Source organism: Variovorax sp. GW460-12-1-14-LB1, from assembly GCF_059423605.1.
This window is the reverse complement of record NZ_JBWKYF010000018.1, coordinates 54835-98351: the sequence shown is the minus strand read 5'-3', so window position 1 is coordinate 98351 and position 43517 is coordinate 54835. Positions and strand designations below refer to the sequence as shown.

Genomic DNA, 43517 nt, shown 5'->3' with positions numbered 1-43517 from the left:
GATCTCGGTGGTCGCCGGCCTGCTGTACCTGCTGGTCGAGCTGGCCGCCAAGCGCATCTGGTGGCGCGGGCTCTGAGCCCCTTCCTTTTCTCTTTCGCCTTTTCCAAAGATTTCAACTCAGGAGACATCCCCATGGCCAAACTGCGTCACATCGCCCTTGCCGTTCCCGATCCCCAGAAGGCGGCCAAGTTCTACAGCGAGGTCTTCGACCTCACCATCGTCGAGCCCACGCACTCGCCCATCGCCGACGGCGTGTACCTCACGGACGGCACCATCTGCCTGGCGCTGCTGAACTACAAGACCGACGAGGCGGCAGGCCTTGAAAAGGGCAAGGACTGGATCGGCACGCACCACTTCGGTTTCTGGGTCGACGACCTGGACGCGCAGCGCAAGGCCATCGAGGACCACGGCGGCACCTTCTTCATGGACCTGCCGCACGACAAGAAGAGCCTGTACTACGAGATGAAATTCCGCGACCTCGACGGCGTGGTCTTCGACATCTCCGAAGGCGGCTGGGTGGGGGCCCGCAAGTGAAGCCTGGGACCGTGGTCACCGGCGAGGCGACGGTGCGCGCCCCCGGAGCCATCGACACAGCGATCGGCGTCAGCCGCGTCGCCAAGACCTTCGACGCGCGCCACAGCGTGCGCGCGCTGGAGCGGGTCGACTTCACGGTGCAGCGCGGCGAGTTCGTCTCGATCCTGGGGCCGAGCGGCTGCGGCAAGAGCACCCTGCTGCGCATCGTGGCCGGGCTGATCCAGCCCGACGCGGGCGGCGAGGTGCGCGTGCTGGGCCACTTGCAGACGCGGATGTCCGACGACGTGGGCGTGGTGTTCCAGACCCACAACATGCTGCCGTGGGAAACCGTGGAAGCCAACATCCGCCTCGCGGCCGAGGTGCGCAAGCTGCCTAAGAAGGACATCGACGAACGCGTGGAAGCGCTGCTGCCGATACTCAAGCTGGAGAAGTTCCGCCGCAACTACCCGCACGAACTCTCGGGCGGCATGCGCCAGCGCGCGGCGCTGGGGCAGATCCTCGTGATGCGGCCCCAGGTGCTGCTGCTGGACGAGCCCTTCGGTGCGCTCGACGCGCTCACGCGCGACCAGCTCAACGTCGAGCTGCTGCGCCTGTGGCAGGAGATGCGCCAGACGGTGATCCTCATCACCCACAGCATCTCGGAGGCCGTCTTTCTCTCGGACCGCGTGCTCGTGATGTCCGAGCGGCCGGGGCGCATCGTCGAGGACATCCGCATCGACCTGCCGCGCCCGCGCGACCCGCGCACCACCAAGGAAGCGGCCGCCTTCGGCCACTACGTGGTGCAGCTGGGCCACCTGATGGGCGTCGACTGACGCCGCCCCTCGACCCCCTCGTTCTTCTTCCGGAGCTCCCTGCCTTGAACCTCTCGAAATTCCACGGCGTCGTGCCCGCCATGGCCACGCCTTTCACCGCCGACCACCGGCTCGACGAAGCCCGCGTCGGCGAGCTGATCGACAGCTACATCCGCGCCGGCGTGCACGGCATTTCCGTCGCCGGCAGCCAGGGCGAGTTCTTCGCCCTGGAGCGCGACGAGCACATCCGCCTGCTGGAGCTGTCGATGCGCGCCATCGACGGCCGCGTGCCGTTGTATGCCGGCACCGGCGGCGCCACCACGCGCGACGCCATCGCGCTCACGCAGGCCGCCGAAGCCCTGGGCGCCGACCTCGCGCTGGTGATCACGCCGTACTTCGTGCAGCCCACGCAGGACGAGCTGGTGGCCCACTACACCGCCGTGGCGCGCGCGACGAAGCTGCCGGTGATGCTCTACAACAACCCGCCGCGCACCGCCGTCAACGTGCTGCCCGCCACGCTCGCGCGCTGCATGCAGGCGGCCGACAACATCGTGGGCATGAAGGACTCGGGCGGCGACCTCACGCAGTCCATCGAGTACCTGCTGACCGCACCGCGCCCCGCGCTGCTGTTCTCGGGCCGCGACACCATCGCGCTGTCGATGATGTTCCACGGCGCGCAGGGCACCATCTCGCCCGCCGCCAACGTGTTCCCCGAGCTCATGGTGCGCATGTACGACGCGCTGCGCGCCGGCCGCCACGACGAGGCGCTGCGTGTGTCGAACATCTTCGCGCCGCTGCGCGCGGCCTGGGCCTGGGGCTCGTTCCCGGTCGTCATCAAGGAAGCGATGACGCTCGCGGGCCGCAGCGCCGGGCCGACACGCCCGCCCGTGGCCGGGCTGTCCGAGAAGGTGCGCACCGACCTGCAGGCCGTGGTCGAGCGCATCGGCGCCAGCGCGTAACCCGCCATGCCGCCGAACCCCGCAGCCGGCGACGGCGAGCGCCGCTACAACGCGCGCCTGGCCGTCCCGCACTACCAGGACATCTTCGACGGCTGGGCACGCGCGTCCGCCGCGGTGCGCGAGCGCGCCCGCGCGCGGCTCGACATCGCCTACGGGCCGCTTGCGGCTGAGCGCCTGGACCTGTTCCTGCCCGAGGGCCGCCCGCGCGGCACGCTGATGTACATCCACGGCGGCTACTGGCGCTCGCTCGACAAGAGCGACGCCTCGCTGGTTGCACCGCCCTTCACCGCCGCGGGCTACGCGGTGGCGGTGGTCAACTACGCGCTGTGCCCCGCAGTGAGCGTGGAGACCATCGTCGCGCAGATGCGCAGCGCGGCAACCTGGCTCGCCGCGCACCACGCGCAGTGGGACGCACCGCCCGAACGCCTGTTCGCCTGCGGCCATTCGGCCGGCGGGCACCTGGCAGCGATGCTGCTGGCCACCGAACCCGAGGTGAAAGCCGCCGTCTGCATCAGCGCGCTGTACGACCTGCGCCCACTGCTCGACGTGCCGTCGGTGATGGAGGCCACGCGCTTCACGCCGCACAGCGCGGCGGCGCTGAGCCCAGCCCTGTTGCGACCGGTCTCTGCCGCGCCCCTGCTCACCGCGCTGGGCAGCGAGGAGAACGCCGGCTTTCACGAACAATGCGGGATCATCCAGCGCCAGTGGCACGACGTGCACGCCGGCCACATCGACTGCCCCGGCCACGATCACTTTTCGATCCTCGACGCATTGACGCAGGCCGACGGCGCCATCGCGACCGCGGCACTCCGCCTGATGCGGTCTTTCGACGACACACCTTCCCCATGATTCCAGACAGCGCCCTCGACACCCTCTTTCGCCAGGCCCGCTCCCACAACGGCTGGCTGCCCCGACCGGTCAGCGAAGCGCAACTGCGCCAGATCCACGAGCTCGTGAAGTGGGGTCCGACCTCGGCCAACTGCTCGCCGATGCGCGTGGTCTTCGTGCGCACCGGCGAAGGCCGCGAACGCCTGCGGCCGCTGCTCTCGCCCGGCAACGTCGACAAGACGATGACGGCGCCCGTCACAGCGATCCTCGGTTTCGACACGGCCTTCTACCGCGAGCTGCCACGGCTCTTTCCGCACCGGCCGTCGATGCAGGACGACTTCACGGGGCCCGACAAGGAGGCGCACGCGCTGCGCACGGCCTTTCGCAACGCGAGCCTGCAGGCGGGCTACTTCATGCTCGCGGCACGCGCCATCGGTCTGGACTGCGGACCGATGTCGGGCTTCGACGCAGACGGCATGGACGAGGTCTTCTGGCACGGCACCTCGGTGCGCACCAACTTCCTGTGCAACCTCGGCCACGGCGACCCCGCCAAGCTGTTCGAGCGCCATCCGAGGCTCGCGTTCGAAGAAGCCTGCCGCTTCACCTGAGGGTCGCACGATGCTTGTCGATGCGACGTTGATCGCCGCAGCCTTCGTGGCGGGCGCCCTGAACGCAGTGGCCGGGGGCGGCAGCTTCCTGACGCTGCCGGCACTGGTGTTCGCCGGCGTGCCAGCCGTCAGCGCCAACGCCACGGGCACGCTCGCGCTTCTGCCCGGCTACCTGTCGGCGGCCTGGGGCTTGCGCGGCGACACCCAACCGCCGCCCGGGCTGTCCATGCGGACGCTCGTGGTGCTTTCGCTGATCGGCGGCAGTACCGGCGCGCTGCTGCTCCTGCTGACGCCCGATGCCACCTTCCGCCGCGTCGTGCCCTGGCTGCTGCTGCTCGCCACCTTGCTGTTCGTGCTGGCACCGCGCCTCACGGCGTCTCGACAGTCGGGCGCGCACCGGCCGACGGTCGCGATGGTCTCGGTGCTCGCCGTCACGGTCTACGGCGGCTACTTCAACGGCGGGCTGGGCATCCTGCTGCTGGCACTGTTCGGCTTGCTCGGCCAGACCCGCCTGCTGGCGGCCAACGGGCTCAAGAACCAGGTGTCGGCGCTGCTCACGCTGATCGCGGTCGCCCTCTATGCCTGGGGCGGCCTGATCGCCTGGCGCGAGGCCGCGATCATGGCGGGCGCCGCGCTGCTCGGCGGCTACCTCGGCGCCCGGGGCGCGCGGCGCCTGCCGCCGGCCTGGCTGCGCGCGGGCATCGTTGCCACGGGACTGACGATGAGCTTGCTGTTCTTCCTGCGCTAGGGGCCTATGACTTCAGGCGGGCTTGCGCGCCCGCCCGCCGAAGATCGCCGTACCGACCCGCACCATCGTGCTGCCGGCACTGACCGCCGCCTCGAGGTCCCCGCTCATGCCCAGCGACAGCGTGTCCAGCGCGATGCCCGCCGCCCGGATCGATTCGAACACCGCGTGCGCGCGCAGGCACAGTTCGCGCTGCGCCGCGAAATCCGCCGCCGGTTCGGGGATCGCCATGAGCCCGCGCAGCGTCAGCTGTGGCAAGACCGCCACAGCGCGCGCGAGCGCCAAGGCCTCTTCCGGCGGCACGCCAGACTTGTTTGCACCGCCGTCCACGTTGACCTGCAGGCACACCTGCAGCGGCGGCAGATGGGCCGGGCGCTGGGCCGACAGGCGCTCGGCGATCTTCAGGCGGTCGATGCTGTGGACCCAGTCGAACTGCTCGGCCACGGGCCGTGTCTTGTTGCTCTGCAGAGGGCCGATGCAGTGCCATTCGAGTCCCGCGCGCAGGTCGGCCAGCGCGGCAATCTTGTCCAGCCCCTCCTGCACGTAGTTCTCGCCGAAGGCCGCCTGGCCGGCCGCGTGCGCCTCGCGCACCGCCTCCGGCCCGAAGGTCTTGGACACCGCCAGCAGGCGCACCGCCGACGGGTCGCGCCCGGCCTGCGCACAGGCCCGGTCGATCCGGGCCCTTACTTGCTGGAGATCGTCGCCAATCATCGTCATAATCTTCCGAATTCGTATCAAAACGTCACTAAAGCCTGCCTGAGGAGCCCCGTGGACATCACCCAACTGCTGGCGTTCAGCGTCAAGAACAAAGCCTCCGACCTGCATCTGTCGGCCGGCCTGCCGCCGATGATCCGCGTGAACGGCGACGTGCGCCGCATCAACGTCGATGCACTGGACCACAAGGCGGTGCATGCCATGGTGTACGACATCATGAGCGACACGCACCGCAAGCACTACGAAGAGTTCCTGGAGGTCGACTTCTCGTTCGAGATCGACGGCCTCGCGCGCTTCCGTGTGAACGCCTTCAACCAGGCGCGCGGTGCGGCCGCGGTGTTCCGGACCATTCCCTCGAAGATCCTCACGCTCGAGCAGCTCAACGCGCCGAAGATTTTCGGCGAACTCGCGCTCAAGCCGCGCGGCCTCGTGCTGGTGACGGGCCCCACGGGCTCGGGCAAGTCGACCACGCTGGCGGCGATGGTGAACTACCTCAACGAGAACGAGTACGGCCACATCCTCACGGTGGAAGACCCGATCGAGTTCGTGCACGAATCCAAGAAGTGCCTGATCAACCAGCGCGAAGTGGGGCCGATGACGCTGTCGTTCGCGAACGCGCTGCGCTCCGCCCTGCGCGAAGACCCGGACGCGATCCTGGTGGGCGAGTTGCGCGACCTCGAAACCATTCGCCTCGCAATGACCGCGGCCGAAACGGGCCACCTGGTGTTCGGCACGCTGCACACCTCGTCGGCCGCCAAGACCATCGACCGGATCATCGACGTGTTCCCGGGCGAAGAGAAAGAAATGATCCGCGCGATGCTGTCGGAGTCTTTGCAGGCCGTGATCTCGCAGACGCTGTGCAAGACCAAGGACGGCCAGGGCCGTGTGGCGGCGCACGAGATCATGCTGGGCACGCCGGCCATCCGCAACCTGATCCGCGAGGCCAAGGTCGCGCAGATGTACTCCACCATCCAGACCGGCCAGGGCTCGGGCATGCAGACGCTCGACCAGAACCTGACCGAGCTGGTGCGCCGCAATACGATCTCTGCCGCCGAAGCGCGCGGCAAGGCCAAGATCCCAGAAAACTTCCCCGGCTAGTCATGAGGCCCCCCGGCTTTTCACTTCGCTGCGCTTCGTGTAACTCCACCCCCCAAGGGGGAGGCGCGGCCGCCTTGGGGCGGCCCGGCGGTCGGCCGCCTGCAGATTCAATCTAGACATCAAGGAGCGCTCTCATGGAACGCGATCAAGCCAGCCAGTTCATCAACGACCTGCTCAAGCTCATGGTGAGCCGCAACGGCAGCGACCTGTTCATCACCGCCGATTTCCCGCCGGCCATCAAGGTCGACGGCAAGGTCACCAAGGTGTCGCAGCAGGCGCTGGGCGCGCAGCACACGCTGGCGCTCACGCGCTCGATCATGAACGACCGCCAGACGGCCGAGTTCGAGCGCACCAAGGAGTGCAACTTCGCGATTTCGCCGACGGGCATCGGGCGCTTTCGCGTCAACGCGTTCGTGCAGCAGGGCAAGGTCGGCATGGTGCTGCGGACCATTCCCGCCAAGCTGCCGACCATCGATGGCCTGGGCATGCCGCAGGTGCTCAAGGACGTGGCGATGACCAAGCGCGGCCTCACCATCCTCGTGGGCGCCACGGGCTCGGGCAAGTCGACCACGCTGGCCGCGATGATCGACTGGCGCAACGAGAACTCCTACGGCCACATCGTCACGGTGGAAGACCCGGTCGAGTTCGTGCACCCGCACAAGAACTGCGTGGTGACGCAGCGCGAAGTGGGCATCGACACCGACAGCTGGGAAGCGGCACTGAAGAACACGCTGCGCCAGGCGCCCGACGTGATCCTGATGGGCGAAATCCGCGACCGCGAGACCATGGAACATGCCGTGGCCTTCGCCGAAACCGGCCACCTGTGCATGGCCACGCTGCACGCCAACAGCGCCAACCAGGCCCTGGACCGCATCATCAACTTCTTCCCCGAAGAGCGCCGTGCGCAGCTGCTGATGGACCTGTCGCTGAACCTGCGCTCGCTGGTCTCGCAGCGGCTGGTGCCCACCGAAGACGGCCAGGGCCGCGTGGCCGCCGTCGAGATCCTGCTGAACACGCCGCTGATCTCCGACCTGATCTTCAAGGGCGAGGTGGGCGAGATCAAGGAGATCATGAAGAAGAGCCGCAACCTGGGCATGCAGACCTTCGACCAGGCGCTGTTCGACCTGTTCGAGGGCAACGCGATCAACTTCGAAGAAGCGATCCGCAACGCCGACTCAGCCAACGACCTGCGCCTGCAGATCAAGCTCAACAGCCAGCGCGCGCGCAGCACCGACTTGGCGGCCGGCACCGAGCACTTCGCGATCGTCTGAGGCCGCGCCGGCCGGCGCACCGCGGGGCGCGCCGGCCTTGTTTCTTTCTTTGGCTTTAAGCTGTCGGTCATGAGCAGCATCAACCCCCGCACCTACGAATCCGTTCCCGCCCAGACGGTGGCCTTTCTCGGCCTCGGCGTCATGGGCGGGCCCATGGCCGGGCACCTGGCCAAGGCTGGCCACACGGTCACGGTCTACAACCGCACGCCCGCCAAGTCGCAGGCCTGGGTCGCCGAGTTCGGCGCGCCCGGCCGCCACGCCCCCACCCCGCGCGAAGCGGCGGCCGGCGCCGACATCGTGTTCTGCTGCGTCGGCAACGACGACGACCTGCGCTCAGTGGTGCTGGGCGACGACGGCGCCCTGGCCGGCATGAAGCCCGGCGCCGTGCTCGTGGACCACACCACGGCCTCGGCCGACGTGGCGCGCGAGCTGTCGACGGCAGCGCTCGCGCGCGGCCTGCACTTCATCGACGCGCCCGTGTCGGGCGGCCAGGCGGGTGCGCAGAACGGCGCACTCACCGTGATGTGCGGCGGCGACGCGGCGGTGTTCGAGCGCATCCGTCCGGTGGCCATGGCCTTCGCGCGCGCCGTCACGCTGCTGGGCGACAGCGGCGCGGGCCAGCTCGCGAAGATGGTGAACCAGATCGCCATTGCAGGGCTGGTGCAGGGCCTGTCGGAAGCCATTGCCTTCGGCCAGCGCGCCGGCCTGGACATGGAAGCCGTGCTGGGCGTCATCGGCAAGGGCGCGGCCCAGAGCTGGCAGATGGACAACCGCGGCAAGACCATGATCGAGGGCAAGTTCGACTTCGGCTTTGCCGTCGACTGGATGCGCAAGGACCTGGGCCTGGTGCTCGACGAAGCCAAGCGCAACGGCGCGCGCGTGCCGGTGACGGCGCTGGTCGACCAGTTCTATGCCGACGTGCAGCAGACCGGCGGCAGACGCTGGGACACCTCCAGCCTCATCACCAGGCTCAAATGAAAAAAGCCCGCGGAAGCGGGCTTTTTGGTTTCAGCGGACCGGCGAGGTCGTCGCCCCACCGGCCGGCGCGGGCAGCGGCTCCATCGGCGGCAGCGGCACGCGCGAACCCGAGGAGGCACCCGGCGTCGACGGCGTCGCGTTGCTCACCGGTGCCGGGCCCGTGCCGCCACGCTGCGCGGCGGACTGGTTGGCTGCCTGGCTCGCGGCGAGGTCGGCCTCGCTCACCACCTCGACCACGCGCACGACCTTCGCCACGCCCGTCACGCCGCGCGTGATCTCGGTGGCGCGATCGGTCTCGCGGCGCGTGGCGATGCCCATCAGGTAGACCGTGCTGCGCTCGGTCACGACCTTGAAGGAGTTGGCAAAGATGTCCTTGGCGTCGAGCAGCGAGGCCTTCACCTTGCCGGTGATGTACAGGTCGTTCGAGCGGTCCTGGAAGGTGCTCGGGGCGCCGATGGTGAGTTCGTTGACCACCGAGCGCACGTTGACCACGCGGCTCACCTCGTCCTCGACGCGGCGGCGGTCGGCGTCGTTGCCGACGGCGCCGGTCAGCAGCACCTGGCGGTTGAAGCTGGTGACGCTCACGTACATGTTGTCGTTGGCGATGTCGCGCACGCGGGCCGCGGCGCGCAGCTCGATGCCCTGGTCGTCGAGCTGCGCGCCCGAGCTGCGGCGGTCGGTCGCCACCATGCCCACGCCCACCACCGCGGCGCCGCCCACGACGAGCGGCACGCAGGCGGACAGTCCGGCCACCAGGGCGGCGCCCAGGGTGAGCGCCAGAGCGAAACGTTGGGTCGAGGCCTTGGTCAGGGTCGTCATGGTCATGAGGAAACTTCCTGTTCTCCGAGTAACTGGGCATCCACGCCGTCGCACAGGCAATGCAGCGCGAGCAGGTGGATTTCGTGAATGCGCGCCGCACGCTCGTGCGGCACGCTGATCTGTACATCGGTTTCGCGCAGCGCGCGGCCGATGGCGCCGCCGGTGCCGCCGACGCCGGGCGCCGCGGTGGCCAGCCCCGTGGCGGCGTTGCCGAGCAGCGCCACCACCGTCATGTCGCGCTCATGCGCGGAAAGCACGGCGGCCAGCACCGCGGACGACTGCCCGCTGGCGCTGAGCACCAGCAGCACGTCGCCGGCCTGGCCGAGCGCGCGCACCTGGCGCGCGAAGCGGTCGGCATCGGCGGCCTGCGGGCTGTCGGCCGCCGGGTCGGTGGTGTCGCCGGGCAGCGCGATGGCGCCCAGCTCGGGCCGCTCGCGTTCGAAGCGGCCCACGAAGTTCGACGCGAACTGCGCGGCCAGCAGGCCCGACACGCCGGCCCCGCAGGCCAGCACCTTGCCGCCGCTGGTCACGCAGGCCAGCAGGGCCTGCATCGCTTGAGAGATGGGTTTGCTGAGGACCGGGCCGGTCTGGTATTTGAGGTCGGCACTGTCGATGAAGTGCTGCTGAATCCGTTGCTCGAGCATGGGGCGCGATGATAACTGGGGGTCGTGAAACAAGAAGTTTGAGTGGTGGAGCCTTCAGCAAGGCTTCAGTTCCCTGGCGGGTGCGTCAGCCGGCGTCGAAGGCGGCTTTCAGCCAGGTGATTTTCTCCTCGATCAGCACCACATCGAAACGGCACGGCGGCAGCGACCGCAACCGGCCCAGGTAATGCCGCGCCGCCAGCACGATGCGCCGCTGCTTGCCCGCCGTGATGCTGCCGCCCGCGCCGCCGTGCGAGGCCGCGCTGCGCTGTCGCACCTCGACGAACACCAGGGTGCCGTCGCGCGGATCGCGCACGATCAGGTCGACCTCGCCGCCGCCGCGCCCCGGCGTCCGATAATTGCGCGCGACCGGCACGAGGCCGGCCCGGCGCAGGTGGTCGAGCGCGGCGTCTTCCGCCGCATCGCCGCGATGCTTCGTCGTCGTGGTGCTTGCCGTCATGGCTCCCTGCCCTGTTTTTTTGTTTTCGCTGCCCTACGGAGAAACCCTCTTGGCTTCACTCGCCCCTGCTTCCTTCGGCGCGGCCCTGCCGGCCGCGCTCGACGCCGCGGGCGCGCAGCATTATCCGCAGGGCACGCTGTACGTCGTCGCCACGCCGATCGGCAACCTGGCCGACATCACGCTGCGCGCGCTGCATGTGCTGCAGCTGGTGGACGCCGTCGCCTGCGAGGACACGCGCCACACGCAGAGCCTGCTGCGCGCCTACGGCATCGACCGCCCCGGCGCCCAACTGCTCGCGGTGCACCAGCACAACGAAGCCGAGGCCGCACAGGCCGTGGTCGCGCGGCTCGCGCAGGGCGAGCGCATCGCCTACGTGAGCGACGCCGGCACGCCCGGCGTGAGCGACCCCGGCGCGCGCCTGGCCGCCGCCGTGCGCGCGGCCGGCCAGCGCGTGCTGCCGCTGCCGGGCGCCAGCAGCGTCGTCACGCTCGTGAGCGCGGCCGGGCTCGTGGCCGACGGCGGCGAGAGCAGCCACGCCCACAACAGCAGCGCCTTCGTGTTCGCGGGCTTCCTGCCGAGCAAGGCCGGCGAGCGCGACACCGCCGTGCAGGCCCTCGCGCAGGAGCCGCGCGCCGTGGTGCTGCTGGAAGCGCCGCACCGCATCGACAGCCTGGCCCGCGCGCTCGCCGTGCTGGGCGAGCGCCGCATCACCGTGGGCCGCGAGCTCACCAAGCAGTTCGAAGAGATCGCCACCGTGGCCGCCAGCGCGTTGCCCGACTGGTTCGGCGCCGACCGCGACCGCACGCGCGGCGAGTTCGCGCTGGTGCTGCATCCCGTGGCGGTGAGCGGCGACGGCGGTGCGGAAGGCGAGCGCGTGCTGCGCCTGTTGCTGGCGGAACTGCCGGTGAAGACCGCCGTGAAGCTGGCCGCCGAGATCAGCGGCGCGCCGCGCAACACGCTGTACGAGCTGGCGCTGCGCATCCGCAACGAAGCCGGCGACGACGAATAGCCCTCAGCCATCCAGCTCGGCATAGCGCCGAAAGATCCCGTCCTCGTTGAACGCGATGCGGCGCGGGCTCTGCAGATAGTCGTGCACGCGCTGGCGTCGCCGGATGTTGGCGTGCAGCTTCACGACTGCGGGCGTATTGGCCAGTGCCCGCGCAGCGGCTTTCGGAAAGGCGTACTGCAACCCATCCACCAGCTGGAACAGCGACAGGTCGGCATAGGTCAGCACGTCGCCGACCAGGTGCAGGTCGCCCGAAGGGTTGCGCTGCAGCACCTGCTCGAACCAGTTCAGGAACTTCGGAATGCGCGCCTCGCGGAAGGCCCGCGCACGCTGCAGGGCCGCGTCGCGCTGGTCTTCGTAGTAGTCGCCGGTCGAGATCGGGTGGTGGGTGTCGTGCGCCTCGGCCACCGCGTCGGCGATGGTGAGCTGCAGCTGATGCGTCCACAGCCCGTCGGATTCGCCGATGCCGGCCAGCCCGAGCTTGGGGCCGAGGTACAGCAGGATCGCGGCGGTCTGGCCGACCACGATGTCGCCGTCGACGAGGAACGGCGGTGCGAACGCGGGGCGCGGGTTGCCGGGGTCGCCGAGTCGTCGGCCCAGCGCGGACTCGCCGCCGCCTTGCGAGGCGGGCAGCCGCGCGACATCGACGTAGTCGGCGCCCGCTGCTTCGAGTGCGAGCCGCACGAATTCGCCGCGGCCCTGGATCGTGGGCCAGTAATGCAGTTGGTATGCCATGCGGCCATGGTGGCAGGGCCAGCGGGGCGCTGCAACCGGCGGCCGGCGGCGAGGGAGCTCAGATCAGGCGGCGAAGGCGCGCGGCCGATTCACCAGAACTTCCACCACGGACGCGGTGGCTGGCGCAGGGCGAGGGGGCGGGTGTCCAGGTCGGCGCTCTGGCTCGGCGGAATCGAATCGCCGAAGCGGCGGCGCATCTCGGCCTCCAGGGCATGTGCGATGCCGCGGGCCTGTTTCTCGCCGCGCAGCGCGCGCCGACGCCATTCGGCGGCGTGTGCTGCGAGGCTGGTTTCGTCCAGTTCGGAGAGCTCCATCATGCGGGGAATTTTTACATGCGTGCGTCCGGGTGACAGGGTGCAACGGCGTGTCACGGCCCGGTCGCGCGGATCTCCGGATCGGCCTTGTCGCGCAAGGCCGGGCCGGGTCGGGGAAGAAGTGAAAAAACCGGAAGCCCTTGCGGAATTTCCGGTCTTGAAGGTGGTCCCGCCGCCAGGAATCGAACCTGGATCTCAGCCTTCGGAGGGCCGAATTCTATCCGTTGAAATACAGCGAGAGGGGTGCTCCGGAATGCACCGGAGCCACACATTATGGCCTATCAGGCCGCGGTGGTTTCCGCGTCGTGCGCCGTCGGGACGCCACCGGCCGGCGTGCGCGGGAAACCGAGCCCGGCCAGGTAGACGCGGAAGGTGCGCCGGCCGGTCGACACGAGGTCGAAGGCCGTGGGGTCGAGCAGCCAGTTCTGGATCAGCCCGCCCATCAGGGCGTGCATGCCCTGCGCCGCGACCGCGCCCGGCAACGGCAGCCGGATGCGGGCGCGCCGCGCGGCCAGCCGCAGGGCCTTCTCGAAATCGACCACGCAGGCGTTGCGCGCGTCCAGGTGGCGCTGCTGCACCGAGGCCATGTCATGCGTGTACTCGACCTTGTGGGTCGCGATGTCGAACACGCGCCGCACCTGCGGGTCGGCGACCATGAGCGTCAGCGCATGGATCAGGCCTTCCTCGATCTCGACCAGCGGGTCATCGCCGGGGATGTCGCTCTTGGGCGGCGTCTCCAGCGGCAGGATCACGCGCTCCATCATGGCGTTGAACAGATCGGCCTTGTCCTTGAAGTGCCAGTAGATGGCGCCCCGGGTCGCGCCGGCCTGCTGCGCGATCTGCTGCAGCGTGGTCTGCGAAACACCTTGCGCCTGAAACAGCAGTTCCGCGGCATCGAGCAATCGATTCCGCGTCGCCAGTGCTTCTTCCTTCGTACGACGTGCCACCAAGTCTCCTGATTTGTAAAGCGAACGCCCTTTGCGTATCGTGGGGCCATTGCATGGCTGTCACTATACATCCATGAATGTATGTAAACTAGCGCGCTTCTCGGATGGCCCACCTGCCCGTGCTGGTTTACGGATCTCTCCCGCAAACGCGCCATCTCCCGTCTTCGCATCAAAGGAATCACATGCCTCTTCTGCATGTCTCGCGTCAACCGTCCTTGTCGTTTTCGCCGCGTCTCGCGACCGTGGCCCTCGTCTCCCTCCTGTTCCTGGCCGCCTGCGGCAAGGGCGAGGCCCCGGCCGGACCGGGCGGCGGTGGCGGTGGCGCCCGTCCGGCGCCTGAAGTCGGCGTGGTGACGGTCAAGCCCACCGACGTGGGCCTCGTGACCGAGCTGCCCGGCCGCCTCGAAGCCTCGCGCATCGCCCAGGTGCGCGCCCGCACCCCGGGCATCCTGCTCAAGCGCGAGTTCCGCGAAGGCAGCGACGTGAAGGCCGGCCAGCTGCTGTTCCGCATCGACCCCGCACCGCTGGTGGCCGCCACGCAGAACGCCCAGGCCGCCCTGGCCCGCGCCGAAGCCAACGCCGTGCAGGCCAAGGCACTGGCCGACCGCTACAAGCCGCTGGTCGAGGCCAACGCCGTGAGCAAGCAGGAATACGCGACCGCCGTGGCCTCCGCCAAGACGGCCGACGCCGACGTGGCCGCCAACCGCGCGCTGCTGCAGACCGCCAAGATCAACCAGGGCTACGCCGATGTCACCTCGCCCATCGCGGGCCGCATCGGCCGCGCGCTGGTCACCGAAGGCGCACTGGTCGGCCAGGGCGACGCCACCGAGCTGGCCGTGGTGCAGCAGATCAACCCGCTGTACGTGAACTTCACGCAGTCGGCCTCCGACGTGCTCAAGCTGCGCCGCGCCGTGGCCGCCGGCCAGTACAAGCGTGCGAGCGGCGAAGAAGCCGCGAGCATCCGCGTGGTGCTCGAAGACGGCACCGACTACGGGCAGGACGGCAAGCTGCTGTTCTCCGACCTCACGGTCGACCCGACCACCGGCCAGGTCACGCTGCGCGCCGAGATCCCGAACCCCAAGGGCGAGCTGCTGCCCGGCCTGTACGTGCGCGTGAAGCTCGAGCAGGCCCAGGTGACGAACGCCATCACGGTGCCGCAACAGGCCGTCACGCGCACCCAGCAGGGCGACCACGTGACGGTGGTCAGCGCCGACGGCAAGCTGAGCCAGCGCACCGTGAAGATCAGCGCCGCCAAGGACAACCAGTGGGTGGTGCTCGACGGCCTGAAGGCCGGCGAACAGGTGATGGTCGACGGCTTCCAACGCCTGCAGATGATGCCGCCCGGCACGCCCGTGAAGGCGGTGCCGTGGCAGAAGCCGACGCCGAACGGCGCGGCTGCACCCGCGGCACCGGCAGCGTCTGCTGCCGCAGCGGCACCCGCCGCCAGCCCGGCTTCGGCCCCGGCTGACAAGAAGTAATCAGGAGCGCCTCGCATGGCCAAATTCTTTATCGACCGACCTATCTTCGCGTGGGTGATCGCACTGTTCATCATCGTGGTGGGCGGCGTCGCCATCACGCAGTTGCCGATCTCGCAGTACCCGCCGGTGGCCCCACCGGCCATCGTGATCAACGTCGCCTACCCCGGTGCCTCCGCGCAAACGCTCGAGGACAGCGTGCTGTCCGTGATCGAGCGCGAGATGAACGGCTCGCCCGGCCTGATCTACATGGAATCGGTGGCCCAGGCCGACGGCACCGGCGCCATCACCATCAGCTTCGAGGCCGGCACCAACGAAGACCTCGCGCAGGTGGACGTGCAGAACCGGCTCTCGCGCGCCACGCCGCGGCTGCCTTCGGCCGTGACGCAGCAGGGCGTGCGCGTGGACAAGTCGCGCAACAACTTCCTGCTGTTCGCGATGCTGTCCTCGGACAACCCCGACTTCGACCCGGTGGCGCTCGGTGACTACGCCGCGCGCAACATCGTGCCGGAACTGCAGCGGATCGACGGCGTGGGCCAGGCCCAGCTGTTCGGCTCCGAGAACGCGATGCGCATCTGGATCGACCCGGCGAAGCTGCAAGGCTTCAACCTGTCGGCCAACGACGTCAATGCCGCAATCCGCGCGCAGAACGCCCAGGTGGCCTCGGGCACGCTCGGCGACCTGCCGAACATCCCCGGCCAGGCGATCTCCGCCACCGTGACGGTGAACGGCCAGCTCAACAGCGTCGAGCAGTTCCAGAACATCGTGCTGCGCGCCAACACCGACGGCTCGACCGTGCGCCTGAAAGACGTGGCGCGCGTCGAACTCGGCGGCCAGAACTACGCCACCTCCGCGCGCCTGAACGGCGTGCCCGCGGTCGGTATCGGCGTGCAGCCCACGCCCACCGGCAACGCGCTGAAGTCGGCCAAGGCCGTGCGCGCCAAGATGGCCGAGCTGGAACGCTACTTCCCCAAGGGCGTGAAGTGGGACATTCCTTATGACAGCTCGCGCTTCGTGCAGATCTCGATCTCCGAAGTGGTGAAGACGCTGTTCGAAGCCATCGCGCTGGTGTTCCTGGTGATGTTCCTGTTCCTGCAGAACTGGCGCTACACGATCATCCCGACGATCGTGGTGCCGATCGCGCTGCTGGGCACCTTCGCCACGCTGCTTGCACTCGGCTTCTCGATCAACGTGCTCACCATGTTCGGCATGGTGCTGGTGATCGGTATCGTGGTGGACGACGCCATCGTGGTGGTGGAGAACGTCGAGCGCATCATGAGCGAAGAGGGGCTGTCGCCGCTCGACGCCACGCGCAAGGCGATGCAGCAGATCTCGGGCGCCATCATCGGCGTGACCGTGGTGCTGATCTCGGTGTTCGTGCCGCTGGCCTTCTTCGCGGGCTCGACCGGCAACATCTACCGCCAGTTCTCGGCGGTGATGGTGGCCTCGATCGGCTTCTCGGCCTTCATGGCGCTGTCGCTCACGCCGGCGCTGTGCGCCACGCTGCTCAAGCCGGTGGAAGCCGGCCACCACCATGAGAAGCGCGGCTTCTTCGGCTGGTTCAACCGCGGCTTCTCGCGCACGGCCAAGGGCTACGAAGGCGTGGTCGCACGCATCCTGCGCCGCGCCGCACGCTACCTCGTGATCTACGCCGCGATCATCGGCGCCGTCGCGTACTTCTACACGCACCTGCCGAGCTCGTTCCTGCCCGAGGAAGACCAGGGCAACATCATCGTGAACGTGCAGCTGCCCCCGGGCGCGACGCAAGAGCGTTCGCTGTCGGTGATGCAACAGGTCGAAGGCTTCATCCTGAAGCAGCCTGAAGTGCAGAGCATCGTGAGCGTGATGGGCTTCAGCTTCTCCGGCCAGGGCCAGAACGCGGGCCTTGCCTTCGTGACGCTGAAGGACTGGGAAGAACGCAAGGACCCGGCCAACTCGGCCAGCGCGCTGGCCGGCCGTGCCTTCGGTGCGCTGTCGGGCATCCGCGACGCCTTCATCTACCCGCTGAGCCCGCCGCCGATTCCCGAGCTGGGCAACGCCAGCGGCTTCAGCTTCCGCTTGCAAGACCGCGCGGGCGCAGGCCACGAGGCGCTGATCAACGCGCGCAACCAACTGCTGGGCATGGCCTCGCAGAGCAAGATCCTCGCGCAGGTGCGCCCTGACGGCCTGGAAGACGCGCCGCAGCTGGAGATCGACATCGACCGCGACAAGGCCAACGCCCTGGGCGTGAGCTTCGACGCGATCAACAGCGCGCTGTCGACCTCGCTGGGTTCGAGCTACATCAACGACTTCCCGAACCGCGGCCGCCTGCAGCGCGTGGTGGTGCAGGCCGATGCGCCGGCACGGATGCAGCCGGACGACCTGCTGCGCCTGAACGCCGTCAACACCAAGGGCCAACCGGTGCCGCTGTCGGCTTTCGCGACCACCAAGTGGGTCTCGGGCGCCACGCAGACCGTGCGCTACAACGGCTACCCCGCCATCCGCATCAGCGGTGACGCGGCGCCGGGCCAGAGCACGGGCGCGGCCATGGCCGAGATGGAAAAGCTCGCCGGCCAGCTGCCGCAAGGCTTCGGCTTCGAGTGGACCGGCCAGTCGCGTGAAGAAAAGCTCGCCGGCTCGCAGGCCATGATCCTGTACGGCTTCGCGATCCTGGCGGTGTTCCTCTGCCTGGCCGCGCTGTACGAGAGCTGGTCGATCCCGCTGTCGGTGATCCTGGTGGTGCCGCTGGGCGTGCTGGGTGTGCTGGTGGCGACGATGCTGCGCGCCTATTCCAACGACGTGTACTTCCAGGTGGGCCTGATCACGATCATCGGCTTGTCCGCGAAGAACGCGATCCTGATCATCGAGTTCGCGAAAGACCTGCAGGCGCAGGGCCGCGGCGTGGTCGAGGCCGCGCTCGAGGCCGCGCACCTGCGGTTCCGTCCCATCATCATGACCTCGCTGGCCTTCGGCCTGGGCGTGCTGCCGCTGGTCCTGGCCTCGGGCGCAGGCTCGGCGAGCCAGCGTGCCATCGGCACCGGCGTGCTCGGCGGCATGGTGACCGGCACGGTCCTGGCCGTGATCTTCGTGCCGGTGTTCTTCGTGGTGGTGCGCACGCTGTTCAAGGGCAGCGCGCGCCAGCACGAGGCCGACAAGCGGCATGCGGCAGCGGCCGGCATCACGGGAGATACCACACACCATGACTAAGAAACCTCTGATCCCCACCGTGCTGGCAGCAGCGATGCTGCTGGCGGGCTGCTCGCTGATCCCGACCTACGAGCGCCCCGCGGCGCCGGTGCCGACGACCTACCCGGGTGACCCGGCACAGCCGTCGGGCCCCGCCGCGGCCGCCCTGCCCTGGCAGGACTTCTTCACCGACCCGCGCCTGGCGGGCCTGATCCAGACGGCGCTGGCGAACAACCGCGACCTGCGCGTGTCGGTGCTCAACATCGAGCAGGCGCGTGCGCAGTTCCAGATCGAGCGCTCGGCGCTGTTCCCGGCGCTCGGCCTCACGGGCACGGGCTCGCGCTCGAGCCCCAACGCCTACCAGGCGATCGATCCGACGCAGGGCAGCGTGGCCTCGCAGTACGCCGTCAACTTCGGCTTCACCGCGTGGGAGCTCGACTTCTTCGGCCGCATCCGCGCGCTGAAGGACCAGGCGCTGTCGCAGTACCTGGCCACCGAAGAGTCGCGCAAGGCCGCGCAGATCAGCCTGATCGCGGCCGTGGCCAGCGGCTGGCTCACGCTGCTGGCCGACGACGAGTTGCTCGAGATCACGCGCCAGACCATGGTCACGCGCGACGAATCGGTGCGCCTGACCAAGCTGCGCTTCGACAACGGCGTGTCGTCCGAGATCGACTTCCAGGCTGCGAACTCGCAGGCCGAGACCGCGCGCGCCGCCTATGCGCAGCAGCAGCGTGCCCGCCTGCAGGACGAGAACGCGCTCGCCCTGCTGCTGGGCGCGCCGGTGCCGGCCGAGGCCACCGCCGGCGGCACCAAGGGTCTCGCGGGCATCCGCCCGATGCCCGACGTGCCGGCCGGCCTGCCCTCCGACCTGTTGACCGAGCGGCCTGACATCCGCGCGGCCGAGCAGCAGCTGATCGCGGCCAACGCCAACATCGGTGCGGCGCGTGCGAACTTCTTCCCGCGCGTGTCCCTCACCAGCTCGATCGGCACCGCGAGCAGCGAGTTCTCGAACCTGTTCGACCGCGGCACCAAGGCCTGGAGCTTCGCGCCCACGGTCACGCTGCCGATCTTCGATGCAGGCCGCAACATCGCGGGGCTCAACTCGGCCAAGGCCGGGCGCGAGATCGCGGTGGCGCAGTACGAGAAGTCGGTGCAGACCGCGTTCCGCGAAGTGGCCGACGCCCTCGCGGGCCGCGCCACGCTGGGCGAGCAGGCGCGCGCGCAGACCGCGCAAGCCGACGCCGAGGCGGTGCGCTACAAGCTGTCCGACCTGCGCTATCGCAACGGCATCGCCAGCGCGCTCGACCTGCTCGACGCACAGCGTTCGCTGTTCACGGCGCAGCAATCGGCGGTGGCCACGCGCCTGCTGCAGCTGCAGAACCAGGTCACGCTGTACAAGACGCTGGGTGGCGGCTGGGCCACACGCAACAACGGTTGAGACACCTGCGCGTCCGATATGGAGAGGTCAATTGCCCGCGCGGGCAAAGGGCCTCTCTATAATCGCCGGTTGGTTAGAAAAAGCCCCCGACGAGCCCCCCGTTATTGAGGACGCCATGAGCGCAGACCCGCACAACCAGGCCACAGAAGAAGCCCATACCGGCCCGATCAAGAACCCGAAGCAACTGCTGCTCGCGGTATTTTTCTCTTTCATCATTCCGATCCTGATCATCGTGGGCCTCGTGTCCTATGTGGTCTCGGGCACCAAGCCCGCCGGTACCGCGGAGGGCGACAACATGGCGCTCTACGGCGTGACCAAGGAATCGCGCGACCGTGAAGTGGCCGAGCGCCTCAAGAAGGTCGGCTCCATCGAGATCCGTGACGCCAACCGGCCGCTGGCCGCTGGCGATGCCGTGTTCAAGGCACAGTGCGTGGCCTGCCACGGCGCGCCCGGCATCCCCGGCGCCCCGCACCTGAACGACGCCGCAGCCTGGGGCCCGCGCATCGGCCAGGGCTACGCGACGCTGCTCGAGCACGCGCTCAAGGGCAAGGGCGCCATGCCCGCCCAGGGCGGTGGCGACTTCGAAGACATCGAAATCGGCCGTGCCGTGGTGTACCTGGCCAACGCCGGTGGCGCCAAGTTCCCGGTGCCGGACCGTCCGGCAGCGGCTGCCGCGCCGGCCGACGGTGCATCGGCTGCGGCCAGCGCGCCTGCCAAGTAAGCAATCGACGGCGCCTCGCGCCCATGAAAAAACCGGCTCTCAGGCCGGTTTTTTTACGTCCGGACGATCCGGATTGCTATCTTTTCAATAGCTATACAGCCACGCCTGCATGGCGCTCTGCCGGGCTCAGCACATGGCCGAAGCGCCCCGGCAGGTCGGCCGCGCGCACCGGCTCCGGCGTCCAGACGCCCTGCTCCACGGCCTCGGCGGCGATGCCCACGTCCTGCGTGTGCACCAGCCCGAGCCCCGCCGGCGCGACCAGATAGAGCCGGCCCTCTTCGTCAAGCAGGCAGCCCGACACCTCGGCCGGCACGCCCGTGTGGGCCGTGACCGTGAAGGCGCCCTCGCCCTGCTGCGCCACGCGCCACACCAGCGGCGCCGCCTCCAGCTCGACATACACGCGCTGCGGCCCGTTCTGGAAGAACCACTGGCCGTCGGCGTCGTGCTCGTAGTTGCGGTGGATGAAGTCGATCAGCTTGTCGTGCCGCAGCATCGAGCCCTTGGCGCTGCGAAACGGGCCCTGGGCCTGCGTGCGGTCGTCGCGCATGTACCAGTTGCCGCGCGCGTCCAGGCCGAGCCAGCCGTAGCAGTGCGGCACGTTCGGCCACTTGGCCAATGCCTGTTTGACGATGTCATCCATGGGCCGTATTTTGCGCCCGCGTCGACGAGAGGTGGTGGGCCAGCCACCCTCCTACGCGCTCGGGCATTCCGCCCACGTGCCCCGGCGGCAGGCCAAGCGGAAAGCCCACGTGGCCGCCACCCGCGGGCTGCCACAGCGTGACGTGCGACCCGACCTCCTTCGGCCCCGGCAGGCTGCGGGCCGGAATGAAGGGGTCGTTGCGTGCGTTCACCACCAGCGCGGGCACGCGGATCGCGCCCAGCAGCGGCTTGGACGAGCCGCGCGCCCAGTAGTCGTCGGTGTTGCGAAAGCCGTGCAGCGGCGCGGTGAACACGTCGTCGAAGTCATACAGGTCGCGCGCGGCCATCAGCCGGTCGCGGTCGAACAGGCCCGGGAACTGCGCCAGCTTGGCCAGCGCCTTGGGCTTCATGGTGGCGAGGAACATGCGCGTGTAGACCAGCCGGTTGAAGCCGCGCCCGATCGCCTCGCCGCCCGCCGCGAGGTCGAGCGGCGCGCACACCGACGCCACCGCGTCGACCGAGGCCCGCGCGCTCTCGCCGGCCTCGCAGGCCCAGCGCAGCAGCGCATTGCCGCCCAGCGAGACGCCGGCCGCCAGCACCGGCCCGCCGCCGCCCTGCACCACGTGCTGCGCGTGCATGCGCCGCAGGATCCAGTCGATCTCCTCGTGGTCGCCCGAGTGGTAGGCGCGCGGCGCGAGGTTCAGCTCGCCGCTGCAACCGCGAAAGTGCGGCACCGCGAAGGCCATGCCACGCGACGCAGCGAAAGCCGCGAAGGCCTCGGCGTAGTGACTGCGCGACGAGCCCTCGAGCCCGTGGAACAGCACCAGCAGCGGCCGGGGGCCGGGCTGCGGCGCATCGACGAAGTCGACGTCGATGAAGTCGCCGTCCGGCGCGGTCCAGCGCTCGCGGCGGTACACCGGCGCCGGCCCGTCGAAACGGCGCGCGCACAGCGCGGCCCAGATGGTCTGCAGGTTGCCGCCGGGCAGCCAGCGCGGGGCGTCGTAGCCCATGGCGTCGTAGGCAACGGGCGACGCGGAATCCGGTGAGAAAGAGGAAGAAGGAAAGGGAGAGGCCATCGCTCGGGGCAGGACTCAGTGCAGGACCTGCGGTGGATCGTTCGCGTCGTCCGGCTCGCGCGCGCTGCCCGGGCTCGCGTGGTGCGCCACCATGCGCCAGCCCTGCGCGGTCTTGTGATACACGTTGGTGGCCAGCACGAAGGCATGGCGCGGCCCCTCGGCCGTGAGCACCTCGATGCGCTCCAGCACGTTGTGCACGGCGCTCGCCAGCGACTCGATCTTGCGCACGCGCGCCGGCGTCGCATGGATGGCACCGTTGGCGAACATCTGCTCGAAGGCCGCGCGGATCGCCACCGCGCCCACCAGCCGCGGGCCGCCCGGGTGGACGCAGAACACCTCGTCCTCGTCGGCCCAGCAGGCCATCAGCGCATCGACATCGCCGCGTTGCAGCGCTTCGTAGAAGGCGGCCTCGACATCGTCGGCAGTGCCGCCGATGGCCGCGGCGGCGCGGAAAGGGGTCTTGGGCATGGCGGTGAAGGGCGAGAGCGAAGGGGGTAGGCCGGATTTTGCCCTGCCCATGTCACGGCCATGTGGCAGCGGGTGACTGGGCAGTGGCTGCCTCGGGGGCGGACGCGGGAATCAGCCACGCACGTGCCGCCGCCTCGGTGGCGCCCTGCGCGGCCTGCCACACCATCTCGGGCGCGGCCACGTGGACGCCGGGCGGCGCCACGCACAGCGCGAGGTCGACCAGCTCGGCCATCTTGGGCGCGCGCACAGGTTGCTCGTTGGCCGGCACCATGAATCGCATGATCGACAGCATCCAGGCCGCGAGCCGCTCGCCCAGGTTGGCCAGGCGCACGTCGGCCGGCTTGCGCGCCGAGCGCAGCAGGATCAGGCGCTCGAAGTCGCAGGCGACCACGGCCTGCTCGTCGAGGCTGGCCAGCCCGCGCTTGAGCGCCTCGGGCAGCCGGCCGCGGTCGTGCGGCTGCACGATGGCCAGCGTGCGCACGCCGCTGGCACGCAGCCAGCGCGCCAGCTCGGGCAGGTCGGCAGGTTCGGGGTGCCACAGCGCGCGCTCGCGGCCGTGGTACAGGCGCGGCGGATCGAAGGCGACCACCGCCACGTCGGCCGCCACCAGCGGCCACTCCGCGATCGGCAGCGCCGGGCACTGAACCGTCTCGACGCCGGGCAGCCCGTCGTGCATGGGCTCGCGCGCCAGCACGCGCGTGCGCTGGAAGCGGTGGCGGCCCGCGAGCCGGTGCAGCAGTTCCTGGCCGAGCGCGCCGGTCGCACCCGCGATCAGCAGCGTGCCGGTGGGCGGCGCGGCAGCGGGCGGGACCGCGCGGTTCGCAGCCTGCAGGGCGTGGAGGGGATCGAGGGCCATGACCCCATCTATGCTAACTTCGGCCTCCTTCTGCGGAGGTAATGCAAATGATGATGAAGCGCTGGTTCCTGATTCTCGCGGCCGTCCTGTCCCTCAGCGGATGCGGCTACAACCAGTTCCAGTCCCTCGACGAGGCCAGCAAGTCGGCCTGGAGCGAGGTCCTCAACCAGTACCAGCGGCGTGCCGACCTCGTGCCGAACATCGTCGCCACCGTGAAGGGCGAGGCCAGCTTCGAGCAGGACACGCTCACCAAGGTGATCGAGGCGCGCGCCAAGGCCACCTCGATCCAGGTGACGCCCGAGACGCTCAACAACCCCGAGGCCTTCAACAAGTTCCAGCAGGCGCAGGGCGAGCTGTCGTCGGCGCTGTCGCGCCTGATGGTGGTGGCCGAGCGCTACCCCGACCTCAAGGCCAACCAGGCCTTCCGCGACCTGCGCGTGACGCTCGAGGGCACCGAGAACCGCATCACCGTGGCGCGCAACCGCTACATCGAGAGCGTGCAGGAGTACAACGTGCTCGCGCGCAGCTTCCCGACCAACCTCACGGCCATGGTCTTCAGCTACAAGCCGAAGGCGAATTTCTCGGTGCAGAACGAAGCCCAGATCTCGACGCCGCCCACGGTCGATTTCAGCACCCCCAAGAAGTAAGAAGCGGCGCCGATGGCCGCAGCCCTGATCCGCCGCGCACTGGCAGCGATCTTCATCGCGGCCCTCGCATGGGCCGGCCTGCCCGCGCTCGCGCAGGGCCTGCTGCCGATCCCCACGCTCACGGCGCGCGTGATCGACCAGACCGGCACGCTCGACGCCGCGCAGCGCTCGGGCCTGGAAACCAAGCTCGCGGCCTTCGAGCAGCGCAAGGGCTCGCAGATCGTGGTGCTGATGGTGCCGACCACGGCGCCCGAAGACATCGCGAGCTACACGCAGCGCGTGGGCGACGCCTGGAAGATCGGCCGCAAGGGCGTGGGCGACGGCCTCCTGGTCATCGTCGCCAAGGACGATCGCAAGATGCGCATCGCCACGGCCAAGACGCTCGAAGGCGCGGTGCCCGACCTCGCGGCGGTGCGCATCATCGACGAGGAGATGAAGCCGCGCTTTCGCAACAACGACTTCGCGGGCGGCCTGAACGCGGCGGTGGACCGACTCATCGGTCTGGTCGACGGCGAACCGCTGCCAGAGCCTTCGCGCAACAGCCAGAGCGGCAGCAGCAATGACGGCTTCGACTGGGAGAACCTCGCGATCTTCCTGTTCGTGGGTGTCTTCGTCGGCGCCCCGATCGCGCGCGCCATCCTGGGCAAGACGATGGGCTCGGTCGCCATGGGCGGCGGCATCGGCGTGGTCGCGTTCTTCCTCACGACCAGCACCGTGATCGCGGTGATCGCCGGGCTGATCGCGCTCATGGTCTCGCTGTTCTCGGGCCTTGCCGGCTTCGGCCCCGGTCGCGGCGGCCGAGGCGGCGGCGGTGGAGGTGGCTGGAGCAGCGGCGGAGGTGGCGGCGGCTGGAGCAGTGGCGGCGGAGGTGGTGGCGGCGGATTCAGCTCCGGCGGCGGTGGCAATTTCGGCGGCGGCGGCGCGTCGGGAGACTGGTGAACCCCATGGCAACTGCAGACCCCACGCTCTTCTCGAAGCTGGGCCGCATCTGGCGGCATCGCTGGACCGACGAAGCCGCCGTGCGCCGCGTGCTGCCGGCCGACGCGATGCAGCGCCTGGCCGGCCGCGTGGCCGCGAGCGAGCGCCGCCACAGCGGCGAGATCCGCATCTGCGTCGAGGCCGGCCTGCCGATGTCCTACCTGTGGCGCCACGCACCGCCCCGGGAGCGCGCCGTGACGCTGTTCGGCAAGCTGCGCGTGTGGGACACCGCACACAACAACGGCGTGCTGATCTACCTGCTGCTGGCCGAGCACGCGATCGAGATCGTGGCCGACCGCGGCATCGACGCCCACGTGGGCTCCGCCGAATGGGCCGCCATGACGCAGCGCATGGCCGTGGCCTTCCGCGAAGGCCGCTTCGAGGACGGCATCACGCTGGCGCTGGAAGAGGTGTCGGCGCTGCTGATGGCCCACTTCCCGCTGGCCGACGACCAGCCCGACACCAACGAGCTGCCCGACGCGCCCGTGGTGCTCTGAGGCCCGGCGCCCTGCGCGCCTTGCAATCCAGACACACGGCCCCTATTTTTCGGGCATGACCGAATCCGAATCGCTGCACATCGTCTGCCCGCACTGCCACACGACCAACCGCGTGCGCACGGCGCAACTGGGCAGCGCGCCCGACTGCGGCAGCTGCCACCGCCCGCTGTTCACCGGCCACTCCACCGCACTGCCCGACGTGGCCACCTTCGATCGCCACATCGCGCGCAACGAGATCCCGGTGCTGGTCGATTTCTGGGCGCCCTGGTGCGGCCCCTGCCGCCAGATGGCGCCGGCCTACGAACAGGCGGCGGCCCAGCTCGAACCGCAGGTGCGGCTGGCCAAGGTCGACACCGAGGCGGTGCAGGCGCTGGGCGCGCGCTTCAACATCCGCAGCATCCCGACGCTGGCCCTGTTCAAGGGCGGCCGCGAGGTCGCACGGCAGGCCGGCGCGATGGGCGCGGCCGACATCGTGCGCTGGGTCAAGGCCAACGGCGCGGGCTGATCCGACCACTGGCCGCGTTCACTTGCGCGGCGGCATCTTCGCCATCGCGTCGAGCATGTTCATCTTCATGCCGTTGCCCATGACCATGTCGCCCGGCTTCTGGCCCGGCTTGCAGGGGCCGACCCACTTGGCGTCGACGACGCTCGTGCCTTCGGTGCGGCCCATCAGCGGCGGGCTGTAGGTCGACTTGCTTTCCACGCGGTAGGCGCTGCTGAAGTCGCCACTCATCACGGCCCGTGAGGTCGCGGTGGTGGGGCCGATCTTGCAGACCGAGTCGATGACCAGCTTCACGCCTTCGAGGCGCAGGTCCTGCTTCGAGCACATGTCCTTGCCCATGCCCTGGCCCATCTCGCGCATCGCCTTGTCGGTGGCCGCGTCGATGCACTGCTGGATCGTCTGGCCCGGCGCCTTGGCCGTGGCCGCGCCGCCCTCTCCGGTCTGGATTTCCCACAGGCCCGGCTTGCGCGCCGGGTAGTCGATGGCCAGCGCGGGGCTGGCGAGAAGACAGGCGACGGCAGCGAGGGAGAACAGGCGAAAGGTCATGGCGGGCTCGGTGGACGGCGATGCCGCTTTGTACCGTCGGCGCCCGCGCGGCGGAATACCGCGATCGGTCTAAGCCGCGACTGGCGCCAGGGCCGCTGATGGGCGCTCGCGCAACGCGAAGCCCAGCGCCAGGCCCAGCCCGAGGCCGCCCAGCACGTCGATCAGCACATGCTGACGCACCGCCATCGTCGAGTACACGATGGCCACCGCCCACGCGAGGTTGAGCAGCCGCAGCCAGCCCGGCGCGTCGGCTTCGCGCAGCTGCCGCGCCAGCACCATGCAGGCGAACACCGAGAACGACACGTGCAGCGACGGAAAAGCGTTGCCCGCCGCGTCGAAGGTCTTGAGGAAGTGCAGCGACGAACCCGGCGCGGCATCGATCGCGAAGTTCGGGATCGCCGTCGGCATCCACCAGAACACGGCCAGCGCGATCGCCGTCATCACCGCGCAGCCGATGGCGACGGTGTTCAGCTCGCGCCGGTCCTTGGCCAGCAGCACTGGCAGCGCGATGTAGGCCCACAGCGTGAGGTACACCGGCAGCATCGCCGGCCAGAACGCGATCAGCCGGTCGACGGCCGTGAGCGGCAGCACCCACGCCGGCCCGGCGTGGTGCATGACCCAGAAGTACAGCGGGAAGAAGCCCAGCGTGGCGACGGTGTTGCCGGCCAGCTTGAGCAGCCACAGCGTCCGGCAGCGCTGCCAGAGGGCGCGCGGCCATGAAGGCTGAGGCGAAGGGGCGTCGAAAGAAGATGAGGAGTGCGTCATGGCGGCCACTGGTGCCGCGGCCTCGCCTCGTTTCAACGAGGCCCGTGCGCGGCTACCAGGGCGTCCACTTTAATTCGCTTCCAGCCGACGCCACCGTGCGCTCGATGAAGCGCACGCCGCGCGCCCCGTCTTCCACGCGCGGATAGTCGGCCGCGAGCGGATCGGCCACCTGCCCCGCGAGCCGCGCGCGGATGTCCGCCGCCACGCCCGCATAGACATTCGCGAATGCCTCGATGAAGCCTTCGGGATGGCCGGCCGGCAGGCGGCTCGCGCGCCGCGCCGACTCGCACAGCCAGGGCGCGCCGCGCGTGAGCACGCGCCGGGGCCCGTCGTGCGGCAGGTGCACGAGCTGGCTCGGCTGTTCCTGGCGCCATTCGAGCGTGCCCAGCGTGCCGGAGACGCGCAGGCGCAGGTCGTTCTCCAGCCCGGTGTTGATCTGCGAGGCCACCAGCACGCCGCGCGCACCGCCTTTGAAGCGCAGCAGCAGGCTCCCGTCGTCGTCGAGCAGGCGCCCCGGCACCAGCGCGCCGAGGTCGGCGCACAGGCTCTCGATCTCCAGGCCGGTGACGGTGGCCACGAGGTTCTCGGCATGCGAGCCGATGTCGCCGATGGCGCCGGCCGCGCCGCTGCGCGCGGGGTCGGTGCGCCAGTCGGCCTGCTTGTTGCCGCCCGCGGCTTCCACGTGGCTGGCGAGCCAGCCCTGGTTGTATTCGACGACGACCTTGCGGACCTCGCCGATCTGGCCCGTGCGCACCATCTCGCGCGCTTGCCGCACCATCGGGTAGCCGGTGTAGTTGTAGGTCACGCCGAACACCGTGCCCTGCTTCGCCACGGTGGCGACCAGCGCATCGGCCTGCGCGCGCGTGTGCACCAGCGGCTTGTCGCACACCACATGGAAGCCCGCCTCCGCGAAGGCCTGCGCCACCGGGTAGTGCACATGGTTGGGCGTGACGATCGAGACGAAGTCGATGCGCTCATCGGCCGGGCGCTTCAGCTCGTCGGCCAGCAGCGCCTGCCAGTCGCCGTGGTTGCGGTCGTCGGCCAGGCCGAGGTCGCAGCCCGAGGCGCGCGCCTTGTCCGGACTCGACGACAGCGCGCCGGCGACCAGCGCGATCTGGCCGTCGAGCGCCATGGCCTTGCGGTGCACGGCGCCGATGAAGGCGTCGCGACCGCCGCCGACCATGGCGCAGCGCAGGGGACGTGCAGCGATCTCGGTCACCTTAGAACGGCGAATTGGGATGGTAGAAATCTTTCGCGTTTTCCTTGGTGATCAGCACCGACGGAATGATCGTGGTCGCCGGCAGCTTCTCGCCCTTCAGGCGTGCCTCGGCCGTGAGCTTGATCGCGTCGTAGATGAACTTGGGCGAGTAGCTCACGTCGGCCGTGATGCGCTTGTCCTTGCCGTCCATGATGGTCTTGACCATGTCCTTGGCGCCGGCGCCGCCGAACACGATCTTGATGTCGTCGCGCTTGGCCTGCGAGATGGCCTTGAGCACGCCCACGGCCATGTCGTCGTCGGCGGCCCAGATGGCGTCGATCTGCTTGAAGCGCGTCAGGTAGTCCTGCGTGACCTTGAAGGCGTCGTCGCGGTTCCAGTTGGCGTACTTGGCGTCGAGCAGCTTGATGTCGGGGCTGCCCTTGAGCACCGCGTTGAAGGCGTCCATGCGCTCGTTGTCGAGCGTGGTCGCGATGCCGCGCAGCGCCACCACATTACCCTTGCCGCCGAGCTGCTTGACGATGTACTCGGCCGGGATCTTGCCGAAGGCCGTGTTGTCGCCGGCCACGTACGCGTCCTGCGCGCTGGTGTCGGTCAGGCCGCGGTCGACCACGGTGACGTACGCGCCCTTGGCCTTGACCTGCGCGACCGGCTTGGTGAGCGCGGCCGATTCGAACGGGAACACGACGAGTGCGTTGATCTTGGTGACCGTCGACAGGTCCTGCAGCTGGTTGGCCTGCTCGGGCGCATTGGCGGCGGTCTTGATCGTGATCTTCAGGTCCTTGTGCTGCTTCTCGAGGTCCTTCTTCGCCTGGTTGGCCCAGTAGTTGATGCCGCCCATGAAGCTGTGCGTGGCCGCGGGAATCGACACGCCGAGGTTGACCTTGTCCGCGGCAAGCGCGGGCAGGCTGGCGGCGAACGCTGCGGTGGCAACCGCCGTGAGCGCGAGGCGTCGGGTGAAAGTCGTCATGCTGGATGTCTCCTCTTTGGTGGTGGAACGGAACGAACGGAAAACTAGCGCCGGCCTCTTTGGAGGAACGCGACGACGATGATCACGAAGCCCTGCACCGCCGCGTTCAGGTACACGCTGATGATGCTGGTGAGGTTCAGGATGTTGCTGATGACCGAGAGCAGGATCGCGCCCACCACCGTGCCGGTGATGCTGCCCGCGCCGCCCTTCAATGCGGTGCCGCCGACGATCACCGCGGCAATGGCTTCGAGTTCCCACAGCAGGCCGGTGGTCGGCGAGGCCGAGCCCAGGCGCGGCACGTACAGCAGCGTGGCAATGCCCACGCACACGCCGAGCAGCACGTAGGTGAGGATCTTCACGCGGTCGACGTCGACGGCCGCGTAGCGCGCCACCTGCTCGTTGGAACCGATGGCCTGCACGTAGCGTCCGTAGGCCGTGCGATTCAGGATGACGCCGCCGATGACCGCGACGATCACGAACACCCACACCGGCACCGGGATGCCCGCGAGGCTCGCGTAGTACACCGGCGCGTAGAGATCGGACAGCTCGTTGTCGAGCGTGAGCGCGCCGCCGTCGGCAAAGTACGTGAGGTACGCGCGGAAGATGCCCAGCGTGCCCAGCGTCACGATGAAGGGCTCGATGCGGCCCTTGGTGATGAGCAGGCCGTGCGCCAGGCCGAACAGCGCGCCGAGCACCACGGCGAGCACCGCGCCCATCATCACCGCCATCAGCGGCGAGCCCGAGGCCGGGCCGGCCCAGTTGATGAACATGATCACGCTGCCCGCGATGAGCGCGGCCATCGAGCCCACCGACAGGTCGATGCCGCCCGAGATGATCACGAAGCACATGCCCACCGCGATGATGCCGATGAAGGCGGTGCGCGTGAGCACGTTCATCGCGTTGTCGACGGTGGCGAAGTCGCCGTTGAGCAGCGTGCCCGCGATGCACAGCAGCACGAGGCCGATGACCGGGCCGAGGCCGTGCAGGCGCTCGGTCCAGCGCGGCTTGGCCTCGCTGCGATGCGCTGCTGCCGCGGTGACGGCCGCTTCAGGCTGCGGTGGAGGTGTCTGCAGTTCCGGTGGCATGAGCGATGAGCTCCTCTTCAGTCAGGTGGGTCGCGTCGAGCGTGGCAACGAGCCGGCCCGCACGCATCACCGCGACGCGGTGGCACAGGCCGATCAGCTCCATCAGCTCGGACGAGACGACGATCACCGCGAGGCCTTCGCGGGCGAGTCGCTGGATCAGGAAATAGATGTCGCGCTTGGCGCCGATGTCCACGCCGCGTGTGGGCTCGTCCAGCACCACCACCTTGGGCTGCGGCTGCAGCACCTTGGCGAGCGCGAGCTTCTGCTGGTTGCCGCCCGACAGCGACGAGGCCCGCACGTCGAGCGAGCCGGTGCGGATGCCGTAGTCCTTCACCGCCTCGCCGAGCGCCGCGCGTTCCGCGTCGGGCTTCAGCCAGGGCTGTGCATAGCGCTCGAGCGCCATCAGCGTGAGGTTCTGGCGCAGGCCGAAGTGCACGTGCAGGCCCTTGCCCTTGCGGTCTTCGCTGAGGTAGGTGAGGCCGTGTTTCGCGGCATCGCGCGGGTTGCGCCAGCCCTTGCCGTGCGGCACGGGCTCGCCGCGCATCTCGACCGTGCCGCTGGCGGGGCGCAGCCCGAGCAGGCCTTCGAAGAGTTCAGTGCGGCCCGCGCCGACGAGGCCCGCGAAGCCGAGGATCTCGCCGGGGCGCACCTCGAAGCTCGCGTCCTGCGCCCAGCCGGGGACGCTGAAATTGCGCACGCGCAGGGCGGGCGCGTCAGCGGCCACGACGAGGTCGCGCGGCGGGTACAGGTCGGCGAGTTCGCGGCCCACCATGAGGTTGGCCATCTGCTGGCGCGAGACCTCGGGCGTCGGTGCGCGCGCCACGAAGCGGCCGTCGCGCATCACGATCACCTCGTCGGTGACCTGCTCCACTTCGTCGAGCTTGTGCGAGATGTAGACGATGGTCACGCCGTCGGCGCGCAACTGTGCGATGAGCTTGAACAGGCGCTCGGTCTCGCCGGGCGTGAGCGTGGCGGTGGGCTCGTCCATGACGAGCAGGCGCGCCCGGCGGGCGATGGCCTTCGCGATCTCGACGAGCTGCTTCTCGGCGACGATGAGGCGACGCACCTTGGTGCGCGGGTCGATGGCCAGGCCGACGGCGGCGAGCGCGGCGGCGGCATCGCGTTCCATCGCGGCGTCGTCGAGCAGGAACCCCTTCTTTTTCTCGTGGCCCAGGAAGATGTTCTGCGCCACGCTGAGGTCTTCGGCGAGGTTGAACTCCTGGTGGATCAGCACGATGCCCAGCGCCTCGGCATCGCGCGAGCTCGTGAACTGCTGCGGCTGGCCGTTGACGCGCAAGGTGCCGCCGCTGAGGCTTTCGTAGCCCGACAGGATCTTCATCAGCGTGGACTTGCCCGCGCCGTTCTCGCCCAGCAGGCCATACACGCGCCCCGGCGCGAGCGCAAAGCTCACGCCGTGCAGCACCTGCACGGGGCCGAAAGCCTTCACCACGCCGTCGAACTCGACGGCCACGCTGCCCTTGGTTGCCACGGCGTTCGTCATGGCGCCACCCCGCGGGCCTTGAGCGTTTCCTGCATCGCCAACACGCCCGCGCCGACGAGGCCGCCCTGCGTGCCCAGCGGCGTGTACTGGATCTCCAGGTGCCGCGTCGACAGCGCGAGCGAGCGCTGGTAGACGCTCTGGCGCACGGCCGCGAGAAACAGCGGTCCGATGCGCGTGATGCCGCCGCCGATGAACACGTGCGAGGGATTGAAGAAGTTGACGACCGACGCGAGCATCTGGCCGATGAGGCTGCCGGCGCGCTGGATGATGGCGTTGGCTGCCGGATCGCCGCCGCGGCTGGCCTGCCCCACGTCGAAGGCATCGATGCGCCCGCGCGTGCGCAGGCATTCGGCGAGCGTCGCGCTTTCGCCGGCTTCGGCCGCCTGCATCGCCATGCGCGTGATCGCAGGGCCGGCCGCCATCGCCTCGACGCAGCCCAGGTTGCCGCAATGGCAGCGCGGGCCTTCCTGGTCGACGCAGATGTGGCCCACGTCGCCGGCCGAGCCGGCCGCGCCGCGGTACACCTCGCCGTGGCAGACGATGCCGCAGCCGATGCCCGTGCCGATCTTGATCACAAGGAAGTTCGAGAGCGAGCGCCGCAGCCGCCACAGCTCGCCGAGCGCCATCAGGTTGACGTCGTTGTCGACGAACACGGGCGCCGCGTAGTCTTCGCGCAGGTAGTCGCGGATCGAGAAGCTGTCCCAGGCCGGCATGAGCGGCGGGTTCACGAGCTGGCCGATCTCGAAGTTGACGGGGCCGGGCACGCCGATGCCGATGCCCAGCACGTTCCGTGGGCCCTGTCCGCAGCGGGCCAGCAGTTCGCGCATGAGCACGCGCACACGGGCCAGCACCACGGCCGGGCCTTCGCGCACGTCGGCGGCTTCTTCGTGCTGGGCGAGCACCGTGAGGTCGGGGCGCAGCACCGCGACGTCCAGGCTGGTGGCACCGATGTCGATGCCGACGAGCACGCCGAGTTCGGCATTGAGCTGGAGGTTTTCGGCGCGGCGACCGCCCGAGGAGCGCTGCAGGCCGGCCTCGGCCAGCAGGCCCTGGTCGACCAGGCCGGCGATGAGCGCGTTGGCCTTGCTCTTGGAGAAGCCCAGCTGCTCGGCCATGGCATGGCGAGAGCCGCCGGCCGACCAGAAGGTCGATTCCAGCAACCGCATTTCGTCGGTCGTGATGCCGCTCCAGGGTGCCACGCGTTTGTCTCCGCTCTTTTTGGAAAGGCGCCGGTTGAACGATCAGGTGATCGGCCGCCGGGCGAAGGCGAATACTAGGAGGGCATCTTCAGCCGGGCAAGGCTTAACTTAGACCTAATTCAAATCAAACTTGCCCGCAACCTGGAAAAGGTGGACGAAAAAAAGCCGCCCGGAGGCGGCTTTCTCGTTGCATCTGCCCGAAGGCAGCGGCGTTAATTTACTTCTTCTGGCGGTACTTGCGCAGCGCAGCGATCTGCGCAGCCATCACGGCCAGTTCCGACTGCGCCATCGCGATGTCGATGTCGCTCTTCGCGTTCTTCAGCGCTTCCTCGGCGGCCGCCTTGGCCTTGTTGGCCTTCTCGTCGTCGAGGTCCTTGCCGCGGATCGCGGTGTCGGACAGCACGGTGACGGCGTCGGGCTGCACTTCGAGGATGCCACCGGCCACGAAGACGAACTCTTCGCCGCCGTCGGCCGTCTCGATGCGCACGGCGCCGGGACGGATGCGCGTGATCAGCGGCGTGTGACGCGGATAGATGCCGAGCTCACCGGCTTCACCGGGCAGCGCGACGAACTTGGCTTCGCCCGAGAAGATCGACTCTTCCGCGCTGACCACGTCGACGTGAATGGTGTTTGCCATCTGAGTTCCCATGCCGCCTTAGGCGACCTTCTTGGCTTTTTCGAACGCTTCGTCGATGGTGCCGACCATGTAGAACGCTTGTTCCGGCAGGTGGTCGGCTTCGCCGTTCACGATCATCTTGAAGCCGCGGATGGTTTCCGACAGCGGCACGTACTTGCCCGGCGAACCCGTGAACACTTCGGCCACGTGGAACGGCTGCGACAGGAAACGCTGGATCTTGCGGGCGCGGGCCACGGCGAGCTTGTCGTCGGGCGCCAGTTCGTCCATGCCCAGAATCGCGATGATGTCGCGCAGTTCCTTGTAGCGCTGCAGCGTGCCTTGCACGGCGCGGGCCACGTTGTAGTGCTCTTCGCCGACCACGTTCGGGTCGAGCTGGCGCGAGGTCGAGTCCAGCGGGTCCACGGCGGGGTAGATACCCAACGAAGCGATGTCACGCGACAGCACCACGGTCGAGTCCAGGTGGGCGAAGGTGGTGGCGGGCGACGGGTCGGTCAAGTCGTCGGCAGGGACGTACACGGCCTGGATCGAGGTGATCGAGCCGACCTTGGTCGACGTGATGCGCTCTTGCAGGCGGCCCATTTCCTCGGCCAGCGTCGGCTGGTAGCCCACGGCGGAAGGCATGCGGCCCAGCAGTGCCGACACTTCGGTACCGGCCAGCGTGTAGCGGTAGATGTTGTCCACGAAGAACAGCACGTCACGGCCTTCGTCGCGGAACGACTCGGCGATGGTCAGGCCGGTCAGGGCCACGCGCAGACGGTTGCCCGGGGGCTCGTTCATCTGACCGTAGACCATGGCGACCTTGGAGTCTTCGAGCTTCTCGAGGTTCACGACGCCGGAGTCGGCCATCTCGTGATAGAAGTCGTTGCCTTCACGGGTACGTTCGCCCACACCGGCGAACACCGACAGACCCGAGTGAGCCTTGGCGATGTTGTTGATGAGTTCCATCATGTTCACGGTCTTGCCCACGCCGGCACCACCGAACAGGCCCACCTTGCCGCCCTTGGCGAACGGGCACACCAGGTCGATCACCTTGATGCCGGTTTCCAGCAGGTCTTGCGACGGCGACAGTTCGTCGTACGCGGGAGCCTTGCGGTGGATGGAGGCGGTCAGCGTCTGGTCGACCGGACCACGCTCGTCGATGGGCGCGCCCAGCACGTCCATGATGCGGCCCAGCGTCGCCTTGCCCACGGGCACGGTGATGGGGGCTTGCGTGTTGGTCACGATCAGGCCGCGGCGCAGGCCGTCGGAAGAACCCAGCGCAATCGTGCGGACCACGCCGTCGCCGAGCTGCTGCTGGACTTCGAGCGTCAGTGCGCTGCCTTCGAACTTGAGGGCGTCGTAGATCTTGGGCATCTTGTCGCGCGGGAATTCCACGTCGACCACAGCGCCAATACACTGAACGATCTTGCCTTGAACTGCTTCTGCTTGAGCCATGTCTGCTCCGATAAAAATTTAAATCTGTTGAGGTCCGAAGGGCTCAGACACCGGCGGCCGCCGCAGCGCCCGAAACGATTTCCGAGAGCTCCTTGGTGATGCCAGCCTGGCGGGTCTTGTTGTAGACCAGCTTCAGCTCGCTGATCACATTGCCTGCGTTGTCGGTGGCAGCCTTCATGGCCACCATCCGCGCCGAATGCTCGGACGCCATGTTTTCTGCCACGCCCTGGTAGACCAGCGACTCGACATAGCGGACCAGCAGCTCGTCGATCACGCTTTGCGCATCGGGCTCGTAGATGTAGTCCCACGAGTGCTGGCCTTCCTCGACTTGCAGCGAGTCTGCGGCCAGCGGCAGCAGCTGCTCGACGAGCGGCTCCTGCTTGATCGTGTTGATGAACTTCGTGTAGCACAGGTACACGGCCGAGAGCTTGCCTTCCGCGTAAGCGTCCAGCAGCGTCTTGACCGGGCCGATGAGCTTGTCCAGATGCGGCGTGTCACCCAGGTGGGTGACGTGCGCCACCACGCGGGCACCGATGCGGTTCAGGAAGCCCAGGCCCTTGCTGCCGATGGCGACCGACTCGATGGCCACGCCGGCCGACTGCGCTTCGCGCAGCTTGGCCGTCACGGCGCGCAGCAGGTTGGTGTTCAAGCCACCGCACAGGCCCTTGTCGCTCGTCACGATGATGAAGCCGATCGCCTTGGCGTCGTTCTTCTTCATGAAGGCGTGCGTGTACTCGGGATTCGCCTTGCCAAGGTTCGCCGCGATGTTGCGGATCTTCTCGCTGTAGGGGCGTGCGGCACGCATGCGCTCTTGCGCCTTGCGCATCTTGGAAACCGAGACCATTTCCATGGCCTTGGTGATCTTCTTGGTGTTCTCCACCGATTTGATCTTGCCGCGGATTTCCTTACCAGCTGCCATATGAGCTCCTTCTTGCGTCGGTCAAAAGGTCGCTCAGGCGAACGACTTCTTGAACGAGGTGGCTGCTGCCAGCAGTTCGGCTTCGGCGTCCTGGCACACCTTCTTGAAGGCCTGCTTTTCCGCGCTGTCATCCGGCTTGGCCGGCTTGACGTCCCACTTGGCACCATGCTTTTCCATGGTTTCGAGCAGGGCGGCGTGGCTCGTCTTCAGCAGCTGGTGGAAGCCGTGTTCGAACGGGAGCACCTTCTTGACGTCGATGTCGTCCATGAAGCCCTTGTTCACTGCGAACAGCGTGGCATTCATCAGCGAGATCGGCAGCGGGCTGTACTGGGTCTGCTTGAGCAGTTCCGTCACGCGCGCACCGCGGTCGAGTTGCTTGCGGGTCGCTTCGTCCAGGTCGGAAGCGAACTGCGCGAACGCGGCCAGTTCACGGTACTGGGCCAGGTCGGTACGGATACCGCCCGACTGGTTCTTGATCAGGTTGGTCTGCGCCGACGAACCTACGCGCGACACCGAGATACCGGCGTTGATGGCGGGACGGATGCCGGCGTTGAACAGGCTGGTTTCCAGGAAGATCTGGCCGTCGGTGATCGAGATCACGTTGGTCGGAACGAAGGCGGACACGTCGCCGGCTTGCGTTTCGATGATCGGCAGGGCCGTCAGCGAACCGGTCTTGCCCTTGACTTCACCCTTGGTGAAGGCTTCGACGTAGTCGGCGTTCACGCGGGCTGCGCGCTCGAGCAGACGGCTGTGGAGATAGAACACGTCGCCGGGGTAGGCTTCGCGGCCTGGCGGGCGGCGCAGCAGCAGCGACACCTGACGGTAGGCCACGGCTTGCTTGGACAGGTCGTCATAGACGATCAGGGCGTCCTGGCCGCGGTCGCGGAAGTACTCGCCCATCGTGCAGCCCGAGTAGGCCGACACGTACTGCATGGCAGCCGATTCGGAGGCCGAAGCAGCCACCACGATGGTGTAGTCCATCGCGCCGGCTTGTTCCAGCGAGCGCACCACGTTCTTGATCGACGAAGCCTTCTGGCCGATCGCAACGTAGACGCAGGTCATGTTCTGACCCTTCTGGTTGATGATCGCGTCGATCGCCACTGCCGTCTTGCCGGTCTGGCGGTCACCGATGATCAGCTCGCGCTGGCCACGGCCGACGGGCACCATCGAGTCGATGGACTTCAGGCCGGTCTGCATCGGCTGGTCCACGGACTTCCGTGCGATCACGCCCGGAGCGACCTTTTCGATCACGTCGGTCATCTTGGCGTTGATCGGACCCTTGCCGTCGATCGGCTGGCCCAGTGCGTTCACCACGCGGCCGATGAGCTCGGGGCCCACGGGCACTTCCAGGATGCGGCCCGTGCACTTGACGGTGTCGCCTTCGGAGATGTGCTCGTACTCGCCCAGAATCACGGCGCCGACCGAGTCGCGCTCGAGGTTCAGCGCCAGGCCGAACGACGGCGTGCCGTCAGCCGTGGGCGGGAATTCCAGCATTTCGCCTTGCATCGCGTCCGACAGGCCGTGCACGCGCACGATGCCGTCGGTCACCGAGACCACGGTGCCCTGGTTGCGGATGTCGGCGCTGACGCCAAGGCCTTCGATACGGCTCTTGATCAGTTCGGAAATTTCTGCGGGATTGAGTTGCATGACTCTTTCCTTCTTTCAATAAATAGGGCCAACCGCGGCTCGCCGCCTCAGGCGGTGAGCGCTGCTTTCATTTGTTCGAGACGCGCCTTGACGGAGGTGTCGAGGACTTCGTCCCCCACCACCACACGGATGCCGCCGATCAGCGAAGGATCGGATTCCACACGCGTGTTCAGCGGGCGACCGAAACGGCGCTGCAGTGCCACGGCGACCTCGGCGAGACTCGCCGCGTCGATCGGGAAGGCGCTGTAGATCACCGCGTCGGCCGTGCCGCCCTTGGCGTTCTTGAGCTCGCGGTACTGGGCCGCGACTTCAGGCAATGCAGCAAGCCGGCCGTTGTCGATCACCGTGCGCAGGAAGTTCTTGCCGGTGTCCGGCAAGGCTTGCGGCAGCAGACCGGAGATCAGATCGAAGATCTGTTCCGGCGACACCTTCGGGTCGGCAGCGAACTGCAGGAGCTGCGGATCGGCAGTGATGGCGGCCAGCTGGCCGATCCATCCGGCCGTGCCTTCGAGGTCGCTCGAAGTAGCCCCGAAGAGCGCGTCCGCGTAGGGGCGGGCAATGGTCGCAAGTTCGGCCATATCGTCCTCAGAGCTCGGTCTTCAGGCGCTGGAGCAGGTCGGCGTGGACACCGGCATTGACTTCCTTGCGGAGAATCTGCTCGGCCCCCTTGACGGCCAGCGCAGCAACCTGCTCACGCAGGGCTTCACGGGCACGCACGGACTGCTGTTCGGCTTCGGCGTGCGCGTCGGCCACGATCTTGTTGGCCTCCACCGTTGCACGGCCCTTGGCCTCTTCGATGATCTGCTGGGCGCGGCGCTCGGCATCGGCCAGGCGGCTGGTGGTCTCGTTGCGAGACTGAACCAGTTCCTGCTCGACGCGCTGGTTGGCGGAAGCGAGTTCAGCCTTGGCCTTCTCGGCGGCCGCCAGGCCCGCAGCGATCTTTTGTGCGCGTTCATCCAAAGCCTTCGCGATGGGCGGCCACACGAATTTCATCGTGAACAGCACCAGCAGCAGGAAGACGATGGCCTGAACGAACAGGGTCGCGTTGATACTCACGGCAACACCTTTCTGGAGTGGCGTTGAACCGGCTTACTTGGGCAGGTTGGCCAGCAGGGTCGCGGCGAACGGGTTGGCGAAGGCGAACAGCAGGGCGATGGCCACGCCGATCAGGAAAGCCGCGTCGATCAGACCAGCCAAGATGAACATCTTGGTCTGCAGGTCGTTCATGAGCTCAGGTTGACGGGCCGACGATTCCAGGAACTTGCCACCCATCAGCGCGATGCCGATGGAAGCACCGATGGCGCCGAGACCGACGATCAGACCACAAGCGAGAGCGACGAGACCGAGAATGTTTTCCATGATGACTCCTTAGAACAGATTTAAAGCAAACGAAAAGAAAAAGGGAAACTCAATGCGCCTCATGCGCCTGGCCCAGATAGATCAGGGTCAGCATCATGAAGATGAAAGCCTGCAGCGTGATCACCAGGATGTGGAAGATCGCCCAGACAGTGCCGGCAATGATGTGCCCGATGGGCAGCAACACACCGGAGAACGAGGCCGCCATGGCACCGCCCATGAGGGCGATGAGCATGAAGACGAGCTCGCCCGCATACATGTTGCCGAACAACCGCATGCCGTGCGAGACCGTCTTGGCCAGGTACTCGATGACCTGCATCAGCAGGTTGACGGGCCACAGCAGAGGGTGGGCACCGAAGGGCGCGGTGATCAGCTCGTGGCCCCAGCCGCCCAGGCCCTTGACCTTGACGCTGTAGAAGAGGCACAGGAGCAGCACGGAAGTCGAAAGACCGAGCGTGGTCGAGAGGTCGGCGGTCGGCACGGCACGCATGTAGGCGTGGTGCGGATCGTGGCCCAGCGCCGAGTAGACCTGGGTCCAGATGGCCGGCAGGAGGTCGACCGGCAGCATGTCCATCGCGTTCAGCAGGAAGATCCAGACGAACACGGTGAGCGCCAGCGGGGCGATGAACTTGCGGCTGGCGGCGTTGTGCACGTTGGCCTTGGCCTGGTTGTCGACCATCTCGACCAGGATCTCGACCGCCGCCTGGAAACGGCCGGGCACGCCGGGCGTTGCCTTGCGGGCAGCCAGCCACAGCACGAAGCAGCCCAATGCGCCGATGATCAGCGCGTAGAGCACCGAGTCGAGGTTGATGACGTTGAAGTCAACAATGGCGGATTGAACGACGGGCTTGAGGCTCCAGTCGACTTGCCAGTGCTGGAGGTGGTGAACGATGTATTCACTCGCGGTCGGGGCGTGTCCTTCGGCGGCCATCTTTCAGCGTCTCTCTTCCAAAACAGTCAAATCCGGTTCAAAAATTTGGGCCGCACCAGCAGTGCCACCCAGTACATCTTCATGGCGACCACCACGCCAGCCACCATGGCCAGCCAGACGAGCCCCCCGATCAGCCACGGCGCCGCGGCCAGCAAGGCAACGGTCAGCGCGATCTTGATCATCTCCCACACAAAAAACCTCAACATGACAGCCTGCGACGGCATGCCCGGTTTGCGCCGGACACCGCGGACAAACAAGGCCGCGGGGATCGCTACTGTCATGGCTCCGTAAAACGCCGAGATTGCAGCCTCGGATCGCGCCGTCCAGATCCACGCCAGGCAAGCTACCACCACGCCTGCAGCCACTTGGGCTGCGATCACCCACCAGGGTGACAGCTCGGGGTTTTGCTCGCGCAACTTCTGGGCCTCTTCGGCCGTCAGTGGCTTGAAATCGGATTCTTCGGCGTCAACCTCAGGGACAGGGGCGTTGGTTGTCATTCGAATGCACCCCGTGTTTGTCCCCGGAGAATTTTACAAAGCCATTGATTATAAGTAAAACCTAGCGGGGTCCCGCCATAACGTGACACTTCGTCGACAGTTCTGCACCGAGTGTGGCGTCCGCCCATAATTTGCGGATGCAAGACATCACCTCGGCACTGCCCGACACGCCGTGCTTTCTCAACGGCGAATTCACCCCTCTGCGCGACGCGAAGATCAGCGTCCTCGACCGCGGCTTCATCTTCGGCGACGGCATCTACGAAGTGATCCCCGTCTACTTCGGCGCGCCCTTCTGCTTCGATGAACACATCGCGCGCCTCGAGCGCTCGCTGGCCGAGCTGCAGATCGACAACCCCTACTCGCGCGACGAATGGCGCGCCATCGCAATGCAGCTTGCCGCGCCGCAGGGCAAGGCACCGCAGGCGATCTACTTCCAGGTCTCGCGCGGCGTGGCGCCGCGCGACCACGTGATGGTGCGCGGCCTGCGCCCCACCGTGTTCGCGATGGTGAACCCCCTGCCGCCGGTGGCCGATGCGGTGCGCGCCAAGGGCGTGGCCTGCGTCACCGCCGACGACTTCCGCTGGCAGAAGGCCCACATCAAGAGCACCAGCCTGCTGGGCGCGGTGCTCGCGCGGCAGATCAGCGTCGAGGCCGGCGCGACCGAGACCGTGATGTTCCGCGGCGACTCGCTCAGCGAAGCCTCGTCGAGCAACGTGTGGATCGTGAAGGACGGCACGCTCATCGGCCCACCGAAAGACAACCTCGTGCTGACCGGCATCCGCTACGGCCTCCTCGAGCGCCTGTGCCAGGACAGCGGCATTCCCTTCGCGCTGCGGCGCGTGTCGCGCGACGAGGTGTTCGGCGCCGACGAACTGCTGCTGTCCTCGGCCACCAAGGAAGTGTTGCCCGTTGTCACACTCGATGGCCGGGCCATTGGCAATGGCCATCCCGGCCCCATCTACCAGAGCTTGTATGCCGCCTACCAACAGGCCAAGCAACGCAACGCCGACGCGCCAGGAGCCACCGCATGACCGACACAACGCCCCCTACCGACACCGCATCGATCCCCGATCCGCGCAAGGAATCGCTGATCGAGTACCCCTCGCAGTTCCCCATCAAGGTGATGGGCGCGAAGGTCGACGGCTTCGTGCATGCCATCACGCAGATCGCCGAGCGCTTCGACCCGGCCTTCGACGCGACCACGGTCGAGCTGCGCGACAGCAAGGCCGGCAACTACCTGGGCGTGACCATCACCGTCACCGCCACCAGCCGCGAGCAGCTCGACGACCTCTACCGCGCCCTGTCCGCGCACCCGATGGTGAAAGTCGTTCTTTGACGCCCCTCGAAGCGCAGTGGCTCGGCCGGGCCGACTACCTCGCCACCTACGCGGCGATGCAGCGCTTCACGCAGGAGCGCACGCCCGAGACGCCCGACGCGCTATGGATCTGCGAGCACGACCCCGTGTTCACGCAGGGGCTGGCGGGCAAGACCGACCACATCCTGGCCCCCGGCCCGATCCCGGTCGTGCAGACCGACCGGGGCGGGCAGGTCACCTTCCACGGCCCCGGCCAGGTGGTGGCCTACCCGCTCATCGACCTGCGGCGCGCGGGCTACTACGTCAAGGAATACGTCTACCGCATCGAGGAATCGGTGCTGCGCACGCTCGCCCACTTCGGCGTGACGGGCCACCGCGTGGCGGGCGCGCCTGGCATCTACGTGCGCCTGGACGACCCGTTCTCGCACGCCGCCCTCACCGGCCCGATGCCCGGCGCCGACCCGTTCCGGGGCCTGGGCAAGATCGCCGCGCTGGGCATCAAGGTGAGCCGCCACGCCACTTACCACGGTGTGTCGCTCAATGTCGCGATGGACCTCGAACCCTTCTCGCGCATCAACCCTTGCGGCTACGCGGGGCTGCAAACGGTCGACCTTTCTACAATCGGCGTCCAAACCACATGGGAAGAAGCCGCCAAAGTGCTGAGCCAAAAGCTCGGGGCTTTCCTGGCTCCTTGACACACCAATGAGCACCACCGAAGTCGTCCGCGACGCCCAGAGCGCCGAAACCTACAACCCGCTGGCCAAGCAGAAGGCCGCGGCCAAGCTCTCGCGCATCCCCGTCAAGGTGGTGCAGACCGGCGAAGTGCTCAAGAAGCCGGAATGGATCCGCGTGAAGGCCGGCAGCCCGACCACGCGCTTCTACGAGATCAAGCAGATCCTGCGCGAAAGCAACCTGCACACGGTCTGCGAAGAAGCCTCGTGCCCGAACATCGGCGAATGCTTCGGCAACGGCACGGCCACCTTCATGATCATGGGCGACAAGTGCACGCGCCGCTGCCCGTTCTGCGACGTGGGCCATGGCCGCCCCGACCCGCTGGACAAGGACGAGCCGCTCAACCTGGCCAAGACCATCGCCAAGCTGCGCCTGAAGTACGTGGTGATCACCAGCGTCGACCGCGACGACCTGCGCGACGGCGGCAGCCAGCACTTCGTCGACTGCATCAGCAACATCCGCGAGCTCTCGCCGATGACGCAGATCGAGATCCTGGTGCCCGACTTCCGCGGCCGCGACGACCGCGCGCTGGAAATCCTCAAGGCCGCGCCGCCGGACGTGATGAACCACAACCTGGAAACCGCGCCGCGCCTGTACAAGGAAGCGCGCCCGGGCAGCGACTACCAGTTCAGCCTGAACCTGCTGAAGAAGTTCAAGGCGCTGCACCCCAACGTGCCGACCAAGAGCGGCATCATGGTCGGCCTGGGCGAGACCGACGAAGAGATCCTGCAGGTGATGCGCGACATGCGCGCCCACGACATCGACATGCTGACCATCGGCCAGTACCTGTCGCCGTCGGGCTCGCACCTGCCGGTGCGCCGCTACGTGCACCCCGACACCTTCAAGATGTTCGAGGA

49 protein-coding genes and 1 tRNA gene (1 of these 50 running past the window's edge) are annotated in these 43517 nt (G+C 68.1%); 22 read left to right on the top strand and 28 right to left on the bottom strand.

What is annotated here, in order from left to right:
- Positions 1-132: 132 nt before the first annotated feature.
- From AC07Y4_RS12235 to AC07Y4_RS12210, 6 genes are read left to right on the top strand one after another with little or no spacing between them, the layout of a single operon-like run.
- A complete protein-coding gene (locus tag AC07Y4_RS12235; RefSeq protein ID WP_070063818.1) occupies positions 133-534 on the top strand; it encodes a VOC family protein in 402 nt (133 codons plus the stop codon).
- Positions 531-1346 carry an ABC transporter ATP-binding protein gene (locus AC07Y4_RS12230; RefSeq protein WP_487847377.1) on the top strand — a complete coding sequence of 272 codons (816 nt, stop codon included), beginning with the start codon at positions 531-533 and terminating at the stop codon, positions 1344-1346. The genes AC07Y4_RS12235 and AC07Y4_RS12230 overlap by 4 nt, the downstream gene beginning before the upstream one ends.
- Positions 1347-1390: 44 nt before the next feature.
- Positions 1391-2284 carry a 4-hydroxy-tetrahydrodipicolinate synthase gene (dapA, locus tag AC07Y4_RS12225; RefSeq protein WP_487847378.1) on the top strand — a complete coding sequence of 298 codons (894 nt, stop codon included), beginning with the start codon at positions 1391-1393 and terminating at the stop codon, positions 2282-2284.
- A 6-nt stretch (positions 2285-2290) separates the two neighbouring features.
- A complete protein-coding gene (locus AC07Y4_RS12220; protein ID WP_487847379.1) occupies positions 2291-3133 on the top strand; it encodes an alpha/beta hydrolase in 843 nt (280 codons plus the stop codon).
- Positions 3130-3720: a malonic semialdehyde reductase gene (locus AC07Y4_RS12215; RefSeq protein WP_487847380.1), complete on the top strand. Its 591-nt coding sequence runs from the start codon at positions 3130-3132 to the stop codon at positions 3718-3720. Before AC07Y4_RS12220 ends, AC07Y4_RS12215 begins: the two co-directional genes overlap by 4 nt.
- 10 nt (positions 3721-3730) lie before the next feature.
- Positions 3731-4468 carry a sulfite exporter TauE/SafE family protein gene (locus AC07Y4_RS12210; protein ID WP_447747510.1) on the top strand — a complete coding sequence of 246 codons (738 nt, stop codon included), beginning with the start codon at positions 3731-3733 and terminating at the stop codon, positions 4466-4468.
- Positions 4469-4480: 12 nt separating this feature from the next.
- Here the strand turns inward: AC07Y4_RS12210 and AC07Y4_RS12205 are convergent, their stop codons facing one another.
- A complete protein-coding gene (locus AC07Y4_RS12205; protein WP_487847381.1) occupies positions 4481-5182 on the bottom strand; it encodes a YggS family pyridoxal phosphate-dependent enzyme in 702 nt (233 codons plus the stop codon).
- Positions 5183-5233: 51 nt separating this feature from the next.
- Here AC07Y4_RS12205 and AC07Y4_RS12200 point away from each other — a divergent pair, with 51 nt between their 5' ends.
- From AC07Y4_RS12200 to AC07Y4_RS12190, 3 genes are all read left to right on the top strand, one after another.
- Positions 5234-6277, top strand: a complete 1044-nt coding sequence (locus tag AC07Y4_RS12200; protein ID WP_062482334.1) for a type IV pilus twitching motility protein PilT — start codon at positions 5234-5236, stop codon at positions 6275-6277.
- A 134-nt stretch (positions 6278-6411) separates the two neighbouring features.
- A complete protein-coding gene (locus tag AC07Y4_RS12195; RefSeq protein ID WP_062482331.1) occupies positions 6412-7548 on the top strand; it encodes a PilT/PilU family type 4a pilus ATPase in 1137 nt (378 codons plus the stop codon).
- A gap of 69 nt (positions 7549-7617) precedes the next feature.
- Positions 7618-8526 (top strand): NAD(P)-dependent oxidoreductase, encoded by a 909-nt coding sequence (locus AC07Y4_RS12190; RefSeq protein ID WP_495274579.1) that lies wholly within the window; start codon positions 7618-7620, stop codon positions 8524-8526.
- A 30-nt stretch (positions 8527-8556) separates the two neighbouring features.
- Here the strand turns inward: AC07Y4_RS12190 and AC07Y4_RS12185 are convergent, their stop codons facing one another.
- The 3 genes from AC07Y4_RS12185 to AC07Y4_RS12175 form a co-directional block, all read right to left on the bottom strand.
- Entirely contained in the window at positions 8557-9351 is a 795-nt protein-coding gene (locus AC07Y4_RS12185) for a BON domain-containing protein (protein ID WP_495274578.1), read from the bottom strand.
- Positions 9348-9989, bottom strand: a complete 642-nt coding sequence (locus AC07Y4_RS12180; RefSeq protein ID WP_062482322.1) for an SIS domain-containing protein — start codon at positions 9987-9989, stop codon at positions 9348-9350. The genes AC07Y4_RS12185 and AC07Y4_RS12180 overlap by 4 nt, the downstream gene beginning before the upstream one ends.
- 85 nt (positions 9990-10074) lie before the next feature.
- Complete coding sequence (locus AC07Y4_RS12175; protein WP_495274577.1) at positions 10075-10446, bottom strand: YraN family protein; 372 nt, start codon at positions 10444-10446, stop codon at positions 10075-10077.
- A gap of 49 nt (positions 10447-10495) precedes the next feature.
- Here AC07Y4_RS12175 and rsmI point away from each other — a divergent pair, with 49 nt between their 5' ends.
- Positions 10496-11455 (top strand): 16S rRNA (cytidine(1402)-2'-O)-methyltransferase, encoded by a 960-nt coding sequence (gene rsmI, locus AC07Y4_RS12170; RefSeq protein WP_487847384.1) that lies wholly within the window; start codon positions 10496-10498, stop codon positions 11453-11455.
- Between the two features lie 3 nt (positions 11456-11458).
- Here the strand turns inward: rsmI and AC07Y4_RS12165 are convergent, their stop codons facing one another.
- The 4 genes from AC07Y4_RS12165 to AC07Y4_RS12150 all read right to left on the bottom strand — a co-directional run bounded on the left by AC07Y4_RS12165 (position 11459) and on the right by AC07Y4_RS12150 (position 13448).
- On the bottom strand, positions 11459-12187 hold the full coding sequence (locus AC07Y4_RS12165) for a glutathione S-transferase (protein WP_487847385.1): 729 nt from the start codon (positions 12185-12187) through the stop codon (positions 11459-11461).
- 89 nt (positions 12188-12276) lie between these two features.
- A complete protein-coding gene (locus tag AC07Y4_RS12160) occupies positions 12277-12504 on the bottom strand; it encodes a hypothetical protein (RefSeq protein ID WP_062481748.1) in 228 nt (75 codons plus the stop codon).
- A 161-nt stretch (positions 12505-12665) separates the two neighbouring features.
- Positions 12666-12740: transfer RNA gene (locus tag AC07Y4_RS12155), tRNA-Arg, on the bottom strand.
- Positions 12741-12782: 42 nt separating this feature from the next.
- The gene (locus tag AC07Y4_RS12150) at positions 12783-13448 is read right to left on the bottom strand and encodes a TetR family transcriptional regulator (protein ID WP_370869694.1); all 666 of its coding nucleotides are present in this window, start codon (positions 13446-13448) and stop codon (positions 12783-12785) included.
- 182 nt (positions 13449-13630) lie between these two features.
- On the opposite strand from AC07Y4_RS12150, the gene AC07Y4_RS12145 reads away from it, so the two are divergent.
- The 4 genes from AC07Y4_RS12145 to AC07Y4_RS12130 all read left to right on the top strand — a co-directional run bounded on the left by AC07Y4_RS12145 (position 13631) and on the right by AC07Y4_RS12130 (position 20247).
- Positions 13631-14926, top strand: coding sequence for an efflux RND transporter periplasmic adaptor subunit (locus AC07Y4_RS12145; protein ID WP_062481754.1), 1296 nt, complete (start codon positions 13631-13633; stop codon positions 14924-14926).
- 15 nt (positions 14927-14941) lie between these two features.
- The gene (locus tag AC07Y4_RS12140; protein ID WP_062481757.1) at positions 14942-18109 is read left to right on the top strand and encodes an efflux RND transporter permease subunit; all 3168 of its coding nucleotides are present in this window, start codon (positions 14942-14944) and stop codon (positions 18107-18109) included.
- A complete protein-coding gene (locus AC07Y4_RS12135; protein WP_062481759.1) occupies positions 18102-19526 on the top strand; it encodes an efflux transporter outer membrane subunit in 1425 nt (474 codons plus the stop codon). Before AC07Y4_RS12140 ends, AC07Y4_RS12135 begins: the two co-directional genes overlap by 8 nt.
- A gap of 115 nt (positions 19527-19641) precedes the next feature.
- Positions 19642-20247: a c-type cytochrome gene (locus AC07Y4_RS12130; protein WP_495274576.1), complete on the top strand. Its 606-nt coding sequence runs from the start codon at positions 19642-19644 to the stop codon at positions 20245-20247.
- Between the two features lie 91 nt (positions 20248-20338).
- Here AC07Y4_RS12130 and AC07Y4_RS12125 read toward each other — a convergent pair whose 3' ends face one another.
- The 4 genes from AC07Y4_RS12125 to AC07Y4_RS12110 form a co-directional block, all read right to left on the bottom strand.
- Entirely contained in the window at positions 20339-20887 is a 549-nt protein-coding gene (locus AC07Y4_RS12125) for a DUF2946 family protein (RefSeq protein ID WP_487847386.1), read from the bottom strand.
- Complete coding sequence (locus AC07Y4_RS12120; protein ID WP_487847387.1) at positions 20880-21896, bottom strand: YheT family hydrolase; 1017 nt, start codon at positions 21894-21896, stop codon at positions 20880-20882. The genes AC07Y4_RS12125 and AC07Y4_RS12120 overlap by 8 nt, the downstream gene beginning before the upstream one ends.
- A gap of 81 nt (positions 21897-21977) precedes the next feature.
- Entirely contained in the window at positions 21978-22430 is a 453-nt protein-coding gene (locus tag AC07Y4_RS12115; RefSeq protein ID WP_062481770.1) for a YybH family protein, read from the bottom strand.
- A 52-nt stretch (positions 22431-22482) separates the two neighbouring features.
- Complete coding sequence (locus AC07Y4_RS12110; RefSeq protein ID WP_487847388.1) at positions 22483-23286, bottom strand: hypothetical protein; 804 nt, start codon at positions 23284-23286, stop codon at positions 22483-22485.
- Between the two features lie 47 nt (positions 23287-23333).
- Here AC07Y4_RS12110 and AC07Y4_RS12105 point away from each other — a divergent pair, with 47 nt between their 5' ends.
- From AC07Y4_RS12105 to trxC, 4 genes are read left to right on the top strand one after another with little or no spacing between them, the layout of a single operon-like run.
- The gene (locus AC07Y4_RS12105; RefSeq protein WP_172438430.1) at positions 23334-23933 is read left to right on the top strand and encodes a LemA family protein; all 600 of its coding nucleotides are present in this window, start codon (positions 23334-23336) and stop codon (positions 23931-23933) included.
- 12 nt (positions 23934-23945) lie between these two features.
- Positions 23946-24872 carry a TPM domain-containing protein gene (locus AC07Y4_RS12100; protein WP_487847389.1) on the top strand — a complete coding sequence of 309 codons (927 nt, stop codon included), beginning with the start codon at positions 23946-23948 and terminating at the stop codon, positions 24870-24872.
- Between the two features lie 5 nt (positions 24873-24877).
- On the top strand, positions 24878-25408 hold the full coding sequence (locus AC07Y4_RS12095; RefSeq protein WP_070063861.1) for a TPM domain-containing protein: 531 nt from the start codon (positions 24878-24880) through the stop codon (positions 25406-25408).
- A gap of 55 nt (positions 25409-25463) precedes the next feature.
- Positions 25464-25913, top strand: a complete 450-nt coding sequence (trxC, locus tag AC07Y4_RS12090) for a thioredoxin TrxC (RefSeq protein ID WP_070063801.1) — start codon at positions 25464-25466, stop codon at positions 25911-25913.
- 18 nt (positions 25914-25931) lie between these two features.
- Here trxC and AC07Y4_RS12085 read toward each other — a convergent pair whose 3' ends face one another.
- From AC07Y4_RS12085 to AC07Y4_RS12010, 16 genes are all read right to left on the bottom strand, one after another.
- Entirely contained in the window at positions 25932-26456 is a 525-nt protein-coding gene (locus AC07Y4_RS12085) for a DUF3617 domain-containing protein (RefSeq protein ID WP_487847390.1), read from the bottom strand.
- Positions 26457-26525: 69 nt separating this feature from the next.
- The gene (locus AC07Y4_RS12080) at positions 26526-27221 is read right to left on the bottom strand and encodes a phosphatase PAP2 family protein (RefSeq protein WP_487847391.1); all 696 of its coding nucleotides are present in this window, start codon (positions 27219-27221) and stop codon (positions 26526-26528) included.
- A gap of 52 nt (positions 27222-27273) precedes the next feature.
- Complete coding sequence (locus AC07Y4_RS12075; protein ID WP_487847754.1) at positions 27274-28404, bottom strand: Gfo/Idh/MocA family protein; 1131 nt, start codon at positions 28402-28404, stop codon at positions 27274-27276.
- Between the two features lie 37 nt (positions 28405-28441).
- Positions 28442-29407 carry a substrate-binding domain-containing protein gene (locus AC07Y4_RS12070; RefSeq protein ID WP_062480193.1) on the bottom strand — a complete coding sequence of 322 codons (966 nt, stop codon included), beginning with the start codon at positions 29405-29407 and terminating at the stop codon, positions 28442-28444.
- Positions 29408-29451: 44 nt separating this feature from the next.
- Positions 29452-30492, bottom strand: a complete 1041-nt coding sequence (locus AC07Y4_RS12065; protein ID WP_390348256.1) for an ABC transporter permease — start codon at positions 30490-30492, stop codon at positions 29452-29454.
- Positions 30455-31993: a sugar ABC transporter ATP-binding protein gene (locus tag AC07Y4_RS12060; RefSeq protein ID WP_487847392.1), complete on the bottom strand. Its 1539-nt coding sequence runs from the start codon at positions 31991-31993 to the stop codon at positions 30455-30457. Before AC07Y4_RS12060 ends, AC07Y4_RS12065 begins: the two co-directional genes overlap by 38 nt.
- Positions 31990-33159, bottom strand: a complete 1170-nt coding sequence (locus AC07Y4_RS12055) for an ROK family protein (protein ID WP_139705568.1) — start codon at positions 33157-33159, stop codon at positions 31990-31992. The genes AC07Y4_RS12060 and AC07Y4_RS12055 overlap by 4 nt, the downstream gene beginning before the upstream one ends.
- 250 nt (positions 33160-33409) lie before the next feature.
- Complete coding sequence (locus AC07Y4_RS12050; protein WP_062480186.1) at positions 33410-33829, bottom strand: F0F1 ATP synthase subunit epsilon; 420 nt, start codon at positions 33827-33829, stop codon at positions 33410-33412.
- An 18-nt stretch (positions 33830-33847) separates the two neighbouring features.
- Entirely contained in the window at positions 33848-35263 is a 1416-nt protein-coding gene (gene atpD, locus AC07Y4_RS12045; protein ID WP_062480184.1) for a F0F1 ATP synthase subunit beta, read from the bottom strand.
- 43 nt (positions 35264-35306) lie between these two features.
- Positions 35307-36182 (bottom strand): F0F1 ATP synthase subunit gamma, encoded by an 876-nt coding sequence (gene atpG, locus AC07Y4_RS12040; protein WP_062480182.1) that lies wholly within the window; start codon positions 36180-36182, stop codon positions 35307-35309.
- A gap of 33 nt (positions 36183-36215) precedes the next feature.
- Positions 36216-37829 (bottom strand): F0F1 ATP synthase subunit alpha, encoded by a 1614-nt coding sequence (gene atpA / locus AC07Y4_RS12035; protein WP_062480180.1) that lies wholly within the window; start codon positions 37827-37829, stop codon positions 36216-36218.
- Between the two features lie 47 nt (positions 37830-37876).
- The gene (locus AC07Y4_RS12030) at positions 37877-38407 is read right to left on the bottom strand and encodes a F0F1 ATP synthase subunit delta (protein WP_062480178.1); all 531 of its coding nucleotides are present in this window, start codon (positions 38405-38407) and stop codon (positions 37877-37879) included.
- Between the two features lie 7 nt (positions 38408-38414).
- Positions 38415-38885, bottom strand: coding sequence for a F0F1 ATP synthase subunit B (locus tag AC07Y4_RS12025; protein ID WP_062480176.1), 471 nt, complete (start codon positions 38883-38885; stop codon positions 38415-38417).
- Between the two features lie 33 nt (positions 38886-38918).
- A complete protein-coding gene (atpE, locus tag AC07Y4_RS12020; RefSeq protein WP_056576471.1) occupies positions 38919-39188 on the bottom strand; it encodes a F0F1 ATP synthase subunit C in 270 nt (89 codons plus the stop codon).
- A gap of 49 nt (positions 39189-39237) precedes the next feature.
- Positions 39238-40116 (bottom strand): F0F1 ATP synthase subunit A, encoded by an 879-nt coding sequence (gene atpB, locus AC07Y4_RS12015; RefSeq protein ID WP_095747009.1) that lies wholly within the window; start codon positions 40114-40116, stop codon positions 39238-39240.
- A 26-nt stretch (positions 40117-40142) separates the two neighbouring features.
- Positions 40143-40613, bottom strand: a complete 471-nt coding sequence (locus AC07Y4_RS12010; protein WP_056576477.1) for an ATP synthase subunit I — start codon at positions 40611-40613, stop codon at positions 40143-40145.
- A 137-nt stretch (positions 40614-40750) separates the two neighbouring features.
- On the opposite strand from AC07Y4_RS12010, the gene AC07Y4_RS12005 reads away from it, so the two are divergent.
- The 4 genes in view from AC07Y4_RS12005 to lipA are tightly spaced (at most 7 nt apart) and all read left to right on the top strand, a layout consistent with a single transcriptional unit that may run on beyond the window.
- On the top strand, positions 40751-41644 hold the full coding sequence (locus tag AC07Y4_RS12005) for a D-amino acid aminotransferase (protein WP_487847393.1): 894 nt from the start codon (positions 40751-40753) through the stop codon (positions 41642-41644).
- Positions 41641-41949 carry a YbeD family protein gene (locus tag AC07Y4_RS12000; RefSeq protein ID WP_095747011.1) on the top strand — a complete coding sequence of 103 codons (309 nt, stop codon included), beginning with the start codon at positions 41641-41643 and terminating at the stop codon, positions 41947-41949. The genes AC07Y4_RS12005 and AC07Y4_RS12000 overlap by 4 nt, the downstream gene beginning before the upstream one ends.
- Positions 41946-42623, top strand: a complete 678-nt coding sequence (gene lipB, locus AC07Y4_RS11995; protein ID WP_062480168.1) for a lipoyl(octanoyl) transferase LipB — start codon at positions 41946-41948, stop codon at positions 42621-42623. The genes AC07Y4_RS12000 and lipB overlap by 4 nt, the downstream gene beginning before the upstream one ends.
- 7 nt (positions 42624-42630) lie before the next feature.
- Positions 42631-43517, top strand: partial view of a lipoyl synthase gene (gene lipA / locus AC07Y4_RS11990; protein ID WP_062480166.1) — the 5' portion only. It continues 97 nt past the right edge of the window; the window shows 887 of its 984 coding nt (coding positions 1-887); its start codon is at positions 42631-42633; the stop codon falls past the right edge of the window.

Excerpts from the sequence above, each read along its gene's own strand:
- AC07Y4_RS12235 (WP_070063818.1), top strand. The coding sequence starts at position 133 with ATGGCCAAACTGCGTCACATCGCCCTTGCCGTTCCCGATCCCCAGAAG.
- AC07Y4_RS12220 (WP_487847379.1), top strand. The coding sequence starts at position 2,291 with ATGCCGCCGAACCCCGCAGCCGGCGACGGCGAGCGCCGCTACAACGCG.
- AC07Y4_RS12215 (WP_487847380.1), top strand. The coding sequence starts at position 3,130 with ATGATTCCAGACAGCGCCCTCGACACCCTCTTTCGCCAGGCCCGCTCC.
- AC07Y4_RS12210 (WP_447747510.1), top strand. The coding sequence starts at position 3,731 with ATGCTTGTCGATGCGACGTTGATCGCCGCAGCCTTCGTGGCGGGCGCC.
- AC07Y4_RS12205 (WP_487847381.1), bottom strand. The coding sequence starts at position 5,182 with ATGACGATGATTGGCGACGATCTCCAGCAAGTAAGGGCCCGGATCGAC.
- AC07Y4_RS12195 (WP_062482331.1), top strand. The coding sequence starts at position 6,412 with ATGGAACGCGATCAAGCCAGCCAGTTCATCAACGACCTGCTCAAGCTC.
- AC07Y4_RS12190 (WP_495274579.1), top strand. The coding sequence starts at position 7,618 with ATGAGCAGCATCAACCCCCGCACCTACGAATCCGTTCCCGCCCAGACG.
- AC07Y4_RS12185 (WP_495274578.1), bottom strand. The coding sequence starts at position 9,351 with ATGACCATGACGACCCTGACCAAGGCCTCGACCCAACGTTTCGCTCTG.
- AC07Y4_RS12180 (WP_062482322.1), bottom strand. The coding sequence starts at position 9,989 with ATGCTCGAGCAACGGATTCAGCAGCACTTCATCGACAGTGCCGACCTC.
- AC07Y4_RS12175 (WP_495274577.1), bottom strand. The coding sequence starts at position 10,446 with ATGACGGCAAGCACCACGACGACGAAGCATCGCGGCGATGCGGCGGAA.
- AC07Y4_RS12165 (WP_487847385.1), bottom strand. The coding sequence starts at position 12,187 with ATGGCATACCAACTGCATTACTGGCCCACGATCCAGGGCCGCGGCGAA.
- AC07Y4_RS12160 (WP_062481748.1), bottom strand. The coding sequence starts at position 12,504 with ATGATGGAGCTCTCCGAACTGGACGAAACCAGCCTCGCAGCACACGCC.
- AC07Y4_RS12145 (WP_062481754.1), top strand. The coding sequence starts at position 13,631 with ATGCCTCTTCTGCATGTCTCGCGTCAACCGTCCTTGTCGTTTTCGCCG.
- AC07Y4_RS12140 (WP_062481757.1), top strand. The coding sequence starts at position 14,942 with ATGGCCAAATTCTTTATCGACCGACCTATCTTCGCGTGGGTGATCGCA.
- AC07Y4_RS12135 (WP_062481759.1), top strand. The coding sequence starts at position 18,102 with ATGACTAAGAAACCTCTGATCCCCACCGTGCTGGCAGCAGCGATGCTG.
- AC07Y4_RS12130 (WP_495274576.1), top strand. The coding sequence starts at position 19,642 with ATGAGCGCAGACCCGCACAACCAGGCCACAGAAGAAGCCCATACCGGC.
- AC07Y4_RS12125 (WP_487847386.1), bottom strand. The coding sequence starts at position 20,887 with ATGGATGACATCGTCAAACAGGCATTGGCCAAGTGGCCGAACGTGCCG.
- AC07Y4_RS12120 (WP_487847387.1), bottom strand. The coding sequence starts at position 21,896 with ATGGGCTACGACGCCCCGCGCTGGCTGCCCGGCGGCAACCTGCAGACC.
- AC07Y4_RS12115 (WP_062481770.1), bottom strand. The coding sequence starts at position 22,430 with ATGCCCAAGACCCCTTTCCGCGCCGCCGCGGCCATCGGCGGCACTGCC.
- AC07Y4_RS12110 (WP_487847388.1), bottom strand. The coding sequence starts at position 23,286 with ATGGCCCTCGATCCCCTCCACGCCCTGCAGGCTGCGAACCGCGCGGTC.
- AC07Y4_RS12105 (WP_172438430.1), top strand. The coding sequence starts at position 23,334 with ATGATGATGAAGCGCTGGTTCCTGATTCTCGCGGCCGTCCTGTCCCTC.
- AC07Y4_RS12100 (WP_487847389.1), top strand. The coding sequence starts at position 23,946 with ATGGCCGCAGCCCTGATCCGCCGCGCACTGGCAGCGATCTTCATCGCG.
- AC07Y4_RS12095 (WP_070063861.1), top strand. The coding sequence starts at position 24,878 with ATGGCAACTGCAGACCCCACGCTCTTCTCGAAGCTGGGCCGCATCTGG.
- trxC (WP_070063801.1), top strand. The coding sequence starts at position 25,464 with ATGACCGAATCCGAATCGCTGCACATCGTCTGCCCGCACTGCCACACG.
- AC07Y4_RS12085 (WP_487847390.1), bottom strand. The coding sequence starts at position 26,456 with ATGACCTTTCGCCTGTTCTCCCTCGCTGCCGTCGCCTGTCTTCTCGCC.
- AC07Y4_RS12080 (WP_487847391.1), bottom strand. The coding sequence starts at position 27,221 with ATGACGCACTCCTCATCTTCTTTCGACGCCCCTTCGCCTCAGCCTTCA.
- AC07Y4_RS12075 (WP_487847754.1), bottom strand. The coding sequence starts at position 28,404 with ATGGTCGGCGGCGGTCGCGACGCCTTCATCGGCGCCGTGCACCGCAAG.
- AC07Y4_RS12070 (WP_062480193.1), bottom strand. The coding sequence starts at position 29,407 with ATGACGACTTTCACCCGACGCCTCGCGCTCACGGCGGTTGCCACCGCA.
- AC07Y4_RS12065 (WP_390348256.1), bottom strand. The coding sequence starts at position 30,492 with ATGCCACCGGAACTGCAGACACCTCCACCGCAGCCTGAAGCGGCCGTC.
- AC07Y4_RS12060 (WP_487847392.1), bottom strand. The coding sequence starts at position 31,993 with ATGACGAACGCCGTGGCAACCAAGGGCAGCGTGGCCGTCGAGTTCGAC.
- AC07Y4_RS12055 (WP_139705568.1), bottom strand. The coding sequence starts at position 33,159 with ATGCGGTTGCTGGAATCGACCTTCTGGTCGGCCGGCGGCTCTCGCCAT.
- AC07Y4_RS12050 (WP_062480186.1), bottom strand. The coding sequence starts at position 33,829 with ATGGCAAACACCATTCACGTCGACGTGGTCAGCGCGGAAGAGTCGATC.
- atpD (WP_062480184.1), bottom strand. The coding sequence starts at position 35,263 with ATGGCTCAAGCAGAAGCAGTTCAAGGCAAGATCGTTCAGTGTATTGGC.
- atpG (WP_062480182.1), bottom strand. The coding sequence starts at position 36,182 with ATGGCAGCTGGTAAGGAAATCCGCGGCAAGATCAAATCGGTGGAGAAC.
- atpA (WP_062480180.1), bottom strand. The coding sequence starts at position 37,829 with ATGCAACTCAATCCCGCAGAAATTTCCGAACTGATCAAGAGCCGTATC.
- AC07Y4_RS12030 (WP_062480178.1), bottom strand. The coding sequence starts at position 38,407 with ATGGCCGAACTTGCGACCATTGCCCGCCCCTACGCGGACGCGCTCTTC.
- atpE (WP_056576471.1), bottom strand. The coding sequence starts at position 39,188 with ATGGAAAACATTCTCGGTCTCGTCGCTCTCGCTTGTGGTCTGATCGTC.
- atpB (WP_095747009.1), bottom strand. The coding sequence starts at position 40,116 with ATGGCCGCCGAAGGACACGCCCCGACCGCGAGTGAATACATCGTTCAC.
- AC07Y4_RS12010 (WP_056576477.1), bottom strand. The coding sequence starts at position 40,613 with ATGACAACCAACGCCCCTGTCCCTGAGGTTGACGCCGAAGAATCCGAT.
- AC07Y4_RS12005 (WP_487847393.1), top strand. The coding sequence starts at position 40,751 with ATGCAAGACATCACCTCGGCACTGCCCGACACGCCGTGCTTTCTCAAC.
- AC07Y4_RS12000 (WP_095747011.1), top strand. The coding sequence starts at position 41,641 with ATGACCGACACAACGCCCCCTACCGACACCGCATCGATCCCCGATCCG.